This is a genomic window from Pseudomonas sp. Q12-87, from assembly GCF_001269755.1.
GTDB classification, from domain to species: domain Bacteria; phylum Pseudomonadota; class Gammaproteobacteria; order Pseudomonadales; family Pseudomonadaceae; genus Aquipseudomonas; species Aquipseudomonas fluorescens_S.
Genome location: NZ_LHVI01000038.1, coordinates 57672 through 115342 on the forward strand (window position 1 = coordinate 57672; position 57671 = coordinate 115342).

45 protein-coding genes (2 of these 45 cut by a window edge) are annotated in these 57671 nt (G+C 60.1%); 21 read left to right on the top strand and 24 right to left on the bottom strand.

Going from position 1 to position 57671, the window contains the following annotated elements; genetic code table 11:
* Positions 1–1815 carry the 3' portion of a dermonecrotic toxin domain-containing protein gene (locus tag AD663_RS27520; RefSeq protein WP_053214876.1) on the top strand. Its footprint begins 2790 nt before the window's first position, so only the last 1815 of its 4605 coding nucleotides appear in the window; its start codon lies off the left edge, out of view; the stop codon is at positions 1813–1815.
* A gap of 32 nt (positions 1816–1847) precedes the next feature.
* On the opposite strand, the gene AD663_RS27525 is transcribed toward AD663_RS27520, so the two are convergent.
* Positions 1848–3392 carry a PLP-dependent aminotransferase family protein gene (locus AD663_RS27525; protein WP_053214877.1) on the bottom strand — a complete coding sequence of 515 codons (1545 nt, stop codon included), beginning with the start codon at positions 3390–3392 and terminating at the stop codon, positions 1848–1850.
* 100 nt (positions 3393–3492) lie between these two features.
* On the opposite strand from AD663_RS27525, the gene AD663_RS27530 reads away from it, so the two are divergent.
* The 3 genes from AD663_RS27530 to AD663_RS27540 are packed head-to-tail and all read left to right on the top strand — an operon-like array spanning position 3493 to position 5280.
* Positions 3493–4134: an FMN-binding negative transcriptional regulator gene (locus AD663_RS27530; protein WP_003187085.1), complete on the top strand. Its 642-nt coding sequence runs from the start codon at positions 3493–3495 to the stop codon at positions 4132–4134.
* Positions 4135–4136: 2 nt separating this feature from the next.
* Positions 4137–4583 carry a GNAT family N-acetyltransferase gene (locus AD663_RS27535; protein WP_003187086.1) on the top strand — a complete coding sequence of 149 codons (447 nt, stop codon included), beginning with the start codon at positions 4137–4139 and terminating at the stop codon, positions 4581–4583.
* Between the two features lie 10 nt (positions 4584–4593).
* Positions 4594–5280: a GNAT family N-acetyltransferase gene (locus AD663_RS27540; RefSeq protein ID WP_003187087.1), complete on the top strand. Its 687-nt coding sequence runs from the start codon at positions 4594–4596 to the stop codon at positions 5278–5280.
* Between the two features lie 141 nt (positions 5281–5421).
* Here AD663_RS27540 and AD663_RS29160 read toward each other — a convergent pair whose 3' ends face one another.
* The gene (locus tag AD663_RS29160) at positions 5422–10788 is read right to left on the bottom strand and encodes a dermonecrotic toxin domain-containing protein (RefSeq protein WP_053214878.1); all 5367 of its coding nucleotides are present in this window, start codon (positions 10786–10788) and stop codon (positions 5422–5424) included.
* A 277-nt stretch (positions 10789–11065) separates the two neighbouring features.
* Complete coding sequence (locus tag AD663_RS27550; RefSeq protein WP_003187092.1) at positions 11066–11965, bottom strand: homocysteine S-methyltransferase family protein; 900 nt, start codon at positions 11963–11965, stop codon at positions 11066–11068.
* A 113-nt stretch (positions 11966–12078) separates the two neighbouring features.
* Between AD663_RS27550 and AD663_RS27555 the strand changes: the two genes are divergently transcribed.
* Positions 12079–12900 carry an ABC transporter substrate-binding protein gene (locus AD663_RS27555; RefSeq protein ID WP_003187093.1) on the top strand — a complete coding sequence of 274 codons (822 nt, stop codon included), beginning with the start codon at positions 12079–12081 and terminating at the stop codon, positions 12898–12900.
* Positions 12897–13730 (top strand): amino acid ABC transporter permease, encoded by an 834-nt coding sequence (locus tag AD663_RS27560; protein WP_003187095.1) that lies wholly within the window; start codon positions 12897–12899, stop codon positions 13728–13730. Before AD663_RS27555 ends, AD663_RS27560 begins: the two co-directional genes overlap by 4 nt.
* Before the next feature lie 52 nt (positions 13731–13782).
* Here AD663_RS27560 and AD663_RS27565 read toward each other — a convergent pair whose 3' ends face one another.
* The 4 genes from AD663_RS27565 to AD663_RS29490 all read right to left on the bottom strand — a co-directional run bounded on the left by AD663_RS27565 (position 13783) and on the right by AD663_RS29490 (position 18296).
* On the bottom strand, positions 13783–14871 hold the full coding sequence (locus AD663_RS27565; RefSeq protein ID WP_003187096.1) for a BsuBI/PstI family type II restriction endonuclease: 1089 nt from the start codon (positions 14869–14871) through the stop codon (positions 13783–13785).
* A 9-nt stretch (positions 14872–14880) separates the two neighbouring features.
* Complete coding sequence (locus AD663_RS27570) at positions 14881–16656, bottom strand: class I SAM-dependent DNA methyltransferase (RefSeq protein ID WP_003187098.1); 1776 nt, start codon at positions 16654–16656, stop codon at positions 14881–14883.
* 212 nt (positions 16657–16868) lie between these two features.
* Complete coding sequence (locus AD663_RS27575) at positions 16869–17201, bottom strand: hypothetical protein (protein ID WP_053214879.1); 333 nt, start codon at positions 17199–17201, stop codon at positions 16869–16871.
* Between the two features lie 663 nt (positions 17202–17864).
* The gene (locus AD663_RS29490) at positions 17865–18296 is read right to left on the bottom strand and encodes a hypothetical protein (protein ID WP_225970853.1); all 432 of its coding nucleotides are present in this window, start codon (positions 18294–18296) and stop codon (positions 17865–17867) included.
* Between AD663_RS29490 and AD663_RS27580 the strand changes: the two genes are divergently transcribed.
* Complete coding sequence (locus tag AD663_RS27580) at positions 18297–19916, top strand: autotransporter domain-containing protein (RefSeq protein WP_256217281.1); 1620 nt, start codon at positions 18297–18299, stop codon at positions 19914–19916. It abuts the gene before it with no gap.
* Positions 19917–19980: 64 nt separating this feature from the next.
* On the opposite strand, the gene oadA is transcribed toward AD663_RS27580, so the two are convergent.
* Both oadA and AD663_RS27590 read right to left on the bottom strand, forming a co-directional pair.
* Positions 19981–21789 carry a sodium-extruding oxaloacetate decarboxylase subunit alpha gene (gene oadA, locus AD663_RS27585; RefSeq protein WP_003187103.1) on the bottom strand — a complete coding sequence of 603 codons (1809 nt, stop codon included), beginning with the start codon at positions 21787–21789 and terminating at the stop codon, positions 19981–19983.
* A gap of 12 nt (positions 21790–21801) precedes the next feature.
* A complete protein-coding gene (locus tag AD663_RS27590) occupies positions 21802–23217 on the bottom strand; it encodes an acetyl-CoA carboxylase biotin carboxylase subunit (RefSeq protein ID WP_003187105.1) in 1416 nt (471 codons plus the stop codon).
* Between the two features lie 187 nt (positions 23218–23404).
* Between AD663_RS27590 and AD663_RS27595 the strand changes: the two genes are divergently transcribed.
* Positions 23405–24367 (top strand): LysR family transcriptional regulator, encoded by a 963-nt coding sequence (locus AD663_RS27595; protein ID WP_003187108.1) that lies wholly within the window; start codon positions 23405–23407, stop codon positions 24365–24367.
* Here AD663_RS27595 and AD663_RS28815 read toward each other — a convergent pair.
* Together AD663_RS28815 and hexR are read right to left on the bottom strand one after the other, a co-directional pair.
* Positions 24309–24518 carry a PA3496 family putative envelope integrity protein gene (locus tag AD663_RS28815; RefSeq protein WP_083455214.1) on the bottom strand — a complete coding sequence of 70 codons (210 nt, stop codon included), beginning with the start codon at positions 24516–24518 and terminating at the stop codon, positions 24309–24311. The genes AD663_RS27595 and AD663_RS28815 overlap by 59 nt on opposite strands.
* Before the next feature lie 243 nt (positions 24519–24761).
* Entirely contained in the window at positions 24762–25628 is an 867-nt protein-coding gene (hexR, locus tag AD663_RS27600; RefSeq protein ID WP_003187110.1) for a transcriptional regulator HexR, read from the bottom strand.
* Positions 25629–26145: 517 nt separating this feature from the next.
* On the opposite strand from hexR, the gene AD663_RS27605 reads away from it, so the two are divergent.
* Complete coding sequence (locus AD663_RS27605) at positions 26146–26460, top strand: hypothetical protein (RefSeq protein WP_003187111.1); 315 nt, start codon at positions 26146–26148, stop codon at positions 26458–26460.
* 75 nt (positions 26461–26535) lie between these two features.
* Here AD663_RS27605 and AD663_RS27610 read toward each other — a convergent pair whose 3' ends face one another.
* Positions 26536–29397: a bifunctional diguanylate cyclase/phosphodiesterase gene (locus AD663_RS27610; RefSeq protein ID WP_003187113.1), complete on the bottom strand. Its 2862-nt coding sequence runs from the start codon at positions 29395–29397 to the stop codon at positions 26536–26538.
* Between the two features lie 261 nt (positions 29398–29658).
* Here AD663_RS27610 and uvrD point away from each other — a divergent pair, with 261 nt between their 5' ends.
* From uvrD to AD663_RS27625, 3 genes are all read left to right on the top strand, one after another.
* Positions 29659–31842, top strand: a complete 2184-nt coding sequence (uvrD, locus tag AD663_RS27615) for a DNA helicase II (protein ID WP_003187115.1) — start codon at positions 29659–29661, stop codon at positions 31840–31842.
* Positions 31843–32081: 239 nt separating this feature from the next.
* Positions 32082–32957 (top strand): Tim44 domain-containing protein, encoded by an 876-nt coding sequence (locus AD663_RS27620; RefSeq protein ID WP_003187116.1) that lies wholly within the window; start codon positions 32082–32084, stop codon positions 32955–32957.
* Between the two features lie 139 nt (positions 32958–33096).
* Complete coding sequence (locus AD663_RS27625; protein WP_003187120.1) at positions 33097–33504, top strand: SMI1/KNR4 family protein; 408 nt, start codon at positions 33097–33099, stop codon at positions 33502–33504.
* Between the two features lie 13 nt (positions 33505–33517).
* Here the strand turns inward: AD663_RS27625 and AD663_RS27630 are convergent, their stop codons facing one another.
* Positions 33518–35281, bottom strand: coding sequence for a cation:proton antiporter (locus AD663_RS27630; RefSeq protein ID WP_003187123.1), 1764 nt, complete (start codon positions 35279–35281; stop codon positions 33518–33520).
* Between the two features lie 277 nt (positions 35282–35558).
* Here AD663_RS27630 and AD663_RS27635 point away from each other — a divergent pair, with 277 nt between their 5' ends.
* Positions 35559–36044, top strand: coding sequence for an acyl-CoA thioesterase (locus AD663_RS27635; RefSeq protein ID WP_003187124.1), 486 nt, complete (start codon positions 35559–35561; stop codon positions 36042–36044).
* Positions 36045–36097: 53 nt separating this feature from the next.
* On the opposite strand, the gene pdxY is transcribed toward AD663_RS27635, so the two are convergent.
* The gene (gene pdxY, locus AD663_RS27640; protein ID WP_003187126.1) at positions 36098–36970 is read right to left on the bottom strand and encodes a pyridoxal kinase PdxY; all 873 of its coding nucleotides are present in this window, start codon (positions 36968–36970) and stop codon (positions 36098–36100) included.
* A gap of 119 nt (positions 36971–37089) precedes the next feature.
* On the opposite strand from pdxY, the gene AD663_RS27645 reads away from it, so the two are divergent.
* Positions 37090–37512: a DUF3301 domain-containing protein gene (locus tag AD663_RS27645; protein ID WP_003187127.1), complete on the top strand. Its 423-nt coding sequence runs from the start codon at positions 37090–37092 to the stop codon at positions 37510–37512.
* A 12-nt stretch (positions 37513–37524) separates the two neighbouring features.
* On the opposite strand, the gene AD663_RS27650 is transcribed toward AD663_RS27645, so the two are convergent.
* Entirely contained in the window at positions 37525–38490 is a 966-nt protein-coding gene (locus AD663_RS27650) for a GTP-binding protein (RefSeq protein ID WP_003187128.1), read from the bottom strand.
* A 27-nt stretch (positions 38491–38517) separates the two neighbouring features.
* Between AD663_RS27650 and AD663_RS27655 the strand changes: the two genes are divergently transcribed.
* Positions 38518–38871, top strand: a complete 354-nt coding sequence (locus AD663_RS27655; protein ID WP_003187129.1) for a hypothetical protein — start codon at positions 38518–38520, stop codon at positions 38869–38871.
* 6 nt (positions 38872–38877) lie between these two features.
* Here AD663_RS27655 and zigA read toward each other — a convergent pair whose 3' ends face one another.
* The gene (zigA, locus tag AD663_RS27660) at positions 38878–40086 is read right to left on the bottom strand and encodes a zinc metallochaperone GTPase ZigA (protein WP_003187130.1); all 1209 of its coding nucleotides are present in this window, start codon (positions 40084–40086) and stop codon (positions 38878–38880) included.
* Between the two features lie 207 nt (positions 40087–40293).
* On the opposite strand from zigA, the gene folE2 reads away from it, so the two are divergent.
* The 4 genes from folE2 to AD663_RS27680 are packed head-to-tail and all read left to right on the top strand — an operon-like array spanning position 40294 to position 43608.
* Complete coding sequence (gene folE2, locus AD663_RS27665; protein WP_053214881.1) at positions 40294–41187, top strand: GTP cyclohydrolase FolE2; 894 nt, start codon at positions 40294–40296, stop codon at positions 41185–41187.
* Entirely contained in the window at positions 41187–41855 is a 669-nt protein-coding gene (locus tag AD663_RS27670; protein ID WP_053214882.1) for a metal ABC transporter ATP-binding protein, read from the top strand. The genes folE2 and AD663_RS27670 overlap by 1 nt, the downstream gene beginning before the upstream one ends.
* Complete coding sequence (locus AD663_RS27675) at positions 41855–42721, top strand: metal ABC transporter permease (protein ID WP_053214883.1); 867 nt, start codon at positions 41855–41857, stop codon at positions 42719–42721. The genes AD663_RS27670 and AD663_RS27675 overlap by 1 nt, the downstream gene beginning before the upstream one ends.
* Before the next feature lie 11 nt (positions 42722–42732).
* Positions 42733–43608 (top strand): metal ABC transporter substrate-binding protein, encoded by an 876-nt coding sequence (locus tag AD663_RS27680; protein ID WP_053214884.1) that lies wholly within the window; start codon positions 42733–42735, stop codon positions 43606–43608.
* A gap of 45 nt (positions 43609–43653) precedes the next feature.
* Here AD663_RS27680 and AD663_RS27685 read toward each other — a convergent pair whose 3' ends face one another.
* A complete protein-coding gene (locus AD663_RS27685; protein ID WP_003187135.1) occupies positions 43654–44175 on the bottom strand; it encodes a DUF3617 domain-containing protein in 522 nt (173 codons plus the stop codon).
* A gap of 139 nt (positions 44176–44314) precedes the next feature.
* Between AD663_RS27685 and cls the strand changes: the two genes are divergently transcribed.
* Entirely contained in the window at positions 44315–45754 is a 1440-nt protein-coding gene (gene cls / locus AD663_RS27690) for a cardiolipin synthase (RefSeq protein ID WP_003187136.1), read from the top strand.
* Here the strand turns inward: cls and cfaB are convergent.
* The 5 genes from cfaB to AD663_RS27715 form a co-directional block, all read right to left on the bottom strand.
* A complete protein-coding gene (gene cfaB / locus AD663_RS27695) occupies positions 45751–46938 on the bottom strand; it encodes a C17 cyclopropane fatty acid synthase CfaB (RefSeq protein ID WP_053214885.1) in 1188 nt (395 codons plus the stop codon). The genes cls and cfaB overlap by 4 nt on opposite strands.
* 184 nt (positions 46939–47122) lie before the next feature.
* Positions 47123–49042, bottom strand: a complete 1920-nt coding sequence (locus AD663_RS27700; RefSeq protein WP_053214886.1) for a cation-translocating P-type ATPase — start codon at positions 49040–49042, stop codon at positions 47123–47125.
* Entirely contained in the window at positions 49039–50091 is a 1053-nt protein-coding gene (gene hflK, locus AD663_RS27705; RefSeq protein ID WP_053214887.1) for a protease modulator HflK, read from the bottom strand. The genes AD663_RS27700 and hflK overlap by 4 nt, the downstream gene beginning before the upstream one ends.
* Positions 50088–51128 (bottom strand): protease modulator HflC, encoded by a 1041-nt coding sequence (hflC, locus tag AD663_RS27710; protein WP_053214888.1) that lies wholly within the window; start codon positions 51126–51128, stop codon positions 50088–50090. The genes hflK and hflC overlap by 4 nt, the downstream gene beginning before the upstream one ends.
* Positions 51125–53086: a protease modulator HflK gene (locus AD663_RS27715; RefSeq protein WP_053214889.1), complete on the bottom strand. Its 1962-nt coding sequence runs from the start codon at positions 53084–53086 to the stop codon at positions 51125–51127. The genes hflC and AD663_RS27715 overlap by 4 nt, the downstream gene beginning before the upstream one ends.
* Positions 53087–53308: 222 nt before the next feature.
* On the opposite strand from AD663_RS27715, the gene lpdA reads away from it, so the two are divergent.
* Positions 53309–54709 (top strand): dihydrolipoyl dehydrogenase, encoded by a 1401-nt coding sequence (lpdA, locus tag AD663_RS27720; protein ID WP_053214890.1) that lies wholly within the window; start codon positions 53309–53311, stop codon positions 54707–54709.
* A gap of 66 nt (positions 54710–54775) precedes the next feature.
* On the opposite strand, the gene AD663_RS27725 is transcribed toward lpdA, so the two are convergent.
* Together AD663_RS27725 and AD663_RS27730 are read right to left on the bottom strand one after the other, a co-directional pair.
* On the bottom strand, positions 54776–56926 hold the full coding sequence (locus tag AD663_RS27725; RefSeq protein WP_053214891.1) for a hypothetical protein: 2151 nt from the start codon (positions 56924–56926) through the stop codon (positions 54776–54778).
* Positions 56913–57671, bottom strand: partial view of a DUF3142 domain-containing protein gene (locus AD663_RS27730; RefSeq protein ID WP_053214892.1) — the 3' portion only. Its footprint extends 435 nt past the window's final position; only the last 759 of its 1194 coding nucleotides appear in the window; its start codon lies beyond the right edge, outside the window; the stop codon is at positions 56913–56915. The genes AD663_RS27725 and AD663_RS27730 overlap by 14 nt, the downstream gene beginning before the upstream one ends.

Below are 57671 nucleotides of genomic sequence, written 5' to 3' on the forward strand. Positions count from 1 at the left end.
AAAGTCATCGCCGACGCCAGAAGCCTGGGCGTTGAACTGCTGGCGGAACTGAACCGCTTTGAAGAACGAAAACCGGAGAGCCAGAAGCTGCTGACCATGAACGCCAAGGAAATGAACAAGGCGTCGGGTTCTGCCAAGGAGCTCAAGCGCATCGTTTATTTGAGCACCTTGAAAACCCAGCGGGAAAGCTACGAAGAGGCGCTGAAGATATTGACCGAATGGCCTGTCTTCGAATCCAGGCCCGACGCCCCGCAAGCCAGGCTGGGCTACCTTAACGCACAAATCAATTTCACCTTCGAGGAAATCGACGCGCTCCAGGAGCGGTTTATTCCCGCCCTGAGAGAGTCCCTGGACATGGTCACCTCGGGTGTCGAGGAAGTGCAGCAGCAGCACGTCGACGCGGCCGATGCGATGATCCGGGTCGGTGATGACATGGTCGAACGCCTGGATTACATGGAAACCCGCTTTACCAGCCTCAAGAAACTGGGGCGCGAAGGCTTTGATTTCCTTCGTGAGCATCGTGCCAAGATGCCGGCCTACAAGAGCGACGCCATTCGCCTGATCCAGCTGGATATGTACCGGCATATCTGCCTGACACTGGACAGCGTCAATACCGTGCCTGAAGCCTGGTCAGACGTTAACCAGCTCGTCGACAACATCACGGTCGCGTACCAGAGCCTGCACGATGCCATCGACGAGCGTAGCGTGATCCGGCTGGACGAGCAGATCGATACATTCGGCAGCCTGACAGAACAGTTCACGGCCATCGAAGAGCACCTCCAATACCTGAGCACCGAATACAAGGACAATGTCCGCCCGCCCGAACTCAATCGACTGGGCAAGCAAATCGGTACGATCAAGAAACGCGCGCTGCGTCACCTGGCCTGGGCCCTGGACGAGCGAAGCAACCGACGAAGCACCGACGGCCCGTATGAGGCGCGCCCCAGGCCGCGGAAAAAATTCATTCGGGCACGTTTCTGGGGCCTCGTCAGCGGCGAACCCCGTCTCTCGAAAATGAAGGAGGAAACGGGTTGGGTCGACGTAAAGAATCCCCTCACGGACACGATCATTGCCACCTTCCATCGCAAGGAAACCGGCGAGTGGGTTCCTCATTTGAACGCCGCCCTTCCCGCGATCGTCCCAGCGCTGACCACCAGCATCGAAAAGGGCAAGGCCCTGATCGGTGGATTGACCACGTTCAAGGCGCAGATCCAAACCTACATGAAGACGCCGAGCCGTTCGCCCACCGGGGTCGGCATCATTCTTAACGCCCATGCCAGCCGGATGGAGAAGGTTGGCATCGCCATCACCAAGGCGCTGGACAACGCTTCGAACGAAACGGTAGGGGTTGCCGCGGACGTCCGGCGAGAGGCCGAATCTACCCGTTCGGAACTGAAGAAAATGTCCAAGGCGTTATATGAAGAAGGATTCGAAACCGTACTGAACGTCGTCAAGCAGCGGGCGCCGACCATGGAAAGCCTTATCTGGCTGAAGAGCCGAAACCAGATTTCGATCACCAAACAGAAAAACCGGCAACGGCTGAAAAAAGCCCCCTACGGTTATTTGGACCGTTATGAGATCAAGGACCTGAAAGAAAACAAAACCCTGTGGTTCGCCGACTTCCGTTATTCAACGGACTGGGTCCCCGCCCATACCTACCTGTCCGGGCGTTTGAAAACACCGGAGCAAATCAGCGCGAAAAAAGCCGGTGAGTCGGCCAAGGAGCTCAGTCAGCGCCAACTGATCGACCTTTATCGCAGCGAGATCGCTGTGGACCAGGCCAAGGAAGTGTTCTTCGCGAAACAGCGGTCGTAAGGCGAAACCGGGCATCGGCGGATGCCCGGCGATCAAGCCTTCCACGCCTTTGCCAGACTCGCCAGCGCGCTGCCAATTGCCGCGGGCGGCACGGCGGCAAAACCCAGCACCAACCCGGCACGCACCGGCAGCGTTGTGGTGGGCAACCAATAGCCACTCAAGCCGTTGATTTCGACCCCGGCATCGGTCGCTTGCGCGATCAGCTCGCGCTCACGCTCGATACTGTCCACCGAGACGGTGACATGCAGCCCGGCCACGACCGTGGGCATGGCACCGACGCCCGCAACGCCCTTCGGCCAACCGGCCAAGAGCGCATCGCGCCGGGTCAGGGCTGCACGGCGCATGCGCCTGATGTGCCGCTGGAAATGCCCGGCGGCCATGAATTCGGCCATGACCGCCTGGGTGCTGACTTCGGAATGGCGCACATCCACGGCCCGCCGCCGGGCGAAGGCGTTGACCAGGCCAGGGGGCAGCACCAGATAGCCGAGGCGCAGGGCCGGGAACGCCACTTTGCCGAACGTGCCGACGTAAAGCACACGGCCCTGGCGATCCAGCGCCGCCAAGGGTGCCAGTGGCGCGCCGCTGTAACGGTACTCGCCATCGTAGTCGTCCTCGACGATCCAGCCGTCGTTGCGCTCGGCCCAGGCCAGCAGTTCCAGCCGTCGGGCGAGGCTCATGACCACGCCGGTCGGGTATTGGTGAGACGGCGTCACGTAGGCCAACCGGCAGCGATTCAAGCTACCGAGTGCCGCGCAATCGAGGCCATCGCTATCAACCGGCACGCCTTGCACGTCGGCACCGGCGACAGAAAACGCATGACCGGCCGCGCGATAGCCGGGATTCTCCACCGCCACGACATCGCCAGGGTCTACCAGCAGCTGTGCACAAAGGCTGATGCCCTGCTGGGCACCACTGGTGATCACAATTTGTTCAGCCGTGCATTGCAACCCTCGGGAACTGCGCAGGTACGCCGCAATAAGGCCACGCAAGCGGGCGTCCCCTTGCGCGTCGCCATAACACAGTTGCTGCAGGTCCGGTTTGCGCCAGAAAGCCGCGTTCAGCTTGGCCCAGACGTCAAAAGGGAACAGATCGAAGGCCGGAACGCCGACCCGAAAAGCCTTGGGCGGACCACTGGGGGGCTGGGCCAGAAAGTGTTTTTCGACGCGATTCAAAGCGTCGCTGTGGATAACTTTACTGGATGGAATCACAGGCAAATCCAGCCAATCTGTGGATAAGGCTGTGGGTAAGCCTGTTGAAAACCCTGTGGACACTTTTGTGGATATGTTTTTCAGCGGCAGCGCTGTGGAAGACAGTTTCGCCACGTAAGTCCCATCGCCGACCCGTCCTTCGATGAAACCTTCGGCGTAGAGCTGATCGTAGGCCCGCACCACGCTGTTGCGGGAAATCGACAAGGCCGCCGCCAGGTCTCGGCTGGCCGGCAGACGCGTGCCGCTGGCCAGGCGCCCGTCCAGCACCCGCGCACGTAGCGCCTGGTAAAGCTGGCGACTGAGCCCATGGCGGCGATCCAGTTCGATTCCGGCAGGGTTGAATGACAGTGGCGGCACGGCGTTATTCATGACAGCCCTCGCGAATGGACCTATCGAATTGGTCGGAAGTGGCTCTTACAACAGACCAATAGCCTGCCTAGGATGCTCGCATTCGCCAAGGAAAATCATCATGTACAACCCCCAAGCCTTTGCTGTCGAAGACCTGCCCCAACTGCAACAAATGATGGGCGATTGCCGCCTGGCCGTATTGATCACTCAGGGTGAACACGGTTTGCAGGCCAGCCACTTGCCGCTGTTGCTGGATACGCAACAGGGCCCCAACGGCAGCCTGTATGGCCATATGGCCCGGGCCAATCCGCAATGGCGCGACCTGGAAGCCGGCGCCGAGGCCCTGGTGATATTCGCAGGCGCCGACGCCTACGTCAGCCCGGGGTTTTACCCGAGCAAACTTGCGCACGGCAAAGTCGTGCCCACCTGGAACTACCTGGCCGTGCACGCCTACGGCACCGCCGAAGTATTCAGCGACGCTCATCGCCTGCGCAACCTGGTCGGCGCCCTCACCGACCGCCACGAAAGCGGCCGCGCACAGCCATGGAAAATCGACGACGCTCCGGCCGAGTACATCGACAGCATGCTCAAGGCCATCGTCGGCTTCGCCCTGCCCATCCAACGCCTGGAAGGCAAGCGCAAGCTCAGCCAGAACCGCGCCCCGGCAGATACCGCCGGTGTGCGCAGCGGCCTCGCCGCCAGCCCCGATCCGCAGGACCAGGCGCTCGCCCGCCTGATGCCCGAATCATTGCCCAAGGAGTGAACATGAGCCAGACCGAAATCCGCCTCGTCAGCGCAGACGACCACGCCGCGTGGCTGCCGTTGTGGCAGGCCTATTTGCGCTTCTATAAAACCGAACTCCCAGACGCGGTCAGCCAGAGCACCTGGCAACGCCTGCTCGACGAGCGTGAGCCAACCCACGCGGCGCTCGCCTGGAACGGCGACACGGCCGTGGGCCTGGTGCATTTCATCTATCACCGGTCAAACTGGAGCATCGAAAACTCCTGCTACCTGCAAGACTTGCTGGTGACGGAGCAGTGCCGTGGCACTGGCGTCGGCCGCCAGCTCATCGAGTTCGTCTACCGCACCGCCAAAGTCGACGGTTGCTGCAAAGTGCACTGGTTGACCCACGAAACCAACGCGACCGCGATCCAGCTTTACGAGCGCATCGCCGAGCGTCCAGGCTTCATCCAATTTCGCAAAGCCTTGTAAGGAGCGCAGCATGTCGATTTCACTCGCCGATTGGAAAGGGGCCCCGGCGCCCTCTGCGCAACGGCTCGAAGGGCGGTTCATCCGCCTGGAAAAACTCGATCCGGCGCGCCATGCCGATGGCCTTTGGCAAGCCCTCGAAGGTCCCGGAGCCGACCCGAAGCTCTGGGATTACTTGCCTTACGGCCCGTTCAAGGATCGCGGCGCATTCGATGCATGGCTCGCAAACCACGCAGCCAACACCGACCCGTACTTCTTCAGCGTGATCGACCGCGCCAGCGGCGATGTGCAGGGTATTCTCAGCCTGATGTCCATCGTGCCGGCCCAGGGCCGCATCGAGATCGGCCACGTGACCTTCGGCGCGCCGATGCAGCGTTCGCCGAAAAGTACCGAGGCGGTTTATCTGCTGGCGAAGGAGTCCTTCGCCCTGGGTTATCGCCGTCTGGAATGGAAGTGCAACAACGGCAATGCCCGTTCCAAATATGCCGCCGAACGGCTGGGGTTCACGTTTGAAGGCGTGTTCCGCCAGCACATGGTGGTCAAGGGACAGAACCGCGACACCGCGTGGTATTCGATGCTCGACTCGGAATGGCCGGCGATCGCGGCAGGGTTCGAGCGCTGGTTGAGTGAAGAGAATCAGCGCGAGGGTGGGCAGGTGCGGGGGTTGGTGGAGTGTCGGTCACAAGTTCTGAGTGACTGACCGGGCGCTATCGCGAGCAGGCTCGCTCCCACAGGGTGCTTCGTGGACCGCTGGTTCGGTGGTCTTCTGTGGGACCGAGCTTGCTCGCGATGGCGGCCATACAGCCAACCGCACCGCCCGATCATCACGAGCAGGCAATCGTCACTCAGGCTTGGGCCTTAGCTCACCAATCTGCTTGATCGAGTCGCGGGTCACGCCCGGCCTTGCATACTGCCAGGCCCAGTCCGGGATGGTCATATGGCTTTCCAGGTACACGGCAAAATCCAAGCGGCTGTGGCCTAGGCGATTGGTTGGAAAATCGAAGTTATAGAGGTATTGCTGGGCCCGGCGTTGGCCGACGGAAAGCAGGTTCTGAATGATCCGATTGGCACGGGCTTCGTCTTTTCCAAGGCTTTCTCTCAGCGCCATCGCAAAGTCCAGCTCAGAGCGCAGCGAACCGGATCGTCCGAGCACTTGGCTGATACTCGCGTCGCTGAAGTGCGGCCCGATCAGATCGAGCCAGATTTGCATGGCGTAATCCGGTCGTATCCTTTGAAGGCGGCCCAATATGCCGGGCGTATTGAACAGGATGGCGACTCGGCTATTGGAAGGCATCTGTCCCGGCGGGCTGAATAGATTCGCGACGGCAGGCACATCAATATTGCCGATGTTCTCCCGACCGGTGCCGAGGTACTTCACGAAGTCGATCAGGTTTTGCTGGTAAGTGACGATACTTTGCAGGTTCTGATCGTCAAACAGTTGCATCCAGTCAATGTCGATACTTTCCATACTCTGCATTTCGGCGTAACGGGTGTCGGCATACTCGGCGATGATCTGATAACGCCTGTCGGACAGTGCCGGGTTGCGTATCCACCTGGCGAGTTCATTCACACGCAGCATGCCACCCAGGTTATTGGCGATAACCCGCGACCTCAAAAGAAAGTTCGCGCGCCTCAGCAAAGTCGGAAAACGCCCGAGGGCCGTCCTCAGCAGGTCGACTGTCCGCTCGGCCGTGTCGGTGTATATAAAATGATAAAACAGCTCGGAGACGTCCTCGACATCCTTGCCGGCATCACGCGCGAGCAGATCCTTTACGTCATCCAGATCGTTGCTGTCCACCAGATAGGCACCGTCGAGCAGCGCTTCAAGCTGGCCTTCATCAAGATGCCCGTGCAGCGCCTCGTCGTGCATGACATAGGCCGAACTGCTGTTGGGGTGGTGATCGAGCAATTGTCTGGCCGTGACGCCGTACTCAAGCAGGATATGGACCACGTCATTGGAAATCAGCAGATACCGGTCATCGAGCAGTTGCTGGACCAACCGACCCTCGACAGGACTCACCAGCAGGTCCTCGAAGACTCGCTTCATGGATTGCCTGTCCTGCCCGGAAAAAGGCGCGCTGATGCCTGCCTTCAATCTCGCCGGAGGCCTGGACGAGAGCATGTGCCCGACTTGCTGGAGGATCTCGGGCGGTAATCTGGACGATGGTTTTTCGGTGATTGCCCTGCGCACGGCACTGTTTGCATGCAGGTCCAGGTAGCGCAAGGTCGGTTGAAACAAGCGATGCGGGTTAGGCGTGCCATAGACGATCCGCGTAAGATCGAGCATTGCCTCTTGGCCCAACAGGCTGGTCAACGAAGGCGCATTCTCAACGAGTGCCTGTTGTGTCCTGGTGGGTGGCGTCGCCACGAATTGCCCGACCTGTGGATGCCGTTCGATATAACCGGCCACTTCGTTGCGCAACCCCTGCATCGAGAACGTATCCCGGGCCAGTCCTGCGTTCAGCCCACGGGAAACGGCATTGAAAAAACAATCACCGTCGCTGGGGATCTCCACGATTTCCTCACCCAGCACCAAGCTGTAGTGGTCCTGGGTCTGTCGACTCAGGACGACATCGGTGTCCGCTCGATCCGGATGGCTGCCCAGTGGATAGATGGTTTCGTCTTGCCCAGGGGTGAAGCGCACTGACCAGAGATGCTCGGGACTCTGTTCGTTGATGATCAGCAGGCTTCGGTTTTGCGGCCAATTGGCCAGACGCGTCATGATCGACGGAATCAGATCCATGAGCTGATTGTTCCAGGTACCCGGCGTACGGATCTGCGTGGAAAGTACGGCGGACGAAAGGGCCGGTTTCTTGGGTTTCGAAGGGCCCGGCTGGGGGTTCGGATCGCCCGGTCGTTTTCCACCGCCCCGACCAAACCCGACGGCGCGCCATTCGCCATCGGACATCCGTGCCACGGTACTTCTCATCACGCCACTGGCGCGGATGTCCAATGCCGTCACCGGGTCGACCAGGGTGGCGTCGGTCGCGCTCAGCTTCGTCGCGTCATGCACCCGGAACACGGTGCCATCAGGTTGCCGCACGTACACGGGGCGGGCCGTGACGCTGCCGGTGGCCACGTTGCTGACGGTCGCGCGATAAAAACCCCGGGCGTCCGCAGTCACTCCTCGTATCACCGAGGTGTCCGCCACGGCATAACGACCATAGATCGCGGCATCCAACGGCAGCCCCGTCGCCGCCTCGTCCGGGCCCTGGCGCGCCGTTACCGCGCGGAAAAACGACTGGCTTCGTGTGGGCACCGTCACGCCCGTGGCCAGCCGCCATCCGCCATGGTTCGCCACGGCATGCACCAACGCCAGGGTTTTGAAATTCAGCGGAATGGCCCCGGTCCTGTACACCAGCAAGCCCGTCTTGATTGCGCTCTTGAGCATTTGGAGACCGGGTGCCAAAAACATACCGGCCAGCTCCAGGACGATCTCGATCACCACCTGCCCGAGCCGACCATAGGTTTGATGACGGACATCCCGGTTGCTGTTGGAGCGATGATCGGCGTGAGCACTCTGGAAATGAACGTGTGCTTGATGCAGGGTCTCAAGCAAGTCGCCGGTAATCAACGCGCCGCGAATCAAGGGCCGTCCGCCCTGCTGCCCCAATGTCCGTTTGATCTCTGTCAGGTTGCTCGTGGAAATGCGCGCCCGAAAATAGGCCTGCCAATCCTCCCGTGGCAACAACGCTGCAACGCCGTCGCTCAGATCGGCAAACTCGTGGAAATCTTCCCCTTCGGGTGCATCCGGGAAATAAACGCCAACGGTGCCCTTGATATCTGGCCCGTCCTGGTCGGAGAAAATCAGCGCCCCATCGATGCTGATTGCATTGGCCATCCGCCCATGCTGCCCTCCCGCATCCACGCTGCCCCCGAGGACGAGACCGTAGACATGCACCGCTCGGCCCATGACCGGGCTGCGGTGCCCTGCCGATGGCGACCGCAGGACAGCGTCCAGCCAGAGGGCGATTTTCCTGGTCGGTTTCGGTGGCGTGAAAGCCTTGTCTAACACGATGCTCTTGAACACTTCGCCGCCCTTGAGCGAAGCCTCGAAGCCCTTGAACTTCAGGTTGGCGAGATAAGCGGTCTGCCAGGCTTTCTTGTAGTCCGGCTTATTCATCCGCACCTTGAGCATGGCCTGGTAACTTCCACCGGCATCAATGCTCGTCACCATCCGCGCTAGCTCACGCCCGGTCAGCGTGACGAAATAGCCGTTGGCCGGGTTGCGGATGCGTTGGCCGTCCGGGTCGATCAGGTAGGCGCTCAGCACTTCGCGCATGGCGTTCGGGTACTGGGACGGGCGCAGGTTATCGAGCATCAGTTGGGTCAGGCTGCTGATGCGGGACTGATTGGGATTGGCGCGATTGCCCTGGAAAAGCGTGACCAAGGTCTGGTCCGGATCGGGATCGATGCCGGGATGCACGGTGTTTTGCAGGTACTCCTTTGCCCTCTGGCGGGTGAATTGCAACAAGGTCTGGATGGCGCTGTTGCCCAGCGCATAGGCGGCGTCCAGCACTTGTGTTTCCAGGTTGCGATAGTTGGTTTTTTCCGCCCGCGTCGCGCTTTTATAGAACGCGGCGCGGCTGTTTTCGACCAGCGTTTCCTGACGAACCGCCAGCGGCCCGGCAAGCGAAAGCATGGGCAAATCCAACGCATCTTCAGCGTTTAACGCAAAGGCCGCCAAAGCGGCCGTCTGGTTTTGCGGCGCGTTCAGATAGGCCTCCAAGGAGGCACCCTGAAGCCGCAACAACGCATCCGCTGCCACTTCAAAAACATGCCCCGACAACTCAGTGGAAATATCCTGGATGTTGCGTTTCTGCCCTTCGTGAATGGGGTTTACGTTGTTGAGCAAGTCTTGGAAGGCATTGAATCGCTGCAGACCGCTTTCCAATGAATACAGGAACAACCAGGGCTGATCCGTGCGCTTGATCACCATCGCCGCCGGCCATGTGCGCGGTGCCGCAGGGCCCATATCGAGCATGACGGCATAGACATGCGGGACGGGCGCGCGCAGTAAGCGGCTTCTGTCGGCCTGGGACGGATGGGTGGTGATGAGGTCCAGCAGGCGGTCTTCTTCGCGCTGAAGGGTTCGCGCACTTTGGTCCAGTTGGATGGTTGGATCTCGATCGATTTTGTACAGGTCGAACAGATGCAGGAAACGTCGGGACAGCAGCTGAGCGAGGCTCTCTCGGACGGTGGACGGGGTAGGCGTGTCGAGAACGTCTGCGCCGTTTTCACCTTGGCCAAAGTTGACCAGGTCTTCACGGAACTGACGCTTGAAGCCGTCATCGGTTGTCGGTTCGGCGATATAGAAGACAGTTTCCATGATCGCTGCAGTTTTGCTATCCAGCGGCTTGGCAAAGACGCTGTCCGCTTCCTCCAGCGAGTCAGGACGGATAAAAAAACCCACGCTGTCCACCGAGTAGGTGGGCGGTGTATCGGTCGCCAGGCAGTTCAATATTTCATCGGTGAACGATTGCGAAGCGCTCAATGAACGTCCGCCTATTGAATCGACGCTAACGCGGTTCACGTACCAATGATCCGGGTCGATGTGCTGGAACACTGCACCGCGAAATGTGCTTTGTGGGAACTTCGCCTTGATCCGGCTGACCAGCAGGTTCTTGAGCACCGAGTCGAACGTGGGAAGACCAGCGAACAAGCGCGCCAGCTTCACTTGGTTGGTGTCCAGCAGCGCCAGTTGCCTGACTTGTTCTTTTTCATGGGCACTGAGCAGGTTGCCTTGGGCATCCACCTCGTTAATGACGGGCTGTCCGACGCCCTGGTAGCCGGGCGCGATGCCGCTCTGCAATTGCTGAATGACGTTTTGCGCGGGCACCTTGCCGTTGACCCGCAGTGACGGGAAGTCCACGGACAAATGGCTTATGTGCGGGTAAACCCAGCCTTCGCGCGGCGAGTGGCTGGAGGCAAGCGCCCTGCTTTGATGGGCGAGCACGAAGCCTTGGGTTACGGCGTCCCGCAACGGCACAGACGTGCTCTTGGCAACAGCGGCGGAGTCGACCGTCTCGACTTCCTGGTAAGTGACGTTGACCTGCATGTCGCCGGTCAGGCCCCACTGGCCCAACCATTGATCGGCGAAAGCGTGCGGTTGGAATCGAACGCCGTTGGCTAACAGGCTGATGGGCTTCAAGCGCGCAGCAGAAACCGAGGCTGACGCGCCAGTTTCGTGTTCAGAAAAGACAGACATTCACGTGTCCCGGTTGTGATAAAGGCTGGGACCCTATCGCGCCGTTCGATCGTCAATGACATACATATGTATAGGGGTGGCTGGCGGGCTCGGAGAAAAGCGTAAGTTTGGATGTCCTCCATGCCATGCGTCAGCTTGCAGGATCTCATCCGGTGGCGAGGGAGCTTGCTCCCGCTCGGTTGCACAGCAACCGCTTAGATCTTGGGGCTGCTGCGCAGCCCAGCGGGAGCAAGCTCCCTCGCCACAGGGCCCCATCGAGGTGACCCTCTCGACAGCTTCAGGCCAGCTGTTGCGCCAGCACCGCAATATGCTCCGGCCCGATCCCGCAGCAGCCACCCAAATGGCTGGCGCCGCGCTTCTGCCAATCCGCCGCCCATTGCAGGTACCCCGGCGGATCAAGGTCTTCGCGCAGCGGATCCAGGCCATCGTTGGCCGTCGCTTCCTTCGGTTGCGGCGGGAAGGCGTTGGCGTAGGCACCGATGTGGATCTTCACGCCCAGGCGCTCGAAGGTTTCGCGCGCGGCATCGATCGCCGCGCCGATCACTTCCGGCTGGCTGCAGTTGAATAGCAGGGTCTCGACGCCCAGCTCAGCGGCAACCGCCGCCGCCTCCGCCACCGGCTCACCGGAGCGCAGGCGCGGTACTTCATCGGTGTCTTCATCTTTCAGAGTGAACGACAGCCAGAACGGCTTGCCATCCTTTGGCAACCCGGCGTGAATCGCCCGCGCTTCGACGGTGGAACTCTGGGTTTCAGCCAGCCACAAATCGACATGCGGCGCAAGGCCGGCCACCAGTGGCGCCAGCAGTTCACCGGCGCGGGACGCGTCGAACAGGTCGGGGCGATAGGAACCGAACAATGGTGGCAGCGATCCGGCGACCCGTACCGCTTTACCTGAAGCCTGCACCGCCCGCCGGGCCAGCTCACCGGCCAGCGCCGCCAGGGCCTGGCCCTCTGCGGCGAATCGCGCCTCGCCAATATGGAACGGCACCACCGCATAGCTGTTGCTGGTAATCACGTTGGCGCCACTGGCAATGTAGGCCGCGTGTACGGCCTCCACTGCCTGGGGGGCTTCGCTCAAGGCCAGCGCCGACCACTCGGGCTGCCGGAACGGCGCGCCCCGGCGTTGCAGTTCGCGGCCCATGCCGCCATCGAGAATGACTGTCGTTGCTGCGCCCATATGCGATTCACTCATAAGCTTATGAAAAATACTCACTACCGGAGTTGTTCTTATAACTATTTAATACGCACCATTCAGCGAACTACAACTTATTTTTCTAACAGGGCCCTCACATGAAATTCCAACCATTGCTGGCCCTGGGCCTGACTCTTCTGGCTGCCTCTTCCCAAGCGCTCGCCGGCGTCACGCTGGATCGCATCGAACAGAAAAAAGAACTGGTCGGTGTGCTGATGGAAAGCTATCCGCCCTTCTCGTTCCTCAACGATCAGAACCAACTCGACGGATTCGACGTCGACGTGGCCAAGGCCGTGGCGCAGAAACTGGGCGTGAAGCTGCGTCTGGAAACCCCGTCCTGGGACGTGATCGCAGCCGGTCACTGGAGCGGACGCTACGACATCTGCATTTGCTCCATGACGCCGAGCAAGGCCCGCGCCGAAGTGTTCGATTTCCCAGTGCAGTACTACGCCTCGCCTGCGGTAATCGTGGTCAACGCCAAGGACAACAGCATCCATGGCGCCAAGGACCTGAGCGGCAAGAAAGTCGGCCTCACCAGCGCCTCCAGCTACGAAAGTTACCTGAACAAGAACCTGGTGATCGAAGGCGCCGAGGATACCCAACTGAGCTATCCGTTCGAGGATGTGCAGGTCGCTCCATACGATACCGACAACGTAGCGTTCCAGGACCTGGGCCTCGGCGCCGGGGTACGCCTGGACGCGGTGCTGACCAACCTGGTGACCGCCCAACCGCGCCTGACCGAAGACAAGCGCTTCAAACTGGCCGGCGAGCCGCTGTATTCCGAGCCAAACTCGGTCGCCATCGAAAAAGGCGACGCCCAATGGGACAGCCGGGTGCGTGAAGTCTTCGCCCAGTTGAAACAGGACGGCACCTTGAGCAAACTCTCGCAGAAATGGATCGGCGCCGACATTACTCAATGACTTCTTTTCCGCCCCCTCAGCCGCCGCCACCGGTGGCTGAGTCACGCCTGCAAAAATTCTTCGGCTTTCGCACCCGGCTGTACCTGACCTGGGCAGCGATGCTGGTGCTGTTCGCGAGCTTCTTCCTGAGCTTCGACCTGAAGTTTTCCATCATTTTGGACAAACTGCCGAACCTGCTCGGCGTGCACCTGGCCCCCAATGGCTTTTTGCAGGGGGCGGCGCTGACATTGTTCTTATGCCTGTGCTCGATCGTCGCGTCGTCACTGCTGGGCTTCATCACCGCCCTGGCGCGGCTGTCCAGCAGCGCAGTGGCGTTCGGCATTGCCAGTTTCTACGCGTCATTCTTTCGCGGCACGCCGTTGCTGATCCAGATCCTGCTGATCTACCTGGGCCTGCCCCAACTGGGCGTCGTCCCGGGTGCGATTGCCGCCGGGATCATCGCGCTGTCACTGAACTACGGCGCCTACCTGAGCGAAATCTTCCGCGCCGGCATCCTCGGCGTCCCCAACGGCCAACGCGAAGCCTCCCTCGCCCTGGGCCTGAGCGAAACCGTGATCTTCTGGCGCGTCACCCTGCCCCAAGCCATGCGCACTATCATCCCGCCGACCACCAACCAGTTCATCTCCATGCTCAAGGACTCCTCGCTGATCTCGGTGATGGGCGTCTGGGAGGTGATGTTTTTGGCGCAGTCTTATGGGCGTTCCAGTTATCGCTATATTGAGATGCTGACTACGGCGGCGATTATTTACTGGTTGATGTCCATTGCGCTGGAGCTGATTCAGGCGCGGATGGAGCGGCATTATGGGAAGGCTTATCTTAAGCGCAGCTGACCTGAGTAACACGACAGCAGCGGATCAAGACTCCTAGGGGAACTTGAGAATCCTAAAGGGCTTTTTTCGCCTCAATAGCTACGTTGAGATTTGCGAGTCGGCTCACGCCATTTTGAAGAAGCACGAGATTGTCAGGCTCAGACATGAACCATGCAAAGGTGCCCCAAGCCAGACCCGTTATAGTTTTCTTGAATCCAGCTGCCTCCCTGTCTGCGTAAGCCGTAACAAAAGCGACTTGCGAGCGGCTGAAGCCACCATTGTCTGTTATCGCGTATAACGCTTCCTGCCTGCGGGGTGTAATAGCGCCGTCGGTGGCGACAACCTCAACAAATACGATCAACGGCTCGGCCGGACCAAGATCCACCAGAATCAAGTCCGGAAGATTTTTCTGAGCCTCTATATCAAGCCCGATAACTGAAGCAAGCTGGAGGTCAGGATGAGCAACTTTGTTACCTGACTCACTCAGCCAAATTACCCCCGGCCTTTCCAAAAACTTGACGGCGAAAACCTCCACGACGGCTTTCGATATGTCTGAGCTAGGTCCCGGAACGAGCCGGCGGGTGTCTCCATTCGGGAAAGAAACCAAGACCCCATCCTTTCCCGTTGTACCAGCTCGCATAAGGGACACACGTGCTCGTGCACTGCGGGATAGATGCTTTTCCTGCCATGCCAGTATGGCGGCCAACAAATCCTCTGCGACAAGATCAGGGTCAAAAAGAGCAGCAAGGTCCGCCTTAAGTGCATAACGAGGAGCGCCTGATGTCGTCGGTACGTCAGGCCGCTCGAGCACAGCCCCCACCACCAGCAAACCCTCTCTCAAGGTTTCGTCGCGAATAGGTTCACGGGTGTTGTCCGCATACCAACGGACGCCAGGTACCTGAAAGGTTTTCTTCCGCAAATTGGCCCGGTAACTTAAACGAGCGATCTCGCAACAATCTTCAGCCTGTGCATCCGTCATCCGATAAACATGCACCGGCCCCAGCCAAACATCCAAACCTTCGACTGCTCCAATATAAAGCATCGCAAAAATTGTGCTTGCCGCCAGCTCACGTGTGCAATAGGAACGGTTAGGCGTTCCCTCTGGAAAAATCAGAGGCAACCTTTCGGATATCAACGAACGTGAGACATAAGGTGGTAGCACATTTCTTCCTTAGAAAAGTTTGGAACAAGCTGCTTCGATGGACTCTTTTGAAGCGTCAGCCTCAACCAACCCTGCTAACTCCTTCAAGGCCGCCGGATCGGGTAAAGGCAAGGATTCAAGCTCATAGGCTGAAACTGCTACAGAACCACTGACGCAACGAAACGCACGGTCAGCCGCCCCGCTGTTCAAAAAAGCAGCAAGCACAGCAGTATTAACTTTGGGAACGTCTGTGATGGGTCTGACCATGTTGATATGGTTCTCTATCACCACTCCGCCATGCGACTGAAGAAAATCTATTGGTAACGCAGCTGCGATAAGGCGGCGGCTCTGCTCTTTTGCAGTGGTGCGCTGTAAAAGTACGCAGGGCTGGGTCGTCACCAACCATTGATCAGAGGGCGCCAGCTCAAAATAAGGAGCATGGTTCTTTTTCTCTGCTCTAAAAACAAACTCCCCATCGGCTGTAATTGCCTCAGCCCATATAAGCGGTAGCCGACTGCTACCAGCTTGGTAGGTCAGTTGCGATTTATGGCGATTCCAGACCAACGGCCCCGTACTGACTCTATATCCCCAGTCAACAAGACGATGGGGCATCTCAGAAAGCCTTCCCACAAGTTTCGTTTGGTTGGGATTCCGAGGTAGCAGCCAAGGCAAAGTGCAGTCTTTAGGCAGGATGATTGACCCTGTCTCTCTAATTTCAGTCACACCGTCCGCAGATATTATTTCAGAGACAACAACAGGAACGGCTTCGCCAGCCTTACGGTAGGTGGTGAGAGCCATTTCTTGAAGAACATCATCAAAAACACCTTTACGGGCCGCAACGAAATCTATGGAAATCGGAGGTGCTTCTTGGCCAATCAACGCACGCAGATTTTTGAAATACCCCCCCGCCAAAAAAGAAGTAGGGGTAACAAAAGCGATCAACCCACCCGGTTTGGTTTGACGAATGGCAAAGTCCGTAAACAGTCCGTAAAGATTGGCATGACCGTATAGAGAGCGCTTATATAACTCGCGCGTTTCGACATCCAGCTTGGCTTTGCCATACGGCGGATTACCAATGACCAAATCGAATCCGTCTTTAGGCGGGCTATTCCGCAACGAATCACAAACCGTGATCATGACAGGTAAGCGCAGACCCGACGAGCGACTGATGGGCAGCAACACTGCGTCCAAAGTAACTTGACTGAGCCAGGCTCCGAACGGATCTATTTCAAAGCCATGCAGCCGGTTACCAATACTTTGCAGCAGCAGTCGCGGGCTGCATTGTGCAAGCTCCTTCATAATCCGCTGCGCAATGGGTGCGAGAAACGCACCACCGCCACACGCCGGATCCAGAACACGACATTTCGCCCAATCAACATTCGCTGACGTGGCCTGATCGATAAGCCGCGCGGTTAGAGCTGGAGGCGTATAGAAAATCCCATACTCTCCGCGATGCTCCACGGGCAGCATACTGGTGTAGGTAAGGCCTATCTGATAGGCAGCCGTCTCAGCATCGAATTCTGAGGCCGCCGTACCGATCTGCTCGGCAAGCAAGCTGGCGGCGTCTGAAAGTGTTGAGGTTTCAAATTCGGCAATCGGTGCACGAAGCTCCTGAGGAGCGATTTCATCCTGGTTGAGGCCGCGCCACCAAGCTTCAATTAGCCGAACGCCAAATGCTCTTGCCAAGCTCAACTGTTTGTCTATGGGGAACCCGGCAGCCAATGCACGAGCCGTAGCCCTGGCAGTAACCAACGACTGAACCGGTACCTTCAAAGCAAATGGAACGTCCAGCTCAGCAAATGTCATTTGCGCCTCTTTTGCCATACACCCCCCATAGCGGGTCGCGATTCTACCTTGCTTTGAAGGTCAAGACGCCCCGGCTATCGCCCTTACGCGATGTTGCGTTAAAAAAAGGTAATCAACAATTAGCAATTGGCTCGGCAAACCTAGCCATCAGCTTAAAGGCCGATAAAACTGTATGAATATACAGCTTTATCGTAACAATGCTAATTCATCGGCTAAACGGTTGAGCTGACTGAACCTGTCTGGCTTGCAGACGGATTGCTATTAGCCGGCGCCTGGAGATCACCCTCTCCATCGACGCGCCATCCCAACACCTCCAACGCATCGCAACCGTCCTGCAACAGCAGATGCGCGGCGCAGGTGAAGTGCTCCAGGTCATAACCCTCGGCGTTTTTCATGCATAGACAGGAAATGCTGTTGAGTAAGTCTCGAGCAGCTTTTATACGATGGGCAGCCGTTTCCAACAGATCGGAGGCACTGGCTTCCGTGTCGATAAACAGTGTGGCTCCGGCGCTGGTATTTGCTTGAAGGGGGTAATACTTGATCATCGGGTTGCTCTCTTGAGTTAAGAGCTACCACCGTTCGCGGCTAAACGAATATGGTGGCAGCTGTACGCGGGTTAGCCGACCGGACAAGAGAATCCGGCACACCCGAAGATGTCCCCCGCACAGCCGCCATAAATGTAAAAACATTGGGCGGCAAAAAGCGCCGCCATCGGGGGCGCCCGTGCACTCTTGTTCGACCGGCTAAGATCGATCACCGATTAGTCGATGACGAGAGAACTATAGGCGAGGCCCCAACGAAACAACGCTGAGTTTCTGTATCTCGGAACCATCCTACGCGAAACACGGAATGGGTCTACAAAGCTTAATTTTGATCGGCCGGAAGCCTACCATCACGAACCCAAGTATCGAGCGGTTGATGCCCGACAAAATTGAAAGGTCCGAGCAGGCTGTAGGGCAAAGCTCAGCCCCATGAAATCCAACGACACGACACGCTGATCGCAGCACAAGCAGCCTACAAATTTCATCCGCCGAATCTTGCTCTCGCAGCGAACAAGGCTGGCATCGCCACCCAGGCTGGAATTTTTACAGTGAGACCTCCGTCATAAAAAGGTCCACTCGATGCCAACCCAACCTTCATTTCTGCCCCAACATCTCGCGCTGGCGATAGCTTTGGCACTTGGCTGCGCCGAGGTTTCCATGGCTCAGTCAGTTGCCGAAACTCCCACGACGGCTGTTCTTCAGGAGCGTCTCAAGACCCTCGAAGAAGCTACAGATACCAAGCATCACACTGTCTCCACCGCCCGCAAAGGCGGCATGAAACTGACTAAGGCCAACGATCTGGTCAACGTCACCGCAAAGGGTGCGTTCAGCGGGCCTGTTGATGGAGGTGGCGGAAACAACGTTCTTCGATTGGGCGATGCCCTGAGCCCAAGATTGGCTGAAACCCGCAATTTCGAAGCTTTGCACGTCACGAAAAACGAATGGGAACACACCGGGAATTTTGGCGGTTGGGCAGTGATTGAAGCGCAAACCAAACTCGTAAATATCGGCCATATCGACGGACAAGTCGGGGTGCTCGGTACGTTCGATAACAAGGGGGTTGTCGCCAATCGCGTCATCGTCGAGCCAGACGCCCATATGACCAACTCAGGCACGGTGAATGGCGCTGTCCATGTACGCGAGAAGGCCCGCTTCAGCGGCAATGGATCTGTTGAGTTCCTGAGCGTGGCGGGCCAGCTGAAGGTCGGTCCTGAAATCGGCGCACCCTCGATCAACGGAAACCTTGAACTGTTGAAAGACGCCGAGCTGATCTACGGCATCGATGCCGCGGGCGCCAGCGCCACGATCAATGTCGCAGGCACCGCGACCCTGAACGACGCGACCCTGAGGATCGACGCCGTAGAGGTTGAGAACATGGGCACAAGCCAGCACACCGTGATCCGTGCGAAGCAGATTGAAGGGAAGTTCGGCACGGTCATCGATAACCTTCCCTTCATGACCGCGACCCCACACTACAACGGGACGGAGGTTGGCCTGGCTTATGCTCGTAATGACGTTCCGCTGAAGGCTGCTGCGAAGAACGAAAACGCTGAAAGATTCACTGGCGGTATCGAAAAACCACAACGGGTCACAGCACTCCCACCCAAGCCTGTCGGCAACGTAGCGGTTTTTCAGGCACCTGCCACACTGCCGAAGGTCGATAGTCCAGCACAACACCCCAGCAAAACGCAGCCAGTCGCCAGCACTGAGCCGAAACCCAACGCCGCCATCACCGCCCTGCTCGGCACCAACATGACCACCGCCGCCGATGCCATTGACCAACTCAGCGGTTACGACACCGCCGATCTGGGCAACGCCACCCTGAGCAGCGTCGCGCCGATTGCCACAGGCTTACTCTCTGCCATAGGCCGCAAAACCTCGGGGGGCGGGCAGGATAACGGTCAGGTCTGGGTCCAGGCTGTCGGCCACAACGGAAGTCTCGCCAAGCAATTGGGAAGCTATGCCATGAAGCATTCGACCAAGGGGGTGATGCTGGGCACCGACTGGGCGATCAGCCCCGATTGGCGGCTAGGGATCATCGGCGGCAAGACGCAAACCCGGCTGGACAGCCATCAGTTCGAAGGCGCACTCGACAGCTGGCTCGCGGGCGCATATGCCTTGCGCCAGGACGGGCCTCTGGCCCTGCGCCTGGGCGCCGTTTATGGCAGCCATGACGGCAGCACCAAGCGTCACGTTGCCTTCAACCGTTACAGAGACAACCTCAAGGGCAGTTACGAAGCCAATACGCATCAAGTCTTTGGGCAGGTTGGCTACCCGTTGAATATCGCCCATTTCGATATCGAGCCCTATGCCCAATTGGGTTATCAACGCTATCAACGCGAGCGCTACAGCGAAAAAGGCGGGGACGCCGCGGTGCAATACAACGACCAGACCCAGGATCACTACAGCACCGATCTTGGTCTGCGCCTGGCCCGGCCCTTTACGTTTGACCAAGGCATGGCATTGACGCCCCGACTGGATGTCAGTTGGAGGCATTTATACGGCGACATCAAAGGTAGCTCCCAGCAGCGCCTGATCAGTGGGGGAAACACCTATCGCATCGAAGGTGTCGAGCTGGACCGTGACAGCGTGCTCGTGCAAGCGGGGCTGGACTTGGCCGTCTCGCCACGTCACATCCTGGGATTGAGTTACCGCAGTGAAACCGGGCAGGACAACCGCAGCGGTTCGCTAATGGGCCAATGGCGGATGATGTTCTGACGGACCAAAAAAAAGGGGAGCACATGCCCCCCCGAGGTTAAAACGTTGTATCGAGGCTGTTAACTCAGCCTTCGATCTCGATCAGGATCTCGCCCGGATTGACGCGGTCGCCCTTGGCCACATGAATCGCGGTGACCTTGCCGGCGATAGCCGCCTGCACTTCGGTTTCCATCTTCATGGCTTCGGTGATCAGCACCGCTTGGCCGGCCTTCACCACGTCGCCTTCCTTGACCAGCACATCGACGATGTTGCCCGGCATGGTGGTGCTGACGTGGCCCGGCGCGGTGGCTTGCTTGCGCTTGCTGCTGCCGCCGCTGACAAACTCGTTGAGCGGTTCGAAGACGACCTCTTCGGGCATGCCGTCGATGGAGAGATAGAAGTGCCGCTTGCCCTCAGCCTTGACGCCCACTCCGGTGATGTCGACGCGATAGGTCTCACCGTGAACGTCGATGACGAACTCGGTTGGCACACCTTCGCCACCCGCTGAACTCACGCTGCCCGCTTCTGGGATAGGCAACAGTACTTCTGGGGTCAGGGTGCCGGCTTCGCGTTCTTCGAGGAATTTGCGACCGATGTCCGGGAACATGGCGTAGGTCAGCACGTCCTCTTCGGACTTGGCCAACGCGCCGATTTCCCCACGCAGCTTGGTCATCTCCGGCTTGAGCAAATCGGCCGGACGCACATCGATCACGTCTTCGCTACCGATGGCCTGGCGGCGCAGCTTCTCGTTCACCGAACCCGGCGCCTTGCCATAGCCGCCCTGCAGATAGAGCTTCACTTCGTTGGTGATGGTCTTGTAGCGCTCACCGGCCAGCACGTTGAAGAACGCCTGGGTGCCGACAATCTGCGAAGTCGGGGTCACCAATGGCGGGAAGCCGAGGTCTTCGCGCACTCGGGGGATTTCCGCGAGCACTTCGTTCATGCGGTTCAGGGCGCCCTGCTCTTTCAGCTGGTTGGCGAGGTTGGAAATCATCCCGCCCGGTACCTGGTTGACCTGGACGCGGGTGTCGACTGCGGTGAACTCGCTTTCGAACTGGTGGTATTTCTTGCGCACGGCGTAGAAGTACAAGCCGATTTCCTGAAGCAGTTCCAGGTCCAGGCCGGTGTCGAACTCGCTGCCCTTGAGGGCGGCGACCATCGATTCAGTACCCGGATGGCTGGTGCCCCAGGCAAAGCTGGAGATGGCGGTGTCGATATGATCGGCACCATTTTCAATAGCCTTGAGCTGGCACATCGCAGCCAGGCCCGCGGTGTCGTGGGAATGGATGAAGACTGGCAGCGACTGCTCGCTCTTCAGCGCCTTGACCAGTTCGCCAGTGGCATACGGGGTCAACAGGCCGGCCATGTCCTTGATCGCCACCGAGTCGCAACCCATGGCTTCCATCTGCTTGGCCTGGGCCACGAACGCATCGATGGTGTGCACCGGGCTCGTGGTGTAGGCGATCGTGCCCTGGGCATGTTTGCCAGCTGCCTTCACCGCCTCGATGGCGACCTTCAGGTTACGCACGTCGTTCATCGCATCGAAAATACGGAACACATCGATGCCGTTGACCGCAGCCTTGGCGACGAACGCCTTGACCACGTCATCGCTGTAGTGGCGGTAGCCCAGCAGGTTCTGGCCGCGCAGCAGCATTTGCAGGCGAGTGTTGGGCAGCGCGGCGCGCAGTTGGCGCAGGCGCTCCCATGGATCTTCCTTCAGGAAGCGCACGCAGGCGTCGAACGTCGCGCCGCCCCAGACTTCCAGGGACCAATAGCCGACTTTGTCGAGCTTGTCGCAGATCGGCAGCATGTCTTCGGTGCGCATGCGGGTGGCGAGCAGCGATTGGTGGGCGTCGCGCAGGATTGTGTCGGTAACAAAGATCTTCTTGGACATGGTCATGATTCCTTACAGGCCTGCGTGGGCGGCAATGGCGGCGGCGATGGCCAGGGCCAGCTCTTCGGGTTTGCGCTTGATCGAGTAGTTGGTCAGTTCAGGGTGGCTTTCAACGAAGCTGGTATTGAACTGGCCGCTACGGAATTCCGGATTGCGCAGAATCTCCTGGTAATACGCTGCGGTGGTCTTGACCCCCTGCAGGCGCATGTCATCCAGGGCTCGCAGGCCACGGTCCATCGCCTCTTCCCAGGTCAACGCCCAAACCACCAATTTCAGGCACATCGAATCGTAGAACGGCGGAATGGTGTAGCCGGTATAGATCGCCGTGTCGGTGCGCACGCCCGGACCGCCGGGGGCGTAATAACGAGTGATCTTGCCGAAGCTGGGCAGGAAGTTGTTTTTCGGGTCTTCGGCGTTGATCCGGAACTGCAACGCGAAACCACGGTGCTGGATGTCTTCCTGCTTGACCGACAGCGGCAGCCCGGAGGCGATGCGGATCTGTTCGCGGACGATGTCGATACCGGTGATTTCTTCGGTGATGGTGTGTTCCACCTGCACGCGAGTGTTCATCTCCATGAAGTACACCTCGCCCTCGGCGAGCAAAAACTCCACGGTGCCGGCGTTCTCGTAGCCCACGGCCTTGGCCGCACGCACCGACAAGTCACCGATGTAGGCGCGCTGTTCGGGAGTCAGTTGCGGGCTCGGGGCGATTTCAATCAGCTTCTGGTTGCGGCGCTGGATCGAGCAGTCGCGCTCGAACAGATGCACGACATTGCCGAAACTGTCACCGAGGATCTGCGCCTCGATGTGCTTGGGATTGACGATGCATTTTTCCAGGAACACTTCCGCCGAACCGAATGCCTTGGTGGCTTCGGAGATAACGCGCGGGAAGGCTTGTTCGAGTTCTTCACGGCTGTTGCAGCGACGGATACCACGGCCACCGCCGCCGGACGTGGCCTTGAGCATCACCGGGTAACCGATCCGGTCGCCTTCGGTCAGGGCCTCTTCGATGCCCGCCACGTTGCCTTCGGTACCCGGCGTGACCGGCACACCGGCCTTGATCATGCTGCGGCGCGCTTCGGTCTTATCGCCCATGCGACGAATGACTTCCGCCGACGGACCGATGAATTTGATTCCGCGTTCGGCGCAGATATCCGCCAGTTCGGCGTTTTCCGAAAGAAAACCATAGCCTGGATGCAAGGCATCACAGCCGGTTTCCACCGCCAGGTTCACCAGTTTGCGCGGGTTGAGGTAGCCGGCCAGCGGATCGGCGCCGATGCTGTGGGCCTCGTCCGCACGCTTGACATGCAGGGCATGCCGATCTGCGTCGGAATAGACCGCGACCGAGCGAATGCCCATCTCGGCGCAAGCGCGCACGATTCGCACGGCAATCTCACCACGGTTGGCGATCAGGATCTTTGTTATCAATTGGAGGTTCCCTTGAGCCGGTGATACCACGACCTGGGATCCAGGCCGACGCGTGACCAGATGTAACAATTGGTCGCACCTCCACACTAGCCCTGGCTGTTGATTAACAAAAATGAATAATTATTGGGCCATGCATAAGCAAAGACTTATAGTTGGCCCATTCGTCATGGTCCAGAGTGTGTAGAAAATGCGTAAGTCATTGATGCGTATGACGTTGCGTCAATTGCAGATTTTCAACGAGGTGTGCGACTTGAGGTCCTACAGCCGCGCAGCCGATGAAATGTCTCTCACCCAGCCGGCCGTTAGCCTACAGATCCGGTCCCTTGAAGAGCTGATTGGCCAGCCGCTGTTCGAGTATGTGGGCAAAAAACTCTACATGACCGAGGCCGCCGAAGCGCTGCAACGGGCCAGCCGGGACATTTTTGGACGCCTGGAGAACCTCGACATGCAGCTTTCGGACATGCAAGGCTCGCTGCAGGGTCAGCTGAAGCTCGCCGTTGAATCCAGCGCCAAGTACTTCGTTCCGCACCTGTTCGCTGCGTTCAAGCGCCAGCATCCGGAGGTCAACCTGAACCTCACCGTGGTCAATCGCGGCCAGGTCATTCGACGGCTGTCGGACAACCGGGACGACGTGGTGATCATGTCCATGGTGCCGCAGGACATGGGCCTGGAATTCCTGCCGTTTCTCAACAATCCCATCGTGGCCGTGGCCCCGCCGGATCATCCGTTGTGCCACATGGGCCCGCTGCGCTTGCAGGACCTGGAACCCTACACGTTGCTGCTGCGCGAGCCGGGGTCAGGCACGCGGCTGGCGTGCGAGGAGTATTTCAAGGAGAAACGGGTGCACTTCACGCAGACACTGGAGGTGGCTTCGGCGGAGGCCCAGCGCGAGTGCGTGGTGGCCGGGCTGGGCGTGGCGCTGTTGACGCGCCACGCCGTGAGCCGGGAGTTGTCTTCCGGTGCGCTCGTCGAACTGCCGATAGAAGAGTTGCCGCTGTATCGCAGTTGGTGCCTGGTACAGGCCAGGGCGAAACGCTTGTCGCCGGTGGCCCACGCCTTCCTGGCGTTCGTTCGCGCCGAGCGCGCTCAGATCATCGGTCTGGTTGAGCGCTTCGACGGGAAGCCGCCGGCGTTGCCTGCCAGTAATTGAACTCCACCGTGTCAGGGAATTCGCTGATCTCAGCCAAGAGCTGGCGTTGCTCACAGCGGTCTTCGATTGCACGACGAAACGCCATGCGGCGCTGGTCTTCCTGCTGACGACGGGTTTTGACGGCGCTGCGTTCTTCGTAGGACTGGGTCATGTCGAGACTCCCAAGACGTATACGGGAGCTTTACGATGAAGGCACGGGATGACGGTTTGGCGGCGCGAAGATTACAAGACGATGAATTCGGGCGGTGTCCCCTGTGACGAGGGAGCTTGCTCTCGCTCGGCTGCGCAGCAGTCGCAAACCTGTCAACGCGGTGTGCCTGGATAACCGTTGGGGGTCGCTTCGCAACCCAGCGGGAGCAAGCTCCCTCGCCACAGAAGCCCCCCCAGACCGGGCTCAGTCATCCAACGCCTTCACCGATTTGGGCGACAGCCGCAAGCTGCGCAGGCTGCGCTTCACGCTCTTGAGGTGGTTGACCAGGCTCGGGCCACGGGCCATGGCGACGCCCATTGCCAATACGTCGATCACTACCAGATGGGCAATGCGTGAGGTCAACGGCGTGTAGATTTCGGTGTCTTCATGCACATCGATCGCCAGGTTCACCGTCGAGAGTTCCGCCAATGGCGTCTGGCTCGGGCACAAGGTGATCAGCGAGGCGCCGCTTTCGCGCACCAGGTTCGCGGTGATCAACAGGTCTTTGGAACGCCCCGACTGGGAAATACAGATCGCCACATCGGTGGGTTTCAGCGTAACCGCCGACATCGCCTGCATGTGCGGGTCGGAATAGGCCGCCGCCGTAAGCAGCAAGCGGAAAAACTTGTGTTGGGCATCGGCCGCCACAGCGCCCGACGCGCCAAAACCATAAAACTCGACACGCTGGGCCTGGGACATGGCCGTGACGGCTTTCTGCAACGCCACCGGGTCGAGCTTCTCGCGAACTTCCATCAGGGTGTGCAGGGTCGTGTCGAAGATTTTCAGGCTGTAGTCGGCGACTGAATCGTCTTCATGAATCGCAAACTGACCGAAGCTGGCCCCGGCCGCCAGGCTCTGGGCCAGCTTGAGTTTCAGGTCCTGGAAACCCGAGCAACCGATGGCCCGGCAGAAACGCACGATGGTCGGTTCGCTGATGCCGACACTGTGGGCAAGATCGGCCATGGAGCTGTGCATGACGGCCGCAGGATCAAGCAGTACGTGATCGGCGACTTTCAGCTCCGACTTGCGCAGCAGGTGGCGTGACTGGGCGATGTGTTGCAACAGGTTCAAGGGGCTGGACTCTTGTTATTGGCAGGTGCCGTGATGTAGCAAGCTTGTAGTTATACTACAAGAATTGGCTTTTTGCCTGTTCAAAACGCAACTCTATCGCCTCGCTGCCCTTTGTTTTGGCTGGGGATCCCATGATGTAGCAGCGTGTGCCGCGGTGAAGCACGATTTCACCGCTGCGAGTGATTTACATCCATGACGTCTTACCCTCCAGCCCCGCTTGACCGAGCGAGGCGGACACCGGAAGGATTGTCGTGCTCGCCTCAATCAAACCAATATGCCACGACTAAACGGCACCATTTAACACTGCTCAGGCCCAGAGTTTAGTCATAAAAATAACACCTCGCGGCGCATCTTTAATCATTAGCTGCGACGGTACAATCATGCGATGTCTCGATAGCGAGAACTAGCATGGATAACTTCCCCTTACAAACTCAACTTCAATTAGCCTCACACCGGCCGATCAAAATCGATATATTGGCCCCGCAGGACGCCATCAACTTACTACAGGAGTTACAACATGAGCATTACTTCTAAAAACTGGACCGCGCAAATCGACCGCATGCCCGGAGCCGCTTCTTTCCGCACCTTCGGCACCGTAACCGTTGCCCACAGTGGCATTACACCGATCTTGGTACTTAGCGACAAACAGGACAAATCGTTTGATCTGCGACTGGAGCTGAAACTCCAACACGCCGATGACATTTCCTTGCCGGTACTGACCGACAAGTTTGTTGAATACAAAGTGCTCGGCGACTCTAATGTCACAGGGGTCAGCATTTTCTTCGAAGGACAGTTGCTGCATCATATCGATGAAGTCTTGATGACTCATTAATCCATGTACATAACTTCCCGCCGGAAACTTCGTTATTCGGCGGGAAGTTGCTGCGAGAACGGAAACTCACTGCATCTATTGCGCCCGCAACAACTGCGCCAAACCCTCTGCTTCTATCGGCCGGCTGATCAGGTACCCTTGGACCTCATCGCATTGTTCATTCCGGAGAAATTCAAGCTGCTCCGACCGCTCCACGCCTTCCGCCACCACCTTCAGCGACAAGCCGTGCGCCATCGCAATGATCGCGCGGGTAATGGAAGCATCCATGCTGCCCTCACCCAGCCCGCGGATGAACGTCTGGTCGATCTTCACGTAATCCACCGGGATGCGCTTGAGGTAACTCAGGGATGAGTAACCGGTGCCAAAATCGTCGATCGCCAGTTTGACCCCAAGGTCACGCAACTGCTGGAACGTGGCGATGATGTGCTCCACGCTGTCGAGCAATTGGCTCTCGGTCAGCTCCAGCTCCAGGTATTGGGGCGCCAGGCCGGTTTCTTCCAGCACTTGCCGCACCAGGCTGACCAACTTGCCCTGGCGCAATTGATGGACCGACAGATTGACCGACACCCTGATCGGCGCCAGCCCCTGGCGCTGCCATTCGCACGCCTGCCAACAGGCCTGACGCAACACAAACTCGCCGATCGGTCCGATCAGCCCGGTTTCTTCTGCCAGGCCGATGAACTCCCCCGGCGGAACCCGACCCAGGACTGGATGATCCCAGCGTACCAAGGCTTCCGCGGCGTTCAAGCGGCCGGTCGCCAGGCACAGCTTGGGCTGATAAAAGACCTTCAATTGCTGCTCTTCAAGAGCCTTGCGCAGCTGATTTTCCAATTGCAGGCGTTCGAGCGTACTGGCTTGCAGGCTGTCGGTGTAAAACTGGAAATTATTCCCTCCCAGGTGCTTGGCGTGCTGCATGGCCATGTTCGCCTGGCTGACCAGCGTGGATATTTCCCGTGCGTTGTCGGGCAACAGGCTGATGCCGATGGAGGCGCTGACCACCAGCTCATGGCCTTCGATGGTCACCGGCAGGCGCAGCTTGGCCGACAAGCGGGTCGCCACCCGAGCCAGGCTGGAGAGGTTGCCATAAGCGTCGAACAACACCGCGAACTCATCGCCGGATAACCGGGCAATGGTGTCCGCCTCGGGCAATGCATTGATCAGGCGCCGGGCCATTTTCCGCAGCAGCTCATCGGCCACGTCATGACCAAGGCTGTCGTTGAGCAGTTTGAAACGGTCGAGGTTGATATGCAGCAACGCCAGGCTGCGCCGCCCGCCTTGGCGCACGCGCTGATGAGCTTCCTGGAGACGTTCGCGAAACAGCGAGCGATTCGCCAGGCCAGTCAGCTCGTCGTAATGCGTCAGGTAGCGCATCCGTTCTTCGGATTCACGACGCGCAGACAGATCGGCGAAGAAGCCGACGATATGGCTGACGTTTCCCCGCGCATCGCGCACGACATTCAATTGCAGCCATTGCGGGTAAAGCTCACCGTTGGCCCGCGCTTCAACCAGCTCACCTTGCCAGGTGCCGTGTTGCTTGAGGGCTTGGCGGATAACGGGATAGTGGCGGCGCGCGTCGCGACTGCACGGCAGGTCGACGACGTTGCGCCCGAGCATATCGGCGATGTCGAAACCGGTGAGCCGGGTAAAGGCCTGGTTTGCGGCCAGCAACGCATAATTGGGGTCGAAGATCACGATGCCTTCACTGGCGGCCTCGAACACCGTGGCCGCCAATTGCCGCTGCTGTTCGAGTTCCTTGGCCGCGCTGATGTTTCGCCGCGTGCCAACCATGCGCAACACCCTGCCGTTTGCGCTGCATTCCACCGCCCGGCCACGGTCTTCGATCCAGACCCAGTGACCATCGCCGTGACGCACCCGGTATTCGATCTGGTAATCCTCGCTGCGGCCCTTGAGGTGTTCGACAAGGGCACGCTTGAGCGCTGGCACGTCCTGGGGGTGCAGCCGCGGGGTGAGATGGCTGAGCATCGCCGTGACGTATTCGGGCTCCAGCCCAAACAGCTCTTTGAGTTGGGTATGGTGGACTTCGTCAGTCTGCAGATTCCAATCCCACAAACCCAACTCACTGGCCTTCAGGGCCAGCGCCAGACGCGCCTCACTCTTGCCCAGGGCCTGGCTGGCCACTTCCAGCTCGCGGCTTCGCTGCGCCACCCGTGCCTCCAGCTCAACCTGGGCCGCGCGTAGTTTGTCCTCGGCACAGCGACGTTGCTCGACCTCCCGGGCCAGGGCCTCGTTGAGCTGCGCACCTCGGGATTGGGCCTCTTGCAAATGCTCTATCAGCGCCTGGTTCTGGAAGCGTCGCAGCATGCCGCTCTGTATCAAGCGATTGACTTGCCAGGCCACCACGCTCAGCGAGACCAACACCACCAGTCCGAGCCAACCCCACCCGCGCTGTTGCTCATCCCCCCCCCAGAAGAGGTAACCGATGGCTGGCAACAGGCAGGGCAAGGTAAAGGACAGAAACGCCGGAAGGCTCACGGCATAGGCCACGCTGGCCGACAGGGTGGCTGCGCCGATCAGGCCGAACACCCAGGCCTGTTGCTGGAAACTGTCGGCCGGGACCAGCGCGATGCCGGCCCCGGCCAGCGTCAGGCCGGTCATCCCGGAGCCCAGCAGGAACATGCGCAGCCAGATCGGGTGTGCCTGGCGGCTTGGCATGGCCGAATCGAAGGCGGCCACCTGGATCACCCGCAACGCGACCAGCGACAGCAACCAGACCAGCCAGACGCTGACCAGGAAATAGCGCGACGGCTCCCATAACAGTGCGGCGCAGACCAGACCGTTGACCAACATGAACAGCGTGGGTAGCAGCGAGCCCTGGTACAGCAGACGTGTGCGTTCGACCGCCATCTCCGTGGCGTACTGCTTGCGGATGGCCCGCCGTTCCACACAGGGGCCCGCCGGATCGGAATTGAGGATCATTGGCACTGTTCTTGTTCTTATTCAGCGAAGCGTGGGGAACCCGAAAGATCCACCGAGCATACACAAGCCAAAGGCCTTCCCACACTGCTTGCGGTCATAAAAACTTCGAAAAAAGTCGCTATTTCATTGGGTGGCGCCCCCCTCGAGCGAGCCCGGCCAATACTTGCAGGCCATGACCAACCGGTCATCCTCAAACGGTCTTTTATCGGTTTGGGCAAAGCTCGGTTTGCCCGTGGTGACGCCGCACCCTAGAATGCCCCGATGCGCGATGATCTCTCCCTTCTGCTGAATTCCCTCAACGATGCCCAACGTCAGGCCGTAGCCGCCTCCGTGGGTCGTCAGTTGGTCCTGGCCGGTGCTGGCTCCGGTAAAACCCGAGTGCTGGTGCACCGTATCGCCTGGTTGATCCAGGTCGAGAACGCTTCGCCCCATTCGATCCTGTCGGTGACTTTCACCAACAAGGCCGCAGCAGAGATGCGCCATCGCATCGAGCAACTGATGGGCATCAACCCTGCGGGCATGTGGGTCGGCACGTTTCACGGCCTGGCGCACCGTTTGCTGCGGGCGCACTGGCAAGAAGCCGGCCTGAGCCAGACCTTCCAGATCCTGGACAGCGACGACCAGCAACGCCTGGTCAAGCGGGTGATCCGCGAGCTGGGCCTGGACGAGCAGCGCTGGCCCGCCCGTCAGGCCCAGTGGTTCATCAATGGCCAGAAAGACGAAGGCCTGCGGCCGCAGCATATCCAGGCCAGCGGCGACCTGTTCCTGGCCACCATGCGCAGCATCTACGAAGCCTACGAGGCGGCGTGCCAGCGCGCCGGCGTCATCGACTTTTCCGAATTGCTGCTACGAGCGTTGGACCTGTGGCGCGATCATCCGGGACTGCTGGCTCATTATCAGAAACGTTTCCGGCATGTATTGGTGGACGAGTTCCAGGACACCAACGCCGTGCAGTACGCCTGGTTGCGCCTCTTGGCCAAGGGCGGTGACAGCCTGATGGTGGTGGGCGACGACGATCAGTCGATCTATGGCTGGCGCGGCGCCAAGATCGAGAACATTCATCAGTATTCGGCGGACTTTCCTGACGCCGAAGTGATCCGCCTGGAACAGAACTACCGCTCCACCGCCGGTATCCTCAAGGCCGCCAACGCCCTGATTGCCAACAATACCGGGCGCCTGGGCAAAGAGTTGTGGACCGATGGCGGTGAAGGCGAAGCGATCAACCTCTACGCCGCCTTCAATGAACACGATGAGGCGCGCTACGTGGTGGAAACCATCGAGAGCGCGTTGAAAACCGGGCTGGCCCGCAGCGACATCGCCATCCTGTATCGCTCCAACGCCCAATCGCGGGTATTGGAAGAAGCCTTGCTGCGCGAACGGATCCCGTACCGCATCTACGGCGGCCAGCGCTTCTTCGAGCGCGCCGAGATCAAGAACGCCATGGCTTACCTACGCCTGCTCGAAGGCCGCGGCAACGATGCGGCCCTGGAGCGGGTGATCAACGTGCCTACCCGGGGCATCGGCGAGAAAACCGTCGAAGCGATTCGCGATCACGCGCGCCATAGCCACGTGTCGATGTGGGAAGCCATGCGGCAACTGGTGGCCAACAAAGGCGTGACCGGCCGTGCCGCCGGGGCACTGAAAGCATTCATGGACCTGATCGAAGACCTCGCCGCCAAATGCGGGGAGATGCCGCTGCACCTGATGGCCCAGACCGTTATCGAGCAGTCCGGCCTGATCGCCTATCACGAAGCGGAAAAAGGCGAAAAAGGCCAGGCCCGGGTAGAAAACCTCGAGGAACTGGTCAGCGCTGCACGCAACTTCGAGAACACCGAAGAGGACGCCGACCTGTCGCCGCTGTCGGCCTTCCTCGGCCACGCCTCCCTGGAAGCCGGCGACACCCAGGCCGACGAGCATGAAGACAGCATCCAACTGATGACCCTGCACAGCGCCAAGGGTCTGGAATTCCCCTACGTGTTCCTCGTGGGCATGGAGGAAGGCCTGTTCCCGCACAAGATGAGCCTGGAAGAACCGGGGCGCCTGGAAGAAGAACGGCGCCTTGCCTATGTCGGCATCACCCGGGCCATGCAGAATCTGGTCATGACCTACGCCGAGACCCGACGCTTGTATGGCAGCGAGACCTACAACAAAGTGTCGCGCTTCGTACGCGAAGTACCGAAAGGCCTGATTCAGGAAGTGCGGCTGTCCAACAGCGTCAGCCGTCCGTTCGGTGGTGGTCAGCAGCAAAGCACCAGCAGCCTGTTCGGCGGCAGTGGTATTCCGGAAACCGGCTTCAGCCTCGGCCAGACCGTGCGCCATTCGGTGTTCGGCGACGGCGTGATCCTCAACTTCGAAGGTGCCGGCGCCCAGGCGCGGGTCCAGGTGAATTTCAGCGAAGGCAGCAAGTGGCTGATGCTGGGGTATGCCAAGCTAGAAGCGATCTAGAAGTTTGCGTAGACCCTGTGGGAGCGAGCTGGCTCGCTCCCACAGTTTGTTTAGACGCCAGAGCATTTCCGATAGAACTTGTCCCTCCTTCCTACAGCCCAAAGCGAACAAGCCTTCTTGCGCGACTGGAGCTGAACCTAACCTGTCACGCAAAAGCCCGAAACACTCTGCCGCTAGCCAGCAACAGTTCAGCTGTGCAACATGGCGCGCGTGCTATCCACAAATGGGAATGCCTTTATATGAAACGTTTTCTTAGCATCGCCATGGCGTTGTGCATCGGCCTGACGATGGCCATCGACGCCAATGCCGCCAAGCGTTTTGGCGGTGGTAAAAGCTCGGGCGCGGCCCCGACTCACCAGACCAGCCAGATGGCGCCGTCCTCTGCCGCCGGTTCCACTGCTGCCACCGCAGGCGCGGCCGGTGCCGCTGGCGCTGCCACCAAGGCCAGCGGCGCTTCGCGCTGGCTCGGCCCGTTGGCCGGCATCGCCGCCGGTGGCCTGCTCGCCTCCATGTTCATGGGCGACGGCTTCCAGGGCATGCAGATCTTCGACATCCTGATCATGGCGGTCATCGCCTTCCTGGTGTTCCGCTTCATTGCTGCCCGTCGCCGCAAGCAGCAGGAGCAATTCGCTCCAGCCGGCCACGCGCCGATGCAGCGTGAAGTGTTCAATCAGCAACCATCCGCCGGTGGCGCGATCTTCGGTGGTTCGGCAGCTCCGGCCGCACGGCCGGTCATCAATGCGCCAGCCTGGTTCAACGAGCAACGCTTCATCGAAGCCGCGCGCAACCACTTCATGTCCCTGCAGCAACATTGGGACGCGAACGAAATGGACAAGATTGCCGAATTCGTGACCCCGCAACTGCTGGAGTTCCTCAAGCGCGAACGGGCCGACCTGGGTGATGGCTTCCAGTCCACCTACATCGATAACCTGCAAGTGCAGCTGGACGGCGTCGATGATCGCGCCGACAAGACCATCGCTACCCTGACGTTCAGCGGTGTGTCGAAAGATTCCCGCTTCGACAAGGGTGAAGCCTTCAGCGAAAGCTGGAACATGGAGCGTGCCCAGGGCGACGACCAGCCTTGGCTGGTAGCGGGTATTCGCCAGAACGGTTGAACTTTGGCGCGCTTCGCATGTTGAAATAAAACAACCCCGGCCCAGGCCGGGGTTTTCTATTTCGCGGTTGCATCTATAGCGAGCTACTGTATAAACCGCTCCATATAAACCGCGCCATCGAGAAAGAGGATCCCCGGACGTGGAAGAAATCATCGAACAATTGCGTGAAGCCAACGAACCCGTACCGGTCCCGCTGGAGCTGCCCGACGAAGACTTGCTGGTGGAGATCGAAGAGCAGCTATTCATCGACATCCCGTTCGTCTTCAGGGAGTTTTTGCTGACCGTCAGCGACGTGGTCTACGGCAGTCTGGAACCGGTGACCGTCACCGACCCGCAGTCCCACACCTACCTGCCGGATGTGGCCGCCAACGCCTGGGACGCCGGTGTCGATCGCAGCCTGATCCCGATTTGCCAGGACGGCGACGACTATTACTGCGTCGAAGAAGACGGCACCGTGGTGCTGTGGCAGGCAGAAGAAGAATTGATCGCTGAAGAAACCTGGGAATCGGTCTGGCACTGGGCCCGGGACGTCTGGCTGGAAAGCTGATCCGCCCGTTGCCTCAATGCCCGGACGACTCCTTGTGGTTGTCCAGGGTTTCGAGCAAGGCCACCTGCATGCGTGTATGCAGGCGGACGAACCAGCGCCAGAGCAAAGCCGCCACGGCAATCGCCACCACGGCAATCAGCAAGAGCAATTTGTTGGTCGGCAGGATGCTGGCCGACAAGGCTGTCAATAGCAGGAAGATCACCAGCAGCGAAAGCAACGGGATCACTTCGGCGATCACACGACGCACGCGCTGGGTGTGGCGGCCCGCCATCTCCGGTTTCACCCCCATCTCCGCCAGCAGCATCGACAGTGCCTTGAGCTTGCGATAGGCGGCGATCAGGAACGGCAGCGACAGCAATAACGCCCCGCCCCAGATCAATGCCTTCTGCCAGCTCGGGTCGCTGATCCATCCTTGCAAATATGCCGAAATCCGCTCGGCGAAATAAGCGCCCGAGACAAAGATCGCAATGACCAGCGCCAGGTTGACGCCGACCTGCAGCAGAATCCGCCTGATCATCGAGGCCAACACCGCGCCTTCACCTTGGGGCTGGATGCTGCGCAGCCATTCACCATACATCCCCAGTACCCGCGTCAAGCGTTGCGGCATCACCGTCGCCAACCTGACGGACAATGGATCGGCGGCCCGGATCAAGTATGGCGTCATCAGCGTGGTCAACACCGAGACGGCGACCGCGACCGGATAAAGGAAATCGCTGGTGACCTGGAGGGTCATACCCAGCGACGCGATGATGAAGGAAAATTCGCCAATCTGCGAAAGACCCATCCCTACTCGCAGCGAGGTACGTCCGTCATTGCCAGCGATAAAGGCACCGAGGCCGCAGGAGAGCATCTTGCCGAGCACCACCGCACAGGTGATCACAGCAATCGGCCAGGCGTACTGCAGCAATATGGCCGGATCGAGCATCAGCCCGATGGCAACGAAGAAAATCGCGCTGAACAAATCACGCACCGGCTCTACCAGTCGCTCGATTTTCAGCAGTTGCCGGGACTCGGCCATGATCGCGCCGATCAGGAACGCGCCGAGCACCATGCTGTATTCCAGCTTGACCACCAGCAGGCAGAAGCCGAAGCACAGGCCCAGCACGGTGATCAGCAGCATCTCGTTACTGTCGAATTTCGCCACGTAGGCCAATAGCCTGGGTACCAACAGGATGCCGATCACCAACGCAACGATCATGAACAGCGACAACTTGCCGACGGTGGAAAATACCTCGCCAGAGCTCACCGTGCCGCTGACGGCAATGCTCGACAGCAAGGCGATGATGCCGATGCCGAGGATGTCCTCCACGATCAGTACCCCGAAGATCAGCTGTGCGAAGCGCTCGTTCTTCATCTTCAGGTCGTTGAGAGCCTTGACGATGATGGTGGTGGAAGAAATCGCCAGGATGGCGCCCAGGAACAGCGAGTCCATGGTGTTCCAGTCGAACCAGCGACCCATTTCATAGCCGATCCAGATCATCAATACGATCTCGAGAAACGCCGCGATGAACGCCGTGGCCCCCACCTTGAACAATTTGCGCAGGCTGAATTCCAAGCCCAGGCAGAACATCAGGAAGATGACCCCCAGCTCGGCCAGTGTCTTGATCGTGTCTTCGTCGTGGATGAAACCGAACGGTGGCGTATGCGGGCCGATGATGAAGCCGGCGACGATGTAGCCCAGCACCACCGGCTGCTTGAAGCGGTGAAAAAGAACAGTGACCAGCCCCGCCGCCATCATGATGATCGCCAGGTCTTGAATGAAACTGATGGCATGCATGTCGGGGCTCCCTGTTCAAAATGACTTATCGAGAGTTGGATAAGTCCGCTTCCTTTGTAGGAATCGCCCTCACTCAGGGGCTTTTGAAGGTTAACACCGCGACTTCCAACAAAAAGTCGGTGCAATATATGGAAACAGATCCACCGGGGCGTGACGGCAACCACAAGCGCAGCGTCCCGATATCGGTGGTTTTGAAAACCTCGTGGCCTGCCTGGCCACGCACCAGCATCCGCAGAGGTGCACTTCCCGAATGGCTGCCTTGAACCGTGAGTACGTTATGGAACCCGGAAACGCCCAACTGTCGATGACGGTGTTGATGACCCCCGATATGGCCAACTTCTCTGGCAATGTCCATGGCGGCACCTTGCTCAAATACCTCGATGAAGTCGCCTATGCCTGCGCCAGCCGCTACGCCGGCCGCTATGTGGTGACCCTGTCGGTCGACCAGGTGATCTTCCGCGAGCCGATTCACGTCGGCGAGCTGGTGACCTTCCTCGCGTCGGTGAACTACACCGGCAACACCTCGATGGAAGTGGGCATCAAAGTCGTGACCGAAAATATTCGTGAACGCTCGGTACGCCACACCAACAGTTGCTTCTTCACCATGGTTGCGGTGGACGATCAGCGCAAACCCGCGGCCGTGCCGCCACTGCAACCGCAGAACAGCGAAGCCAAGCGCCGTTACGAACAAGCCCAGCAACGCCGGCAGATCCGCCAGGAGTTGGAAAAGCGCTATCAAGAGATCAAGGCAGACGGGCCATAACGGACCGCCGAAGATCAACTGTGGGAGCAAGCTCCCACAGAGGTTTGCATCGATCAGAGGCTGATCGGCACAGCCTCGAAGCGCACTCGCGGATGGGCAATCCGATCCTGCGCGCGGACCAGTTCCAGCTCGTAGCTGGCGCAGACCTGGGTTTCCAGCAGTACTTCGTGCACCGCTGCGGCGGTGAACTCGAACGCTGCTACCACGTTGTCTCCCAATAAAATCCGCGCCAGGAACAGCCCCGACGTCAGGTCACCCACGCCCACCGGCTGGCGAGGGAATGCCAACAGCGGACGGCGCAGGTGCCAGCTGGCATCGGCGGTGACCAGCAGCATTTCGAAGCTGTCGTCGGGTTTTCCAGGGTAGGACAGATGCTTGACCAGCACGGTCTTCGGCCCGCGGGCCACCAGCGCACGGGCCATGGCCAGGCAATCGAGGAGCGACTGCGCCTTGCGTCCTGAAAAACTGTCCAGTTCCAACTGATTCGGACACATGATGTCCGCGACGGCAGCGGCCTCTTCCAGCAGAAACTCACTCACCTCGGGCGCCACGATGCAGCCTTTTTCCGCATGCCCCATGACAGGGTCACACAGGTACAGCGCCTTGGGATTGACGGCTTTTATCCGTGCCACGCCGGTCAGGATCGCTCGCCCCTGGGCCGCACTGCCCAGGTAACCGGACAACACCGCATCGCAATTACCCAGCTCGCCAATGGCCGCGATTCCCTCCACCAATGCTGGAATCTGGACCGGTGCGAGAACTTCCCCAGCCCATTGGCCGTACTGGGTGTGGTTGGAAAACTGTACCGTGTTCAGCGGCCAGACGTTAACCCCGACCCGCTGCATCGGAAACACGGCAGCGCTGTTGCCAGCGTGACCGAACACCACGTGGGACTGAATGGCTAGCAGATGAGGTGTACGTTTCATGCGGGAATTTTCCGTAAAACGATTGAAATTCAAGCCGCGCAGTATGCGACTAAACGCAGCCTGTACGACAGACCGGTGAGACAGTTAAGCTGGCAACAACTTGTTGGAGCACTTCGTTCATGCTGACCCTTGGAAATATGTTCGTGCTGATGCTGCTGGCCACCGGTGGTGCCTGGCTGTGGCACAACCATGGCTTGCGCGAACGGGCGTTGGCGAGGGTGATGCAGCATTGCATCAACCTCAAGATCGAATTGCTGGACGGCAACGTGGCGCTGAAAAAAATCGGCTTCGTGAAAGACGCCAGTGGTCGGCGACGATTGGCTCGTGTCTACACCTTCGAGTTCACCGTCACCGGTGAAAGTCGCCATTCGGGCACCATCACCCAGTTTGGCGCCCACAGCGCACACATCGAGCTGGCCCCCTACCCAATGCCATTCGAAGAAACACCGCCCGCACCGATCGATTCGGTCCAGACCCGACCCAGGGCCGAAGTCATCGAACTAAGCCAATGGCGCCAGGAACATAACAAGTGGAAGCCCTGATACAAGGCTGACTCAAGGACACCGGCAAACAGCCAGACCGGCCTGCAGGACATCAGCATCTTGCGGCGCATCGAAAATCAATTCCAGTCGTGAATCCTGTCGCCATTCGCTGGCCCGCCAAGCCAATGCCGCGCCTTGCAACGCGTTAGCAGACATCCAACCATCAGCGCCGCGAACCACCATCTTCGCCCTTCTCCAGCGTTGGCTATGTAGCCATAGGGTCAACGCCGCTGTGTCGAATCGTTGGCTTGGATGCCAGCGCCAACCGATGCTCCAGCCGCCCTCTTGGGCCTGATAAAGACAGATTGGCAATGCCGGATCGGTCCAAAGCGCCGGCACTTCGCCCAGCCCTTTGGGTAGATTCAGGTTATCCACAGCCCCATGTCCCCGCTCGGCAACACCGGGCAACTGATCGAGGGGCAGCGCGCCTTGTTCTGTCCAGTACAGTACGAGCCCTGGCAGCTGCTGGGTGACACGCTCGCGATCGGCTTGCGTAAGGCTCTCGGATTTATTCAGCACCAGCAATCCGGCATGGGCCAAAGCCTGCTGTTGAGGATCGGGCAATGGCTTGCCCTGCGCCATCGCTCGGGCATCCAGCACCAGCACACAAGGCTGGACCGTCAACACACCGAGCCAGGGCGCTTCGTTCAATTGCCGCATCAACTGCGCCGGGTGGCCCAGCCCCGAGGGCTCGATAAACAACCGGTCCGGTCGAGCCTTGCGCAGCAAGCGCCCAAGGCCAATCTGAAACGGCGCGCCGTTGACGCAACACAAGCAGCCCCCGGCCACTTCGCCCAGTGCGATACCATCGGCGGACTCGGTCAGCAACGCGGCATCCAGGCCGATCTGGCCAAACTCGTTGATCAGTACGGCCCAGCGTTCATTGGTTGGGCGCTGGGCCAACAGGTGCCTGATCAGGCTGGTCTTGCCAGCGCCCAAAGGACCGGCGATGACATGAGTGGGAATGTGCTGCAACATAATCGACGGCTTTCGATGGAGGTGGAAATGCGGATAATCGGCTGGTTATTACTGACACTGGCTTCGAATCAGGCACTGGCCCAGGCCTGCGTGGTACACAGCCAGGCGGAACGACTCGACGTGAAGGTCTGCCAGCAGAACCGCAACATCCCGCCGAAACTCTTCGCTGATGGCTTCTGCCAGCCAAGCCTGGCCGGGCAAAAGGTCGAGGTGCAATACGTCGAACAATGCCCCGAGGGGGCGTTCGGTGTCTGTAGCAACGCCCAAGTCGCCAATATGCCCTACCGTCAGGATATTCACTATTACGGCGTGGCGACTGATGCGGCTTATCTGCAACCGTTTTGCGAGGGAAAGAGCCAGGGCACCTGGCTCAAGCCTTAGGAGCGCTTACGCAGCGACCTCCTCATGCCATGGACCGAACGGATCGGGCAACTGGCGCCACGCTTCAATCCCAAGTGCCATCTCGGCGTCAGTCAGCAAGCAGGCGTCCAGCTCGGTGGTCAGTTGGCCGAAATCGACATCCTGGCCGATGAATACCAACTCTTGGCGGCAATCGCCGGTGCCGGCGAGCCAGTTTTTCATGATGGCGGCGATGCTTTCCTCATCCTGTGGCCATTGTTCTTTTGGCACGAACCGCCACCAACGCCCGGCGAACCCATGACGCATCAAGCCGCCGGCCTGGGACCAACTGCCGGCTTCTTCAGGTTTGCTGGCCAGCCAGAAAAAGCCCTTCGAACGGAGGATTTTCCCGTTCGTCCACGGACGGTCGATAAAGTCGAAAAATCGCTGCGGGTGAAACGGTCCGCGTGCCCGATAGGCCGTCGAGGCGATGCCATATTCCTCGGTCTCCGGCAGGTGCTCGCCACGCAGCTCCTTTAACCAGCCGGGCGCCTGGGCGGCACGCTCAAAATCGAACAGGCCGGTGTCGAGGATTTTTCCCAGGGGCACCTGCCCCATGACCATGGGAATGATCTGCGCCTGGGCATTGAGACGCTGCAGAATCGCGACCAATTCCTCCCTTTCGTCCTGGCCGATCAGGTCGATTTTGCTGATCAGGATTACGTCCGCAAACTCGATCTGCTCGATCAGCAGGTCCGTAATGGAGCGCTCATCGCCCTCGCCCAGCGTTTCGCCTCGGGACGCAAGACTGTCGGCGGCCTGGTAATCCAACAGGAAATTCACGCCATCGACCACCGTCACCATGGTGTCGAGTCGCGCGACATCGGCCAGGCTTCGCCCTTCGTCATCGCGAAACGTGAAGGTTTCCGCCACAGGCAACGGCTCGGAGATGCCGGTGGATTCAATCAGCAAATAATCGAAACGCCCTTCCCTGGCGAGCTGGCCGACTTCTTCCAGCAAGTCCTCACGCAAGGTGCAGCAGATGCAGCCATTGCTCATCTCCACCAGTTTTTCTTCAGAACGACTCAGGGAGACGTCTCGCTGGACTTCGCTGCCGTCGATATTGATCTCGCTCATATCGTTGACGATCACGGCGACCCGCAGATTGTCGCGATTACGTAGCACATGGTTGAGCAGCGTACTTTTACCGGCTCCGAGAAATCCGGAGAGCACAGTTACGGGTAGGCGATTGGGCATGGGAAATCCTCATCAGGCGGCCGTCGCTGCTGTGTGCTGCGGCTCGTTTTCTGGCTTCGGTTGAGTTTAAAGTCGCTTCACTTTTCATGTTATAGTATAACACTAACGCTCAACCAGCCTGATGATGAAACACTCTTCATCGAAAAACATACCGTGCACTAAGTGCAATACTATAACATTCGAACAAACCTGTGATGGACCTAGATCATGAATGCGTTAACGCTGCCCGACGTTGCTGCGCAGACCTCACGTCAACCGCTCCCCCTTGATTGGGTTGGTATGCACGGCATCGCAACCCCAGTCTTAATTGGTGGCCAGCGCTTGAGCGCGATTGCCGATGCGGGTGTCAGCCTCGACGACGAGGAAGCTCGGGGCATTCACATGTCACGCTTATACCTGGCGCTAGAAAAGCTCGAAGAGACGGAGCTTTCACCGAAGCTGCTGCATCAAATCCTGCAGCAATTTCTCGACAGTCACGAAGGCTTGTCCCGCACTGCATCCCTAAGCATTCACACGGATCTATTGCTTAAACGTCCGGCGTTAGTCAGTCCTTTGGCCGGCTGGAAGCGCTACCCCGTGAGCATCGAAGCGCATCTGCAAAACGCAGTGTTCCACGTGGAACTAAAGATTGAGGTTCCTTATTCTTCTACGTGTCCGTGCTCAGCAGCCTTGGCCCGCCAGTTGATCCAACAGCAATTCGTGGATGACTTCGCTAACAAAAAACTCGAGCACGCCGAGATTTTGGCCTGGCTGGGTTCAGCAAATGGCATTGTCGCAACCCCCCACAGCCAGCGAAGTACCGCCACACTGACCCTGCGGTTGAATACCGACACCGATGGGTTGCCGCTGCTGGCATTCATCAACGAGGCCGAAGCAGCCCTCGGCACCGCTGTGCAAACCGCAGTCAAACGTGCCGACGAACAAGCCTTCGCCTTCGTCAACGGACAGAACCTGATGTTCTGCGAAGACGCCGCTCGGCGATTGACCACAGCGCTGAGGCAATCCCATCACCTCGCTGCACTCGAAGTACGAGTGGTTCATGCCGAAAGCCTGCACGCTCACGACGCCGTGGCCCTAAGCCGTTGGCAGCGGGAGGCATGATGATCCGTTGCAAAGACTTGTCCTGGGGTGCTCCCGGGCGACCTCTCGCTCCGCCGCTGAATATGGAGCGGCCAACAGGCAGCCTGACGGCCATTATCGGCGCCAACGGATCGGGCAAGAGCAGCCTGTTGAAAGTACTCGCCGGGCTGCAAAAGCCACTGTCAGGTAAAGTCATGCTGGAGGTTCCACGGCATGGCGGCATCTCGTTCCTGCCGCAGCAGCAACATTTGGACCGACAATTCCCTATCAGCTTGCAGGAGTTGGTAGCCGCTGGTTCGTGGGGTAACCGGCATACGCCAGCCATGCGCAGACAGTTGCTCCAAGCCGCACTGGCAGGCTGGGCGCTGAATGGGCTGGAACATCATCCGCTGATGGCGCTGTCCGGGGGCGAGTTACAACGTGCCCTGCTCGCTCGCTTGAGCCTCGCCGAAGCACCGCTGTTATTGCTCGACGAACCTCACGCGGCCCTCGATGAGCAAGGCCAGGCGCTGCTGTGGAAATACATTCATGGCTGGCATGCAGAAGGCCGGACGGTGGTGGTGGTTTGTCATGATCTGGCTGCGGTACGCGAACATATTCCCCATACGCTGCGGATCAATGGCGCCGGGTGCGTGCTGGGTCGCAGCGTCGACCTGATTGCGCAACAACCTCGAACGTTGGAGGCCTGATGCTCGCGGCCTCTCATCTGTGGCAACCCTTCCAGGAGTTTGTCTTCATGCGCCGGGCCTTGCTGGGCGGCCTGGTATTAGCGTGCAGCACAGCCCCGCTGGGCGTATTCCTGATCCTGCGCCGCATGAGCCTGATCGGTGATGCCGTCGCCCACGGTATTCTCCCCGGCGCCGCCCTGGGTTTCTGGTTCGCCGGTTTGAGCCTGCCGGCGCTGACGTTGGGCGGCCTGGGAGCGGGCCTTGGTATGGCCGGGCTGGCGGCCTGGATCACCCGTCGCACCGGCCTGCGCGAAGACGCCAGCCTCGCGGCGATCTATCCCATTTCCCTGGCTGCCGGCATCTTGATCCTTGGAATGGCCGGCAAACGCCTGGACCTTCTTCACCTGTTGTTCGGCTCGGCATTGGCGGTGGATGCGCCAACACTCACCGGCATGCTTTGGGTGTGCGGGATCAGCCTGGCAGTGATGGCGCTGATCTATCGACCTCTGCTACTCGACACCCTGGATCCGTTGTTCCTGCAAACGGTAAGTCGTCTCGGCCCATTGGCCCACGGCGTATTCCTCACCCTTGTGGTACTTAACCTAGTCATTGGTTTCCAAGCCATTGGTGCGCTGATGGTGGTCGGCCTGATGATGCTACCGGCGGCCGCTTCGCGCTTCTGGAGCCGCCGCCTGCCGATTCTGATGATGGTCGCGGCGCTGCTCGGTTGCCTCTCGGTGTGGCTTGGCTTGTTGCTGTCTTTCTATTTTTCACTGCCCAGCGGGCCGTCCATCGTACTGGTGGCGGGCGCGTTGTATCTGTTGTCCGTGGTGTTCGGGCCGGTGCACGGTTTGTTGCGCCGCCCGCCTTTGCTCACATCCCAATGAGGTGTTTCCCGATGCGCGCCCTGCTCGTGCTGTTCAGTCTCATGCTGTCCATGTCCCTGTCCGCCGCCGAAAAGCTGCAGGTGGTGACCAGCTTCAGCATCCTCGCCGACATGACCCGACAGGTCGGCGGTGAGCATATTCAAATCACCAACATGGTCGGCCCCGATACCGATGCGCACACCTACGAACCCACGCCAGACGATGCAAAGGCGTTGCTCAAGGCAAAACTGATTATCAAGAACGGGCTCGGCTTCGAGCCTTGGTTGGATCGCCTGGTCGCCAGCACCGAAACAACTGCGCCGGTGATCAGCGCCAGCCGCGGGGTCATTCCCCGCTCATTGGACGAAGATGGCGAGACCATTCCCGACCCCCATGCCTGGCACAACCTGGCGAATGTCGAGTTGTATGTGGCGAATATCACCAAGGCGCTGGAGGCGGCCGATCCGACCAACAAGGCCGACTACGCACACAACAGCCAGGCCTACCTGAAGAAAATCTACGCCCTGCTCGCTGAAGCCAAGGCCAAGTTCGGTGCGTTGCCGGCGGGCAATCGCAAGATCGTGACATCCCATGATGCGTTCGGTTACCTGGGCCAGGCCTACGGCATCGCGTTCATGGCGCCCCAGGGCTTGTCCACTGAACGCGAACCTTCGGCAGCCGAAGTCGCGGCACTGATTACTCAGATCCGACAGGCGAAAGTCAAAGCGGTATTCATGGAAAACATCAAGGACGCGCGCCTGCTCAAGCAGATTGCCGACGAGAGCGGCGCGCATATTGGCGGTACGTTGTACTCCGACGCCCTCGCGGCGAGCGGGCCGGCCAGCACCTTTACCGGCCTGTTCGAGTACAACCTAAACACGCTGTACGAGGCGTTGAGCCGACCTTGATCCGGGCTGAGCAATTGGGTCTGCTTCGCAGCCCAGCGGGAACGGTCAGGCCCTCGGCTTGACCGTCCCGCAATCCTGCCCCAGCCATACGGCGCGGGTATCGAGGCTACCGTTCTGTTGGATGCCGGTGGCATTGAAGGTGCCGTTGACCTTGGTCGTGAATTCACGGTCGCTCTGGAACGTCGCGACACCATTGCCCTGGGCTTTCGGACAGCTGAAGCGGAACTTCCATTGATTGCCGGTACGCTCGGTGATCTGTTGCTTGCACCCGGATTGAGGATCTTGCAGCGGAATATCGTTGGTCTGCACTTGCGCCGGGGTCAGGCACACGCGAATGCCTTTGCCACCCATGGTGATGCCCTGCTTTTCCAGCATCGCCCGCTGCTCCGGCGTCATCTGGCTTTGCACCTGCCCGAGGATCAGCTGCAGGTCCGGCAGATTCTGGTTATCGATTTTCATGTTGCTCGTCGTCAGCTCCCACAAGCCCGGTTGCAGCATTTGCGCCTGAGCGGCCATCGGAACCGACAAGCCAATGGCCAAGGCCAAACCCAGCAGACGAACATTCATTGCATACACTCCAGAGGACAAGTGGCCGTTAGACGCCGCCCACAGGCTTCGGTTCAGGCCTGGGGCAAGTGAATTAAATAGCGACATTGGCGGTGGAAAATGGTCTGTTAAGCATCGAACATCAGGAGCAAGGTTACCCATGGATTTTTTTGGCCCACATGTTTTCGGTTACCTGATTGCGCTGCTTCATACCCTGGGTTCCATCGCCGCTGTCCACGCGGTGCTGACCGTACGCACCGCCCAAGGCTCGATCGCGTGGGCCCTGTCATTGGTGTTCATTCCCTACCTGACGTTGATTCCGTATCTGGTTTTCGGTCGCAGCACGTTCGACGGCTACATCAAGGCCCGCAGGCAAGCCAACGAAGAAATGCGCAAGGCCATCTCCGAGCTGAACTGGCGCCCTTGGGTTGAGGAAGCCCTGACCGCCCGCGCTTCCCAGGCCTACGCCTCGTTACGAGCCATGCCCAAGCTGGGACGCACCCCCTGTCTGGCGAACAATCAGGTGCGATTGCTCATCAACGGGCACGCCACGTTCGAGAGGATTTTCCAGGCCATCGACGGCGCGCGAGAGGCCGTGCTGATTCAATTTTTCATCATCCATGACGATCGTCTCGGCCGGCGGTTGCACGCACTGCTGCTAAAGAAAGCCGCCGAAGGCGTCGCGGTGTATCTCCTTTACGACCGCATTGGCAGTCATTCACTGCCCCACCATTACGTCCAGGCATTGCGCGACGGCGGTGTCCATGTAAAGGCCTTCGCCACACGCAGCGGCTGGCTCAACCGGTTCCAGGTCAACTTTCGTAACCATCGCAAAATCGTTGCGGTAGACGGGGTGCTGGGCTTCGTCGGCGGGCACAACGTCGGCGACGAGTACATGGGTGAAAAACCGCCCCTGGCGCCGTGGCGTGACACTCATGTCGAAGTACACGGGCCGGTGGTCGGGAGCATGCAGGAGTCGTTTGCCGAAGACTGGTTCTGGGCCGCTCGCTCGTTGCCGCCGCTGATCCTGCCGGACACTTACCCGGACGGCGGGGTGCTCTGTCAGTTGTTGGCCAGCGGCCCGGCGGACGCCTACGAAACCTGCTCGCTGTTTTTCGTCGAGGCTATTCACGCGGCCAGCGAACGGGTATGGATCACCACACCGTATTTCATTCCAGACGAGGCGGTATTCGCGGCGTTACGCCTGGCGGTACTGCGCGGCGTCGACGTTCGGATTCTGCTGCCGTCCCGACCGGACCACAAAATCGTCTATGCGGCGTCCAGCCTGTATGCATTCGAAGCAGTGCGGGCCGGTGTGCGGGTGTTTCGTTATTCGCCAGGCTTCCTGCATCAGAAAGTGGTTTTGATTGATCGGGAAATCAGCGCCATCGGCAGCGCGAACCTGGACAACCGTTCGTTCCGGCTGAATTTCGAAGTGATGCTGCTGACCGTGGACATCCCCTTCGCCACGGAAGTCGAGCAGATGCTTGAGCAAGACTTCGCCCAGGCCCAGGAAATCGATAAACAGGAAAGCCGGGAGACCCACCGCCTTCAGAAAATCGGCATGCGGATCGCCCGGCTTATTTCCCCCATTCTTTAAGGCACGTAGATGTCGTCGCGGGTCCACGGCAGGTCGTGGCTGCCGTCCGCGTGCGGCTTCACCGCCAGGATCTGATGCAGGTTGATCCAGCCCTTGGCGAACGCATAAGCGCAGCCGGCCAGATACAAGCGCCATATCCGCAGTGCCTGCTCCGGCACCTCCTTCGACGCAGCCTCCAGATTGTCTTCCAGGCGCTCGCTCCAATGGTCGAGGGTGCGTGCGTAATGCAGGCGCAGGCTTTCCACGTCGACGATTTCCAGGCCCGCCTCGCTGATCTGGGCAGAAATCATCGACAGGTGCGGCAGCTCGCCATTGGGAAATACATACTTCTCAATGAATTCGCCCGCGCCGCGTCCGACCGGACGTCCGTCGGTGTGCTTGGCGGTAATGCCGTGGTTCATTACCAGCCCACCCTCCCGCACGGCGCCGAACAAGGTCTTGCAGTACTGCTCCAGATTCGCGTGGCCGACGTGCTCGAACATACCCACGCTGACAATTTTGTCGAAGCGGCCGTCCTGGGGCAGGTCGCGATAGTCGAGCAATTGCAGCTCCACCTGGTCTTCCAGACCTTGCGCCTTGACCCGTTCCCGGGCCAGCGTCAATTGCGCCTGGCTCAGGGTAATGCCAAACACCTTGGCGCCGAATTCCCGCGCCGCGTAGCGCGCCAATCCACCCCATCCGCAACCGACATCCAGCAGATAGTCACCCGGCTGCAGTCGTAGCTTGCGACACAAGTGCCGGAATTTGGCCTGCTGGGCCTGTTCGAGGGTTTCGCTGCCCGTCTCGAAATAGGCGCAGGAATAGGCCATGTCGCTGTCGAGCCAGAGCTGATAAAACGCGTTGGAAAGGTCGTAGTGATAGGAAATCGCCTTGGCGTCGGTTTCCTTGTCGTGGACGGTACGCACCGGCAGATCATCCGGATCGTCCTCCACCAGCGCCTGGCTCCACTCATCGCAAACCCGGATGACCTCGTGGATCGAGCCTTCGAGTTCCAGTTTGCCTTCGACAAACGCCGATCCCAGTGCATCCAGGCTGGGATGGGTGAATTGCGCGACCATTTGTGGGTCCTTTACCACGATCGTAACGCTGGGTTCGGCACCCAATGTGTATTCATGGCCATCCCAGAGCCGCAGCCGAAGCGGTAGGTGCAGATTCTGTAAGGCCGGTGGAAGTTGCGCGAGCATGACATGACCCCCCTTGTTTCAGAACGTCTGAAATGAGGGTAGACCATGTTAGAAAAATAGCAGGCTATCGATTTATAGCCTTTTTCTATTGCGGTACAAATCCGTCCATTGAGTTCGGAACGCCTCGGCCGGTACACCCCTCTCACATAGCAGACTGCAAGAGCGGCGCACAGTTCGCCCAGATTTACGACACGGATTGCTGGTCCGAAACTTTCGTCAGCGGCTCCTGGAATCGCAGCAAGCGCCCCGCGTTTCCCAACACCAGCAGCGTGCTCAAATTGTGCAGCAGCGCGGCGATCATGGCACCCGCCGCGCCGAGCCAGCCGAACGCTGCGAAGGCAACGATCGCCAGTGTCCAACCCAGGCCGATGATCACGTTGACCTGCAGCGTGCGCCTGCATTGGCGGCTGAGGCGTACACAAGTGCCCAACCGCCGCAGGTCACTGCCGATCAGTACGATGTCCGCCGACGCGAGGGCTATATCCGCACCGCCCGCGCCCATCGCGACGCCAACCACGCCGGCCTTGAGCGCCAGGGAATCATTGATGCCATCGCCCACCACCATGGGCCGGAACCCTTGGTTGATTTCGGTCATGACCCGCTTGAGTTTGTCTTCCGGCAAGGCCTGGGCCTGTACGTCACTGATGCCGATTCCCCGCGCCAAGGTGTTGGCCACGCTTTGACGATCACCCGTCAGCAGCAACTGACGTCCCAGGCCTAACGCCCGCAGTTCCGCCAATGCCACCTGTGCTTCCGGCCTGACGCTGTCCGCCAGCAACAGCCAGGCGAGGAATTGTCCGTCCAGGGCCAGACCGGCAATCGGACCGTCGTGCTCGGGCACCGGTGAAGTCTTGATGCCTAACTGTGCGAACAGCTCCGGCCGGCCGAGCGCCGCTTCGCCCTGCCCGGTCATCGCCACCACGCCCAGTCCCTGCCGCTCATGGATATCCGTCAGGGACGGATAATTCTCCTGCGCCACCAGGCCCGCCAAGGCACGGCTGACCGGATGACTGCTGGCAGAGCCGAGGCTGGCGGCCAGAGGCAGCAACCCGGGCAAATGATCAGCCTGCGCTCTTTCAATGGTTTGCAGGCGCAAGGCTCCATGCGTCAGCGTGCCAGTCTTGTCGACGACCAGGGAGGTGAGGTCCGCCAGTTCTTCCAGGAAAGCCGAACTGCGGATGAGTATCCCGTGTCGTGCCGCCACGGCAATCCCGGCGATGGCCGTCGCCGGTGCCGACAGCACCAACGCACAAGGACACGCAGCAACCAGCACCGCCAGCATCGCCTGGGCATCGTTGGTCACGAACCAGGTCACCGCCGCCAACAACAAAACCAGAACCAGATAGCTGCTGGCGTAGCGCTCCAGCAGACGGGTGATGGGCGGTTTTGAGCGTTCGGCGTTCTGCATCAGGGCAATCACTTTGCCCAGGGTTGATTCATCCCCCGTGCGCGTCACTTGCAGGCGCAGCAACCCATCAAGATTGATTGCACCACCGAAAACTTCGGTGCCGACGACGGCCTCCAGTGGCACCGACTCGCCGGTGATGGGTGCGGTGTCGAGGCTGGCCTGGCCTGAAAGCACCCGGCCATCGGCCGGCACGCGATCACCAGCACGTACTTCGACGATATCGCCGGGCTGAAGCGTTCCGTTGTCCACCTCGATGATCGAGCCGTCTGCCTGGACTTTGCGCCCCTGGCTGCGAGTCAATTGGCCGAGGGCATGAATCGCCTCCTGCGAGCCGATGACACTGCGCTCCTCCAGCACGTGCCCGAAGATCATGATGATCGGCAACAATGCCGCCGTCAGCAGATCCCCAGTGGCCCAGGCGCCAAGCATCGCCAGGGCGATCAATTGGTCAGTGATGCCGTGCAGGCTCGGGAAACGCAAGCTGTACCAGGCTGAACGCATCACCGGCACCGCCACCAATAGCGAGGCGAAGCCCAACAATAACTGGCTGACACCGGATGGCTCCGGCGACCAGCCGCGCCATACCAGCCCCAAGGCAAGCAATCCCAGGGCGAGCATCGCCAACGTCAGTTGCCGGGCGGCGGCGCGTTGTTCGGCCGACGACAACATCGGTACGGCAGGAGTTGAAGCGCTCATTGTTCGGCTCCCTGGATGATCAGGCGAGAATCGTCTTTGGGATCGACCGTGGTCACTGCGCCTGCCTGACGAAGAATTGCGGGCATGCGCTCACGGTAGAGGCGCAATAACGTTTGCGGATCACTGCCTTGGGTCTTCGCCAGGCCCAGCACCGTGGCGGTGTCGGCCGACGCTTTGGCGAGCCGTTCGCTGGCCTGGGCATGGGCGACCAGAAGGGCTCGGTCAGACGACTGGCGCGCGGCCTGGGTGAGCTTTTCGGCTTCGGTGCGAGCATTGGCCACGGTTTTGTCAGCCTGCTGGCTGGCAGTCAGCACCGCATTGAAGGCACTCACTGCGGGCCCTGGCAGACTCGATTGCACATCGACCCGCACCACTTCGATGCCCAGTCCCTGCCCTGTTCCCGCAAGATCACCCAGCCGTCGATTGATGCCTTGGACCAGATCGCCCCGCAATCGCTCGCGGCGTTCGGCGGCCTGGCTATCGCTGCCCATCAGTTCCGGACGAGCCACCAGAATGGTGTCCAGGTCCCGGGCCGCTGTCAGGGCCACGGCGCTACGTGCCGCCAGGCGATCCAATGCGGGCAGCACATGCTCACCCTGCAGAACGAAAGCGTAAGGGTCGGTCACTTTGTAGAACACCCGCACATCCAATTGCACCACGCCGGCATCACCGGTCAATAAATACCCAGAGCCTGCCAGTGCATCACTGACCGGCGTGGCGAAACTGGCCACTCGGTCGGCCTGCAAGGCTTCATCCGAACGCAACAAATTCTCTACCCGCCGCTCCAGCACCCGATCCGCCGCCGGCAGCAGAATGATTTGTTCCACAGGACTCGGCCAAGCCAATAGCAAGCCTGCGTTCTGGATTCGATCCAGCGCACCGAAGTGCAGTACCACCGCGCGGTTTTGCGGGTCGATCTGCCGCACATTGGAGAACACCCACGCCAGCGCTGCCAGGACCGTGACCGCATAAAGCGCTAGAAACGTGAGGCGCCCGGCCTGAATCCACGGGCTGGATAACTCGTTTGTTCCACGTGGAACCAAACTCATGGTTGTGTTCCACCCTTGGGTTCCACGCCAGGAGGACCGTCCACCAAGACACGAAATGGCGCAGCGTCGGTACGCAAAATCAGCTTCGTGCCCGGGCTCACGATGGTGCCCAAGGTGTCCAGCGAACGCAGCAAGTTGTAGAGCTGGGGCGCGCCCGCATACGCACGACCATAAATCCCGGCCGCCTCCACTCGGGATTGCGCCTCGATATCAGCGGCCTTCACCGTCGCGTCCGCTTGCAATACTCGCGCATCCCGTTCTGCCGCAGAGCGGATCTGAGCCGCTTCGCGCTTACCGATGGCGGTGCGTTCGGTGGCAATGGTTTCGCGTTCGGCGCGCATGCGATCCACCGTCGCGGTCAGCGTCACCGAAGGCAAGGTCAGGCGCTCAATGCCCACCTGCAACACGCGCACGCCGTAAGTGGTGAGTAACTGTTGATCGATTTGCTGGCGCAATTGCGCTTCGAAATCGGCGATACGCACCTGGCTTGCGTCGGTGTTGACCAGGTTGGCCAAGTCAAAACTGGCCGCCGTGGTCTCCAGCGCCGAACCGACGAACGTGCGGATCTGCCGTGCGGCTTCATCTGGCTGATTCTGCACCGCACGCATAAATCGTTGCACGTTGTCCGGGTCGCCCTGTACCTGCCACGCCACGTAAGCCTGGACGATGATCCGCAACCCGTCGCGCGTACCGACGTCTTGCAGTCCGCTGGACGTGGTGCGCAGGCGCAAGTCCACCGGGATCGCCGCCTCGAACGGCGCCGGCCAACGCCAACCCAGGCCAGGTTGCAACAGCACCCGCGCCGGATTGCCGAAGCGAGTGATAACGGTAGCCTCCCCCGAACGCACTTGCACCAGGCTCGCGGCCGCGACGGCAAACGCCACCAGCAATGCCGCCCAACCCATCCGCCGCCAGGGGAACGGGCCGGCGTCCTGCCCGGCGCCATCATGGTGGTGATGATGCCCATGGTGATGACCGGCATGACCGTGATCATGTCCGGCGTGGTCATGATGATCGTGTGAAGAGGACTGGCTCAATGGGCAGCTCCTGGCTGGACAGGGTTACGCGGCGACGCGGGGTCTGCCGGCAGCGTGAAGGTACGCAGGTCAATGGTCGGCGCGTTACCGCTGCCGCCCAGGCGATGATCGAGGATCAGCAGTTTGGCATCGACAAGGCCTTGGCTCAGTTGGCTAAGGTATTGCTCCACCACAAAGGCATGGCCGGCCTTGGCATAGGCTTGGCGATCCGCGCTGAATCGCAAATCGGCGGCCCGGGCGGTCGCGTCAATTTCCCGGGCGATGGCTTGGGCCTGGTCATGGACAATGCTGGCCTGCAATTGCGCCTGGTTGGTCTGTTCCGCCGCCGCACCGCGTTCCCGGGCGATCGATGCCTGGACGCCGATCTGCGCCGCTTGCACGCCGTGGTACGCATTGGCCGCACCGGCCGGTGGGTGAATCGCTTCGACGACCGTCGCGAGGATCTCCACACCGCTGTCCAGTGTTTGCAAGTCAGCCTGTACGGCGCGACCGATCTCCTCGGCCAGGCTGACACGGTCCGCGCCCAGCAAACCGTCCAGCGTACGGGAAGCGAACTCATGGACCAGGACCCGACTGGCAGTGCTGCGGATCAACGTCGGCACATCGGCGCTGTTGTAGGTCGCCGCCAGCGCCGCCGAATCGCTCAGACCGATGCGATAGACGAAGCGCACGTCCATGTTGACGATCTGGAAGCTCTGTTGGTCGGCACGTTGGCTGGCGATAACCTGGGATTTGTCATTCACATGGCTAGCATCCCAGAGACGATTGGCTATCGCCGGGGCCGGTCCCTCCGCCGGACTGATATCGGAGGGTGCGCCACTGTCGCCAACATTGGAGGCCAATTCGTGCACGATCCCGTACTCGACGTTGAGCACCCTGCCCAAAGGCCAAGGCAAGGCGACATGCAGGCCCGGGCCGAAGACCTCCACCGGTTTTCCGAAACGTTCATAGATGCCGCGCCCTTGCAACGGCACCTCGTGCACACCCGTCAATAACCAGCCCACCAGCGCCACCAGGGCCAACACCGGCAAGAAGGCGCGGCGCATGTAGCTGAAAGCCCAGATCTGGCGCAAGTCGATGCCGAAACGGTTGTGCAGTTCATGTTGCAAGGCCAGCAACGGTTGCGGTGGCCAGCGCAAGAGATCGGCGATGACACTACGGCCCAGCAGCGTCGGCTCCAGGGCATCGCGTCGCGGGATGAACAACGACAGTACCGCCCGCAGCAATAACTCAGCCGCCACCAGGCCCGGCAGAACGCCCATCAGCACGGCCAAGCGCACCGGCCAAACAGACGCGGGCGCGGCGAACAGCAAGCACAAGGCACCGAGCACCAGCACGATGATTGCCACCCGGGTCAGTTGCGCCAAAGGTGACGCTTCGGGCCACTCCACGGCGGGCTGCTGGGCCAGTTGTCGCTCGAACACCAACAGCCCGAAGGCCAACAATAACGACAACACCGCACCCACACTGGCCGATGCGCCGAGGGTAGCCGCAGGCAACTGCAGGTTCCAGGCTTGCTGCAGGCTAACAAGCACGAGCACCGCCCAACCGGCCAGCCACAGGGTGGGCGCACCGATTTGCTTGAACAGCTCAACCCAACGCGCGCCGACTCGCTCAAGCAAACGTTCATACCAGCCGAGGTTATCCACAATCCCAGGTTCCGGAACCTGATCATCCACCGCTGGCAGCAGCGCCCTGCTCCGCCACTGAGTGATCCACCAGGCCGACTGCAAGCCCGCCACCAATACCAATAAGCCGGCGCTCTGGCTGACCAACAAGGCCGGCCACACCGATTGTGGCGAAAACAGCCCGATGAAAAAACCAGCGATCAGCGCCAGTGCGGCCACGCTACCCAGCGCGAAGGCGATTCGCTTCAGGCGTTGCCCCTGAAACGACGCTCGCTGGAAGCGCGGCCATTCGGCCACTCGTGCCCCCTCGACATCAAGATCGACTTGCATACCACTCCAGCGCTTTGAGGCGATCAGAACCCGGGGCCGTGGACAGACGCCACCGCCGCTCCGTTATATGGCGTTACCTTATAACGATTACTGTGAAATTTCCGTTTTGAATTCTTCATGACAAACCCCGTCCCTACCCCTTGACTTAAGCCTTGACCCAAAACCCGGGAAACGCTCATATTACGTACATAATTTTTTATCAGGCCAAGCGGGAGAACAGCGATGAGTCACTACGACGTAGTCATTCTGGGTGGCGGACCCGGTGGGTATAACGCGGCGATCCGCGCTGGACAGCTGGGGTTGAAGGCCGCCTGCGTCGAAGGTCGCGCCACTCTGGGCGGCACCTGCCTGAACGTTGGCTGCATGCCTTCCAAGGCGTTGCTCCACGCCTCGGAACTTTACGAGGCGGCCAGCGGCGCGGAATTCGCCAACCTGGGTATCGACGTCAGCCCTACTCTCAACCTCGCACAGATGATGAAGCAGAAAGACGAAAGCGTGGCGGGCCTGACCAAAGGCATCGAGTTTCTGTTTCGCAAGAACAAAGTCGAGTGGATCAAGGGTTGGGGCCACATCGACGGGCCGGGCAAGGTCACCGTAACCAGCGATGACGGGCTCAGGACCGAACTCAGCGCCAAGGACATCGTCATCGCCACCGGCTCGCAACCCATGCCATTGCCAGGCGTGACAATCGATAACCAGCGCATCCTCGACTCCACTGGCGCATTGTCCCTGAGCGAAGTGCCCCGGCACCTGGTGGTGATTGGCGCGGGTGTCATCGGCCTCGAATTGGGTTCTGTCTGGCGGCGCTTGGGAGCGCAGGTGACCGTGGTGGAATATCTGGATCGCATTTGTCCCGGGGTGGACGGCGAGGCCGGCAAGACCCTGCAACGAGCCCTGGCTAAACAAGGCATTCAGTTCAAGCTCGACTCCAAGGTCACCGGCGCCGTGTCCTCAGCCACTGGCGTGCAGCTACAGGTCGAACCGGCGGCGGGCGGCGAAGCACAGACCCTGGATGCCGATTACGTGCTCGTCGCCATTGGCCGTCGTCCTTACACTCAAGGCCTGGGGTTGGAGAACGTCGGGCTGAGCCCTGACAAGCGTGGCATGCTCGCCAACACGCAGCATCGCACCGAAGCGCCGGGGGTCTGGGTAATCGGCGACGTGACGTCCGGGCCGATGCTCGCGCACAAGGCTGAAGATGAAGCCATGGTCTGTATCGAACGGATCGCCGGCAAGGCTGCGCAGGTCAACTATGCGCTGATACCCAGCGTCATCTACACCCGTCCGGAACTGGCCAGCGTCGGTAAGACCGAGGAACAGCTCAAGGCCGAAGGCCGCGCCTACAAGGTCGGCAAATTTCCGTTCACAGCCAACAGCCGGGCGAAGATCAACCATGAAACCGACGGCTTCGCCAAAGTCCTGGCTGATGAACGTACCGATGAAATCCTCGGGGTGCACCTGGTAGGCCCGAGCGTCAGTGAAATGATCGGTGAATATTGCGTGGCGATGGAGTTCGGCGCCTCAGCTGAAGACATCGCCCTGACCTGTCATCCACACCCGACGCGTTCGGAGGCCCTGCGCCAGGCGGCCATGGCTGTGGAGGGAATGGCGACGCAGATGTAGGGGCAACGCAAAGTGAGATGAGGGAGCTTGCTCCCTCGCCACCTCCGAGATCGGCCGGTTGACCATTTAGCTGGCCGAAATCCGGACCTTGCGCCGACGCCGACTGACCAATCCCAGCGCCACTGCCACCAACAGCACCACACCGCCCAGTTGCAACCAAGCCTTGTAAGGTCGCAATGCCGAGCGAATCGGGTCCAGGGCCTGGGTCACATAGCGTTTGTCCGCATTGCGAAAGTCCGGCTCCTGGCATTGATGGCCGAAATCCCCCGCCCAATCCACATAAGGACCGTCCTTCACGTACCGCTGATACAACGCGCTTTGCTCTTCCAGGCTGGAGTTATACCCGACCGCGTTGCACAACACCGCCGCAAATGCCTGGCTGGTGTGGGGGAGATAATCCGCCGCCTGGCTCGCCAACGCCGTGGCGACGAACCGATAGTGGTAACGCACGTCCGGTTGCGCGGCGCTGGCCTGCTGGCGCTGCACCTCCCCTTCCGCCACCAGCGGGCCGACTTCAAGCTCAACGGGCTCCAAGCTGTAGCTGCCGCCCAAACTGGCGTAGTCCGGCGCCATCTCATAGCCGAGCAACTCCATACCAGATTTACGCGCCAACACGGACGCATTGAAATACGCCTCGGCCCGCCGGGTCGGCCACCATTTGGACTCCGCGTCCTGACGCGACTGCCCGTAGGCCGAAGCCTTGCCCTGCAAATCGGCATTATCGAAATAGGCCGGTGCCTCGTCATAACGCCCTTCCCTCAGCAAGCGGCGGCCCAACAGGTTGCGCAGGTTCGCGGCGACCGACAGTGATACGTAGTTATCGCGATCCTGTTGAGTCAGCTCGGGCGGCGCCGGAACGTTGGCATCGACGTACTGTTTCAGCTCATCGACCGTCAGCACCCGCTCGGCGACTGCCGCGGCGTCATACCAATAGTTGCCCTGGCCGCGATAGAGCTGATCAAAGGCCTGCAAGTAATCACCCCGTTGTAATGCCAGGATCGCGCTTTCACCTTCGACCCGGCATTTGGGTTGTACCGTCTCGTAGTTCCAGTCCGGTGTACGTCGATTGCCCCAGGACTCATCGTTCGGGAAGGCCTGGGCGGCCTTGGCATAAGCGGCGGCCGCAGCGCCCTTGTCACCGTCACGCAACGCCAGTTTGGCGCGCACCCACCAGGCCAGACCCGTGTCGGCGGCTTTCTGCACAAAAGCCTTGGCGCCGTCGAAATCGCCGTGCTGGTAACTCACCGCCGCCAGGCGGTCGGCATCTTCCAGGTTGTCCCGGGCGTTGGCTTGCAGCAATTGGACGAGTTTCTTTTCGCCCGAAGGTTCTTCGCCGTCCCACCAACCGACGCGGCTGAGCAGATACGCCGCCGCCAAGCCTTGCACCGCTTTGGCCTTGAGCAATTCATTGAGGCGTTCCTCCGGCTGGACGCTCAGGTCGCCCGCCAATTGCAACAACGAGCTGTAGCCGACCGGGGAACCTTGCAAGGACTGGCTCGCATACAGGCCGATGGCACTGTTCCAATCGTCAGCGGTATAGGCCACCCGGGCTTCTTCGCCAAGGCTGGCGACGCCCAGCTCCAACGGGTCGCTGAAGCCGGCGATGCTCATTTCGCGGGCTTGGCGGAACGCTTCGCGCGCCTGGTTCTGCAAGACCACAGGGTCGCCGCTGCCCGCCTCGGTGCTCACCGCAAACAAGGCCCGTCCCAGGGAGTAGGCGGCCCAGGTGCTGCGCAACCGGCGCTGGTCGGCCGGCAGCGCCAGCAACTGTTGGAACGATTCCACGGCGAGCTGATGCTCACCGGCGTTGAAAGCGGCCGCGCCGATGGCATACAGCCGCAACTCGGCGGGCAGGTTGGCCGCTTCGGCCGTCACCTGCGCGATATCGCCCAGCGCTCGCAAGCGTTCCACTACCGCGAGCTGCGGCGGGGTCAGGCCGAGCTGCTCGGCCTTGTTGCGTTGCTCGACATAGGAGGACAGGTCGTCGTAGTTGTAGTCCGGGTTCCGGGTCGCCTCGGTAACCGGCTTGAGCCCGGCGATAGCCTGGCCCAGGCGGCTGATTTCGAAGCGAAAGTTGCCTTCGGGTAACTCGGCCAATGATTGGGCGCGGTTATCCAGCAGGCGCATCGGAAAGTCCGGCCCGCAGGCCAGCGCCTGGCCCAGCGGCAGGCTAAGGCTCAAACAAAGCAGGCGGCGAGGCCACTTACGGGTAAACATTGAAACCTCCTTGGTCGATTCTCGTACAGCGCGCCCAGCCGATTGCCCGGTGGGTGCCAGCGGCCAGGCGGCCTTCCTGAATGCGGGTGAAGGTAAGCAGTCCGGGAGTTTGTTGCAACGTGTAACCCGCCAAGGCATCGACGCCGTCACACCCGCCGACCTTCAGCGTCAGGCGCTGGGGCCAGGGGCTGTCGAGATTGCCGCGGTTAGCCAGGCGAATATCGTACAAACCGCCCTGCTCGTGCAGATCCAGGCCGAGGTGACTGTCCAGGCTGTCCCCCCGCGCCACGGCGCCGAGGGTGGTCAGGCTCCAGGCGCGCCGGTCGCCCGCCAACGGCAGGCGAAACCAGATCAGCCCGGCCAGGTGCCTGGGCGGTTCGGCACGCAACTGAGCCGCAAGCCCGGCCACCTGTTGCGGATCGGCCAGCAGTTCTCGACGCTCGCCGCCCCGGTCGATCGGCACTTCACTTTCCACCACCGGCACGCCGCTTTCCTGGGTCAGCAACGCCACGCCATAGGCCGGCAGGGCCAGATAAAACGGCCGCGTGGTGACGCCGCTCCAACGTTCGGCCCAGCGCCGGGCCTGTTCCGGATCGAACAGCCCTTGCCGCGGATCGCTCACCGCGTGGACCTGCAACACACTGCTGTCCACCATTGCCAGCAACCCAGGCAACGCCGGGCTGTCGAGCCAGGCCGGCAGCGCCGTGATGCTGAGTTTCAGTGTGGCCGGCAAGACTTGCCGCAG

Bases quoted from the DNA above. Each gene is read 5' to 3' on its own strand.
- AD663_RS27525 (WP_053214877.1), bottom strand. From the start codon at position 3,392: ATGAATAACGCCGTGCCGCCACTGTCATTCAACCCTGCCGGAATCGAA.
- AD663_RS27530 (WP_003187085.1), top strand. From the start codon at position 3,493: ATGTACAACCCCCAAGCCTTTGCTGTCGAAGACCTGCCCCAACTGCAA.
- AD663_RS27535 (WP_003187086.1), top strand. From the start codon at position 4,137: ATGAGCCAGACCGAAATCCGCCTCGTCAGCGCAGACGACCACGCCGCG.
- AD663_RS27540 (WP_003187087.1), top strand. From the start codon at position 4,594: ATGTCGATTTCACTCGCCGATTGGAAAGGGGCCCCGGCGCCCTCTGCG.
- AD663_RS29160 (WP_053214878.1), bottom strand. From the start codon at position 10,788: ATGTCTGTCTTTTCTGAACACGAAACTGGCGCGTCAGCCTCGGTTTCT.
- AD663_RS27550 (WP_003187092.1), bottom strand. From the start codon at position 11,965: ATGGGCGCAGCAACGACAGTCATTCTCGATGGCGGCATGGGCCGCGAA.
- AD663_RS27555 (WP_003187093.1), top strand. From the start codon at position 12,079: ATGAAATTCCAACCATTGCTGGCCCTGGGCCTGACTCTTCTGGCTGCC.
- AD663_RS27560 (WP_003187095.1), top strand. From the start codon at position 12,897: ATGACTTCTTTTCCGCCCCCTCAGCCGCCGCCACCGGTGGCTGAGTCA.
- AD663_RS27570 (WP_003187098.1), bottom strand. From the start codon at position 16,656: ATGACATTTGCTGAGCTGGACGTTCCATTTGCTTTGAAGGTACCGGTT.
- AD663_RS27575 (WP_053214879.1), bottom strand. From the start codon at position 17,201: ATGATCAAGTATTACCCCCTTCAAGCAAATACCAGCGCCGGAGCCACA.
- AD663_RS29490 (WP_225970853.1), bottom strand. From the start codon at position 18,296: ATGGGCGTCTGGCTCGACGATGACGCGATTGGCGACAACCCCCTTGTT.
- AD663_RS27580 (WP_256217281.1), top strand. From the start codon at position 18,297: ATGACCAACTCAGGCACGGTGAATGGCGCTGTCCATGTACGCGAGAAG.
- oadA (WP_003187103.1), bottom strand. From the start codon at position 21,789: ATGTCCAAGAAGATCTTTGTTACCGACACAATCCTGCGCGACGCCCAC.
- AD663_RS27595 (WP_003187108.1), top strand. From the start codon at position 23,405: ATGCGTAAGTCATTGATGCGTATGACGTTGCGTCAATTGCAGATTTTC.
- AD663_RS28815 (WP_083455214.1), bottom strand. From the start codon at position 24,518: ATGACCCAGTCCTACGAAGAACGCAGCGCCGTCAAAACCCGTCGTCAG.
- AD663_RS27605 (WP_003187111.1), top strand. From the start codon at position 26,146: ATGAGCATTACTTCTAAAAACTGGACCGCGCAAATCGACCGCATGCCC.
- AD663_RS27610 (WP_003187113.1), bottom strand. From the start codon at position 29,397: ATGATCCTCAATTCCGATCCGGCGGGCCCCTGTGTGGAACGGCGGGCC.
- uvrD (WP_003187115.1), top strand. From the start codon at position 29,659: ATGCGCGATGATCTCTCCCTTCTGCTGAATTCCCTCAACGATGCCCAA.
- AD663_RS27620 (WP_003187116.1), top strand. From the start codon at position 32,082: ATGAAACGTTTTCTTAGCATCGCCATGGCGTTGTGCATCGGCCTGACG.
- AD663_RS27630 (WP_003187123.1), bottom strand. From the start codon at position 35,281: ATGCATGCCATCAGTTTCATTCAAGACCTGGCGATCATCATGATGGCG.
- AD663_RS27635 (WP_003187124.1), top strand. From the start codon at position 35,559: ATGGAACCCGGAAACGCCCAACTGTCGATGACGGTGTTGATGACCCCC.
- pdxY (WP_003187126.1), bottom strand. From the start codon at position 36,970: ATGAAACGTACACCTCATCTGCTAGCCATTCAGTCCCACGTGGTGTTC.
- AD663_RS27645 (WP_003187127.1), top strand. From the start codon at position 37,090: ATGCTGACCCTTGGAAATATGTTCGTGCTGATGCTGCTGGCCACCGGT.
- AD663_RS27650 (WP_003187128.1), bottom strand. From the start codon at position 38,490: ATGTTGCAGCACATTCCCACTCATGTCATCGCCGGTCCTTTGGGCGCT.
- AD663_RS27655 (WP_003187129.1), top strand. From the start codon at position 38,518: ATGCGGATAATCGGCTGGTTATTACTGACACTGGCTTCGAATCAGGCA.
- zigA (WP_003187130.1), bottom strand. From the start codon at position 40,086: ATGCCCAATCGCCTACCCGTAACTGTGCTCTCCGGATTTCTCGGAGCC.
- folE2 (WP_053214881.1), top strand. From the start codon at position 40,294: ATGAATGCGTTAACGCTGCCCGACGTTGCTGCGCAGACCTCACGTCAA.
- AD663_RS27670 (WP_053214882.1), top strand. From the start codon at position 41,187: ATGATCCGTTGCAAAGACTTGTCCTGGGGTGCTCCCGGGCGACCTCTC.
- AD663_RS27675 (WP_053214883.1), top strand. From the start codon at position 41,855: ATGCTCGCGGCCTCTCATCTGTGGCAACCCTTCCAGGAGTTTGTCTTC.
- AD663_RS27680 (WP_053214884.1), top strand. From the start codon at position 42,733: ATGCGCGCCCTGCTCGTGCTGTTCAGTCTCATGCTGTCCATGTCCCTG.
- AD663_RS27685 (WP_003187135.1), bottom strand. From the start codon at position 44,175: ATGAATGTTCGTCTGCTGGGTTTGGCCTTGGCCATTGGCTTGTCGGTT.
- cls (WP_003187136.1), top strand. From the start codon at position 44,315: ATGGATTTTTTTGGCCCACATGTTTTCGGTTACCTGATTGCGCTGCTT.
- cfaB (WP_053214885.1), bottom strand. From the start codon at position 46,938: ATGCTCGCGCAACTTCCACCGGCCTTACAGAATCTGCACCTACCGCTT.
- AD663_RS27700 (WP_053214886.1), bottom strand. From the start codon at position 49,042: ATGAGCGCTTCAACTCCTGCCGTACCGATGTTGTCGTCGGCCGAACAA.
- hflK (WP_053214887.1), bottom strand. From the start codon at position 50,091: ATGAGTTTGGTTCCACGTGGAACAAACGAGTTATCCAGCCCGTGGATT.
- AD663_RS27715 (WP_053214889.1), bottom strand. From the start codon at position 53,086: ATGCAAGTCGATCTTGATGTCGAGGGGGCACGAGTGGCCGAATGGCCG.
- lpdA (WP_053214890.1), top strand. From the start codon at position 53,309: ATGAGTCACTACGACGTAGTCATTCTGGGTGGCGGACCCGGTGGGTAT.
- AD663_RS27725 (WP_053214891.1), bottom strand. From the start codon at position 56,926: ATGTTTACCCGTAAGTGGCCTCGCCGCCTGCTTTGTTTGAGCCTTAGC.